This window comes from Brevibacillus soli (genome assembly GCF_044759095.2).
Classification (GTDB): Bacteria; Bacillota; Bacilli; order Brevibacillales; family Brevibacillaceae; genus JBIYSM02.
The window spans coordinates 1-57,671 of record NZ_JBIYSM020000016.1; the positions used below are offsets into that span (position 1 = coordinate 1).

Genomic DNA, 57,671 nt, shown 5'->3' on the forward strand with positions numbered 1-57,671 from the left:
TGGAACCTCCTTTCTTTCCGAGATCAAGGGAATAATATATGTTTGATTTTACGGTCATTACGGCTGGGATGGCGTGAGGAAAAAAGTGAGGGGAAAGGGAAAACGTGGGCGGGGAAGAGGGCTTCTGACTGCATTCTTTATAGTTTGTAGTGAGAGGGGAATGGAGAGGTTCCTTGTTGGGAATGGGTGGTAATCAAGATGAGTATGATTAGTCTCGATTTTCAGCGAGTTTCTAAAGAGTTTTGCAGTCAGTTGCCAATCAAAAAAGAAAGAGCCTGCCTCTTCCGAGACAGACCCTTTCGACATTTTTCGGGTGGTGACAGGCACCTAATCCTTACGGCATTCCCTTTTGCATCTGAGCAGAGAAGATGCGTGACCAGTAGTACAGGGTACGCTTTTCCATGGTCTAACCAGAATGCACTGGCATTCTGGTTAGACACAAGTGCAACTATGGCTCTGCCGTCGCTTACGCTAGGCTATCGCCAAGTTTTCTATGTCGAACCTGTTTTCCAGCTGAATCTCGATGTTGACGTGCTCACCCTGTTCCGTTTTAGCGTGGACGTCCAGCACGGATGCCTTGTCTTCGATGTGATCCCGACTGATTTCGGGGTTGAGGATTTCCACCGAAGTGATCCGCTTTTCCTTCGGCAGTTGGAGCGCGGCATTCAGAAAGGCAAGGAGAATCGGTTCGTTCCCCGCTTTGCCAAACACCTGCTTGAAAGCGAAGTCGATCTTCAACTCCATTAGCTTGGTCACGCCATCACTCTCCCTTCTCCGTTCTTAGTCTGTACTACCATTATACCACTGGAATGCGTGTTCGACACTCCTGCTGGAACCTCCTTTCTATCCGAGATCAAGGGAATAATATATGTTTGATTTTACGGTCATTACGGCTGGGATAGCGTGAAGAAAAAAAGTGAGGGGAAAGGGAAAACGTGGGCGGGGAAGAGGGCTTCTGACTGCATTCTTTATATTCTTCAGTGAGGGGACCAGAAGGAAAAAGGCACTCTCCTGTTGACTCTCCTGAACTGCGCCTGTCCACTTGTGATCCCTAGGGTTTTGCAGTGAGAGCAGGAAGGGTTTTGCAGTGAGTTCCGAACAAATGGAAAGAGCCTGCCTCCTTCGAGACAGACCCTTTCGACATTTTTCGGGTGGTGACAGGCACCAATCCCCTAGCATCGGTTGAGGTACCAGTTTGTCGTCCTCCTTGAGTTGCAGATACAGCTCCCGATGCTCAGGTAAAACGAAGCGACTTGATCCGAATAAATTCTCTATCTTGCTTGCCATCTGATCGGCTCCTTTCTTTCCCAAGCCTCGAGTAGGGTGATGTCGTTCGGTCTGGATCGCTCCCATTTGATAGATTCCTCACGGGCAAGTGCCTCCAGAACCTCCATCATGCCGCTGCGACTGCGCCCAGTCTTTACACATAATTCGTCAATGGTCGGTGTGCGCCGGCGTCCCACTGAAAAGTTGGCGATAATCCGAAGTACTTTTCGCTCAATGTTTGTGAGCACGGGGCTTCACCCATCCCAGTCGGCACAAATCATTGACGGCACGTTTCAACTTTTTATCCGCCACCAGTCCGGATATATCCGAGCCATTTTCTACAAGCATCAATGCCTTTAGGTGTTCGACACAAGGACAAGCTCTTGAACATGGTCACTGACCGGCCGCAACCGCTGCATATGAAACGGTACAGGGGACCGGCTGTGACTAAGACCGTGCAGATCCAGGCGCAGCTGTCGGAACGATTGACGGGGTTCGTAAACAGTACCGGTTACACCGTAAAAGATGTAGTCAATAAAGCCGTAGAGGATTTTCTGGAGAGGTATGGGGGGTAAGAGTCCAAACGTGGACTCTTTTATTTTTTAAAGAGAAGAAAGAGCCTGCCTCTTTCGAGACAGAACCTTTCGACATAATTCGGGTGGTGACAGGCACCAATCCACAAGTGAGGGGACCAGAAAGAAAAAGGCACTCTCCTGTTGACTCTCCTGAACTGCGCCTTTCCGCTTGTGATCCCTAGGGTTTTGCTGTGAGAGCAGGAAGGGTTTTGCAGTGAGTTCCGAACAAATGGAAAGAGCCTGCCTCCTTCGAGACAGACCCTTTCGACAGCTTTCGGGTGGTGACAGTGTACTTTCCCCTTTATAATGGACAAGCCATTATTTCGACATGTTTAATAAAGGGATTGAATATTGCTTGGAACCATACTCAGGGAAGACATGGTTTTATGGTACAATTAGGTAAGAGGTGATTCTGTTGATCCTTATTGAGATTCAATGCCACAGATGTCAGTCGGTGTTCCCTATCCCATTTCGTGAATGGCCTTTCGAGCAGCGGTCCATAAGCTGCAAGGTTTGTGGAGCTATCATGGAAGAGAATCAAAAACAGGCTATGGATGGCTGCATTAATTACTATCGGTTAGCAAATAAGGAGGGACAAATTCCCCCCTCATTTACCTTTCAGCTACGCATCGGTTAGAAAGAGTCGATCCTGTTCATCACATGGCTCTTTATTTCTTCCAGACGCCTTTCAGCTTCAGCCTTACTCAATCCTTTTACAGAAAAATACACCTTTAGTTTGGGTTCCGTTCCGGAGGGGCGCAAACAGAACCATGACCCATCCTTAAAACGGTACTGCAGAACATTCTCTTTTGGCATGGCGATAGCCGTTTCTTTTCCACTGTAAAAATCAACCGCAACTTGTAATGCATAATCACGCACTTCTACGATTCTGCCAGCTCCTATGTTGTTTGGCGGTGTGGAACGCCAGTCGTTCATAATCGATTGGATGCGCTCCAATCCATCCTTGCCTTTTAATGTACGGGATTCCAGCGCCTCCAGATAGTACCCATGTTGTTCGTACAGCTGGTGTAAAACATCAATCAATGTCTTCCCTTGCTTTTTGTAAAAGGCAGCCATTTCACAAATCAGCATCGAAGCCATTACCGCGTCTTTCTCGCGGACAAAAGGATCAGCAAGATAGCCATAACTTTCTTCGTAACCGAAAACAAACTCCCGGTGCTTGCGCTCTTCAAACAGACGGATCTGTTCGGCAATGTATTTGAATCCCGTCAATGTCTTGATTGTGTCGACTCCGTAGTTTGCGGCAACCGCCTGGCCTAACTCGCTCGTGACAATCGTGGTGATCATTGTGGACTTAGGCGAAAGCAACCCCTGATCCGCTTTGCCGGATAATAGATACTCCAGCAACAACGCCCCTATTTGATTTCCCGTCAAGAACTGGTAAACTCCCAATTTGTCGTGCACGACCACTCCGACACGATCACAGTCAGGATCGGTCGCGATCACGACATCGGCTTGTTTTTCTTGTGCAAGAGTGATCGCCAGTTGAAATGCTTCTTTCTCCTCCGGATTCGGCGATGGTACTGTCCTAAAATCTGGATCCGGCTTCTCTTGTTCCGGTACAACAAATACGTGCTGAAATCCGATCTCCCGCAAAATCTGTTGGACAAGCATGCCACCTGCTCCATGCAGCGGAGTGTAGACAATGGAAAAGGACGAAGCAGTTTCTTTCACACTCTCCGGGTGCACACAAATACTCTTCAACTGATCCAGGTATACTCGGTCTACTGCGTCACCGATCATGTTCAGCAAACCTGTCTTCTCCGCCTCTGCACGAGAGAGATACTGAATCTGCTCAAAAGAAGGAATACGGTTAATCTCGTTGATGATTACCGCAGCAATATCAGAGGCAATCTGCCCCCCATCCTCCCAATATACTTTGTAGCCATTGTATTCGGGAGGATTATGACTGGCGGTAATTACGATCCCGGCCTGCGCATGCAAATGGCGGACGGCAAAGGAAAGCTCCGGTGTTGGCCGAAGGTTTTCAAATAGGTATACTTGAATCCCGTTGGCCACCAATGTACAAGCCGTTTCTTCCGCCAACAATTCCGACTGATGGCGGGAATCGTACGCAATGACGACGCCTTTTGCCTTCGCTTGTTCTCCGAAGCTCGCAATGTAGTTGGCAAGACCTTGCGTAGCACGTCGAATGGTATAGCGATTAATCCGATTCGTTCCCGCTCCTAACACTCCACGCATGCCACCGGTGCCAAATTCCAGATATTTGTAAAAGCGATCTTCAATTTCTTGTGGTTGATCTGAAATGGAGCGAAGTTCTGCTTTGGTATCCTCATCTACGAATGGAATAGTCATCCATTCCTGGTACGTCTGTAGTACGTTCATCAGAACCCCCTGATATAACCATTCGGATGCTTGGCGTGCCATTTCCACGCTGATGCAATCATGGTTTCCAAATCACTGTAGCGCGGTTGCCAGCCAAGCATCTGTTTAATATCATCCACTCTTGCTACTAAAACAGCGGGATCACCCGCTCTCCGATCCGTTTCCACGGTATTAATCTGCTTTTCTGTCACTCTTCGGGCCGTTTCGATTACCTCTCGAACGGAATACCCATGTCCTGTCCCCACATTAAAAGATCGGCTCTGTAATCCGGCATCAAGCGCTTTTACCGCCAGATAATGAGCTTCTGCCAGATCTAGCACATGTACATAGTCTCGAATGCATGTGCCATCTGGGGTGCCGTAATCTGTACCAAAAATCTGAACGGCTGGCCTTTGACCTAAAGCAGTCTGTAATACCAATGGAATTAAATGCGTTTCCGGCGCATGATCTTCTCCAATGCTGCCGTCAAGTGAAGCACCAGCTGCATTAAAATAACGCAAAGCGACCCACCGAAGCCCGTAAGCGTGATCCAGCCAATACATGGCTTGTTCGATCATCAGTTTTGAAAGGCCGTATGGGTTAATTGGGGAGGTTGGTGCACCTTCCAGTATCGGTATGTCTTGCGGAATTCCATACACCGCAGCAGTGGAAGAAATGACGACCTTTTTCACACCTTGTTCTACCAGAGTGGAAAACAATCGAATTGTTTTCGCTGTATTTTCATAGAAATACAGATCAGGCTTCACCACGGATTCACCAACAAGGCTACGGGCAGCAAAGTGAATGACTGCATCTACGGCATGCTGGTTGACAATGCTGGTTACCAAATCAGTATCGGCGATGTCTCCTTGATAGAAAGTAACATGAGGTGGAACTGCCTTTCGATGTCCGGTTACGAGACTGTCTAAAACGACAACATCCATTCCCTTCTCTACCAAAACCTTAACAGTATGACTGCCTATATATCCCGCTCCGCCAGTGACTAGTACGGTATTCATTTACTTCCCCCGGTCTTTATGCTCATCTGTTCAAATAGTGAAAGTAAATACTCATGGAAATCAAGTCGCAAATCGTCGCGACTCAAGGCAAATTCCACCGTTGCCTGAAGGAAGCCCAGCTTGTCCCCTACGTCATAACGCTTTCCTTCAAACTCCAGAGCAATCATTCCGTAATCTTTGGCAAGCTCTTTTAAGGCATCGGTCAGTTGGATTTCTCCGCCCGCTCCCGGTATGGTTTGTGCCAGGTAGTCAAAGATCTGTGGTTCAAGAATATACCTTCCCATGACGGCAAGATTCGATGGAGGGTTCGTTTTTGGCTTCTCTACAAGATCAATTACTTCTATGTCGTTGCCGATTTGCATGCCCGGTGTAACGATTCCATATTTTCCGGTATCTTTCCAATCGACGCGTTGAACACCGATAACAGATTTTTGCTCACGCTGATAAACGTCGATCATTTGTTTTAAGCATGGAGTTTCACTATGTATAATGTCATCTCCCAGAAGAACAGCAAACGGCTCATTCCCGATAAACTTGCGCGCACAATAGACAGCATGGCCCAAGCCGAGGGGTTCCTTCTGGCGAATGTAGTGGATGTCGACCATAGTGGAGATACCATCAACGATCTCCAGTAGATGTTTCTCTTTTCGTTCCTGGAGGGTTACCGCTAGCTCAATCGATCTATCAAAGTGATCCTCTATCGCTCTTTTATTTCGTCCGGTTACGATGATGATATCCTCGATTCCGGAAGCGATTGCTTCTTCCACGATGTATTGAATGGTAGGTTTATCTACAATAGGAAGCATTTCTTTTGGCTGTGCTTTTGTTGCAGGAAGAAAACGAGTCCCCAATCCGGCAGCAGGTATGATTGCTTTTTTAATCATTTTTCCTCCCGAAACATGGAGATTTAATACGCATTTTTATTGACAAACCCGTTTACAATCGTCTTAAAGATAATTTTTATATCAAACAACAACGTCCAGTTCTCAATGTAAAAAATATCATGAAGAATGCGATCCTCAATCGACGTATCGCCTCGTAGTCCATTGGCCTGTGCCCAACCGGTGATACCTGGTCGCACATGATGCTTTACCATATACTTCGGTACCTCTTCTTTAAACTGTTCCACAAAATACGGGCGCTCCGGCCGTGGGCCAACAACACTCATATCGCCCTTAAGTACGTTAAAAAACTGAGGCAGTTCGTCCAGACTGGTCTTACGCAAGAAACTACCAAATTTCGTTTTTCGCGGATCGTTCGCCGTCGTCCATTGGGTATCGGAAATCTCCTGACTTAACACTTTCATGGTACGAAACTTGTACATCATAAACGTGCGCCGGTTCATTCCGACCCGCTCCTGTTTGAAAATGATTGGACCCGGCGATGTCAACTTGATTCCCACAGCAATCATTACCATCAGGGGGAGCGTAAGGATAATGGCGACAAGCGAAAAAGCAATATCAAACATGCGTTTAAACATCCGGTTTCGCAGTTCATCGAGAGGAATGTCACGAACATTAATCAGCGGAATGTCCGCAAAGTTATCGATGTACGGCCTTGTCGGAAGGAAGTCAAAGAAATCTGGGATGATGAGGGTTCTTACTCCCGCTTTTTCACAAGCGTCGATAATGTTCCGGTATTTTTTATGTGCATCCAATGGCAAGGCGATGATCACCTCGTCAATCAGATGGTTTTGAAGGATCGTCTCAAGGTTGTCGATTTTCCCAATAACTGGTTTGAAACTGCTGTATGTAGGTTCGTGTTCTGTACGAAAATCATCCAGAAAGCCGATTACTTCAAAGCCAAGCTCGGGATGCTCCGCAACCGTTTGATGAAATCTTCTCCCGACGGAACCCGCTCCCAAGATAAGAATGAACTGCTTGTTGTATCCCTTTTTTCGAAACATTTTGAGTAAAATCTTGACAATATACCGATACAACCCCATAAACAGTATATTGTTAGCCATAAAAATAAACAGGAAAGATCGTGAGAAATCTATCTCTTTTATGAGGAAGAGAAGACTAAGCAGAATCAACATGCTTGTCATATGCACTTGTATGCTCTTAAATGCCTCATACGAGAAGCTTTTTTTCCGTTTGGAAGAATAAAAGCCGATAAGAAACCCAATCGAATTGACGATTAAACCGTATATGAAACTCCAGAGAAAATACGTTCCAAACGGTAAATGTGCCTCTCCCGTAGCAAACAGATCAAATTTGAGCCACCAAGAGAACAGAAAAACAAGCTGAATTATGATAAGATCGAATATCGCGTATAGCTGCGACAAGAATCTTTGATTATTCCGTATCATCTGATCACCCAATTCGCGTCCATTTGTTTTGAATGAGAGACAAGAGTAATTTCAAACTGATCCCCAGATACACAACGGCATTTGTCAGCCACGAATACTTTTGCCGGTAGTGTTTTTTATGGAACAAGTACATCGCCCGATGAAATTCATAAATAATTTTTAGCGGTTTTCGTCTGCTGCTTGCCCCTTTGTAGTGAGTAATCAACGTATGGGGATAGTAGTAGATGACCCAGCCTGCTTGTTTGATCCGGTAGCACCAGTCGACATCTTCTCCGTACATAAAGAAATCCTCATCCAGCAAACCAACCTGATCAATGGTCTCCCTTCTGACCATCATGAACGCGCCAACCAGACAATCGACAGGGTACGATTCGTCCGGGTCAAGATGGGTGAGCTGGTACTGATTCAATCGAGCGCTTTTGGGAAAAAGCCGGGATAGGCCGGAAAGGTAATAGAAAGAGGCCACAGGCGTCGGAAAACCACGTCGGCACGCCTTATCCAGTCTGCCATCCGGGAGCACGACCTTGCAACCGCTCGCCCCTACTTCAGGATGTTGGTCCATAAAAGACACCATGACCTGAATCGTATCCGGCTGAATGACGGTATCAGAATTCAGGAGCAGTATGTACCTGCCGCTGGCCATCCGGATTGCCTGGTTGTTTGCGCGTGCAAATCCGACGTTTGCGGCATTTCCAATCAGTATTACTTCCGGAAATAATCTGGAGATGGTGTCTATGGAATCATCTGACGAGTGATTGTCAACCACGATGATTTCATACCTGCAAGACGTGTCTGACCGAAGTACGGACTGTATGGCATCACACGTCAGTTTGCATGTATTGTAATTCACAATGACAATACTTAGATCCATTTTCCTAGCTCCAAAGATTCGACATCATGAGTTATTATACCATGGTTTTACAAACTGTTTTAATAAAAAAACGGACTGGGATCATTGATCCAGTCCGTTATCGTGAAGTTGTTCCAAAAATTCGCGTAACGCTTCTCTCCAGGGCCGGAGATGCTGCAAGCCGTTTAACCGGATAGACATATGGTCCATCACAGAAAAAGCCGGGCGCGGCGCGGGCCGTTTCAATTGTTCCGTTGTTACCGGATGAACAATGACATGGTTTAGCCCCGCTTCTTCAAAAATGGCCTTCGCAAATTCATACCAGGAGCACTGCCCTGAGTTGGATGCGTGGTACGTGCCATAGAGTTCGGTACTCGCCAATTCCTCCAGGAAGCAAACCAGATCTACCGTATAGGTAGGGGATCCCACCTGATCGTACAAAACCGACAGTTCATTCCGCTCTTTTGCCAGCTTCAGCATGGTTTTGACAAAGTTGTTTCCGTACAAGCCATATACCCAGGACGTCCTGACTATAAAGAATCGGCTGGACAATTCCCTGACAAACGATTCACCCGCCAGCTTGCTTTTCCCATACACTGACTGCGGGTTGGTTGGAGCAAACTCATTGTACGGGTCTATACCGGTTCCGTCAAATACGTAATCGGTACTAATGTAAACCAGCTTCGCCTTCACTTTCTCCGATGCGACAGCAACATTTCGGGTCCCGTAGGCATTCACCAGATAGGCAGAGTCAACATCCTGTTCCGCCTGGTCAACCTGCGTATAGGCAGCCGCATGAATCACAACGTCAGGGCGAACAGATTCTACAACCTCCATCACCTGCTCGCCTTTTGTGACGTCCAGCCTGTCTCTGCCGAACACGAACACTTCCCAACCACGCTGCTGAAAAACGGATGCTGCATCAACGCCAAGCTGACCCTTTCCTCCCGTAATCAGTACCTTCATCTATATGACCTCTTCCAGGCGCTGTTTGTACTGGCGCTCATAATAATGGCGATACTCGCCGCTGATGATTCTCTCCCACCAGCTGCGATGCTCAAGATACCATCTGATTGTTTCCACGATACCGGTATCAAAGGTGTACTTCGGCTTCCATTCCAGCTCCGTACGCAGCTTTGTCGCATCTATGGCGTACCTCCGATCGTGACCGGGGCGATCCGTTACATACCGGATGAGGCTTTCCGGTTTCCCCAACTCCGCCAGAATCCGTTTGACAATCTCAATGTTTGTCCGTTCATTATTGCCGCCGACGTTGTACACTTCACCCGCTTTCCCTTTATGAATCACGAGATCGATGGCGGAACAATGATCTTCTACATGCAACCAGTCGCGCACGTTCAATCCGTCACCGTACACGGGCAGCTCTTTGTCGTGCAAAGCGTTGATAATCATCAGCGGAATCAGCTTTTCCGGAAAGTGGTACGGCCCGTAGTTGTTGGAGCAACGTGTGATATTCACGGGCAGGCCGTATGTCTCATGGTACGCGCGCACCAGCATGTCGGCGCCGGCTTTGCTCGCAGAGTACGGGCTGTTGGGGGCAAGCGGCGACGTTTCGGAAAACTGACCGGTTGCTCCTATCGCGCCGTATACTTCATCTGTAGATATCTGTACAAATTTTCGGATTCCGAATTGTTTGGCTGCATCGAGAAGCACTTGTGTCCCCATGATATTGGTTTTGACGAACACATCCGGCTCCGTGATGCTGCGGTCAACGTGGGATTCAGCGGCAAAGTTGACAATGACGTCTACTCCCTGGGAAACGATAGAACTGACCAGTTCCCGATCCGTAATGTCTCCCAGTACGAACTCGTAGTTTGGTTCGTTCTCCACTTGCCGCAAGTTTTCCAGATTTCCCGCATAGGTTAAGGCATCCAGATTGACAAATTGATAATCCGGATACTTTTTCACCATGTAGTGAAGAAAATTGCTGCCAATAAATCCGGCGCCACCGGTAACAAGGATTTTCACGGAAAGTCCTCCCCTTAAAAATTGATCTCCGCGTCTCTCAGGCGAGGGTTACGCTGATCTTTTTCAGAAAGAATCGGAGCAGAGGTCGGCCAATCAATCCCCAAGTCGGGATCGTTCCACAAAATTCCGCGATCATGCTCCGGCGAATAGTATTCGTCTACTTTATAAACCACTTCCGTATTTAAAACCAGGGTACAAAACCCGTGGGCAAATCCACGCGGTACCAACAACTGGCGTTTGTTCTCCGCGCTAAGAATCACTCCTACCCATTTTCCGAAAGTTGGCGAACTTTTACGTATATCTACTACCACATCATAAATGGCTCCTGCAACAACACGGACGAGTTTGGTCTGTGCCTTCGGATTTAGCTGATAATGTAGTCCCCGAATCACACCAGTCTCAACAGAAAGGGAATGGTTGTCTTGCACAAAGGGAAAATCAATTCCAAATTCCTGAAACTTTCGAGAACTATAACTTTCCATGAAAAAACCGCGGTTGTCCTCGAAAACAGCAGGTTCGATGATATAAACACCACATATTTTGGTTTCAATCATATTCATAAGCTACACCTGCTTACAGCTTTAATTTGCCAAACTCTTCTCCGTAAACCAGATCTTTAGCCAATTCGTTGGCTCTGGTCAGCGAAGCATGGGTTCCGGCATCCGTCCACCATCCCTTGAGGATGTTATAAGTAAGCTCATTCTTTTGAATATAGGCATTATTAACGTCCGTGATTTCAAATTCTCCGCGGTTGGACGGTTTCAATGTCTTAATGATATCAAACACCTTGCTATCGTACATGTAAATACCGGTCACGGCATAACTGCTCTTCGGCTGCTTTGGCTTCTCCTCAATAGATATGATCTTATCACCCTCCAGTTGGGGGACCCCATATCGCTGCGGATCGGGTACTTTCTGGATAAGGATTTTCGCGCCTGTTTGCTGCTCTTTGAAGTTTTGAACATATGGCACAATACTGTCGGAAAACACATTGTCACCGAGAATAACCACCATTTGGTCCTGTCCCACAAAGTGCTCCGCCAAGCCCAGAGCCTGGGCAATTCCGCCCGCTTCGTCCTGTACCTTATACGTGAAAGAAACCCCCAGATCGCTTCCGCTACCTAGCAGACTTACGACATCTCCCATATGCTCTTTACCCGTTACAACGAGAATATCGCAGATATCTGCTTCCTTCAATTTGAATATGGCATGGAATATCATCGGGTATTTTCCTACTGGCAGCAAGTGCTTGTTCGTGACCTTCGTCAACGGATATAAACGGGATCCTGTCCCTCCTGCGAGGATTATGCCTTTCATAAAATCCCTCCATTAGATCCTTATACCATGAGTCATGTTACTAATTCGACATCTTCTCCCCGTAGAAAAAGAGAGCCTTATTGGCTCACAATGCAATATCATGAATTTGGTTATACAATGTTTTGTAATACTCGTCGTGATAGTGGTAAGGACTAAGTCCCCAAATATGCTGAGAGTCTCCGTAACTCGTTCCCGAAATAACATGAATTCCCGGAAGATTCTGCTTAAAAAAAGAGTGATACCGACGCAGCATATCATTCATTCGCTTGATACCCGGCAGCATATTATCCGGAAAGTGCTTTAATTCCTGATGATCCCAATATTGTTCTGACCAATAGGCTTCATGCAATATCACTTTGCTTGCCGATACAATTTCCGTAAGTTTTTGAATAAACGTAAGGCATGCCTGTTCCCACAGTAAATGTGTTGTTTCCTGCTGTCTCCGAATTTGTTCGAAATCCTTAAAGGAAGATTCCATTACTTTTGAGTTGACCAATTCGTTTGAGCGGGTTATATAGCTGCGGATAACTCGATATAAGTCAAAGCGTTCATCAATGAAATCTAACAATAAATAATCAAAGCTTGTCTTGGCAAGTTCATCAAAGAAGTTTTTATGGAAGTCTTGAAGAACCATACGTTTTTGAAATTCGGAGTCCAGTTTCAACATGTCGTCATTTATAGGAATTGGATTGGACACCAAGCTGATTAATGACGTCCTTGCAAAATAATGAATCGAACATTTAATGTCTGCTACTCGAAAAATATCACGAGTTACGCAACTTCCGAGAATAAAAAAATTTGGCATGTTAAACTCTCCTTATAATTCCCCATCTTTTCACTGAATAACAATTCCTTTGAAATGATTGTACTCAACTTCACCAAAATACACGTCATTTATTCTATAAATACATGTATAGACCCCAGGTTCTTTAAAGGTATATTCGAGACGATCGCTTTGATTCGCGATAAAGTCATAGCTAGCACCATCTTTGTATATATACCACCTAGAATTGATTTTATTTATATTTGAAATATTGACTTTAAATTCATAGGTATTATTAGAAACCTTTTGCGCTGAATTTCCTGTTACCACCGGCTCCTGCTTATTGAACGGAACCTCCTTGAAAATAAACTTCCCTCCTTGATCCTCTATAAATCCGATTAATTTCTTTGAAGTTTCTTTAGCTTTGTTTCTCATATAGCCAATAACTGCATAGGATTTCCCTTTTTCCAGAGAAAACGATGCATGGTTATCAAATGAATAGGAGCTTGAGGCATATTTTTTACCGGTTTCCTTATCCAAGAGATAGAAACTATGCGCCAGCTGCTCTGATGATTGCGCATAATTGATTATCGTGGACTGGTTACCATCAAACTGGACATCTACAATCATTTTAGGAAGTCTTTCACGTGAAGACACTTTAATCTTAATAGTGCCCGTCTTCACTGTGCTGCCGTCATATTCTGGTTTTTGTTCCGCAAAAAATGCTAATTCTTCTTGTTTGACAATACGAATGGAGGTAATAAATCTGGTGCTGGAATCCCATTTATGATAGGCAATCGTAGTCGTCTCCTCAACTTTATTCAAACCATTTGAAACATAACTCAAATGATGCGGATCTTCATTACCGCTGTATTTTTTTGCATCGTCTGCCCCGTTTAACTGCTGCAGTAATACATAATAATCAGTTCCCTTTATTTTTAAAATGGCATCATGCCGACTCCACTTCACAAGCTCAACATCATTTGCAAGATGAAACACTTGCGAATATTTATGTCTCTCTCTCGAAACGATATCATCAACAATCAAAAAGTGATTCCCGTTAATATAGGAAATGCTTCTATCAATATTAACACCGTCGTAAACATTATTAAACCCTGTTACAACCTCATAACCATTCTCTTTCTTATAGCCATACAACCCAACTTTTCTGGAATTAAACATACTAATTGAATAGGATTGTTCGTCTACAATCACTGTATTATGAGCAAAATTACTGTTCATATAGTCATGGATTTCATTTCCCACCATGTAATTATACATGCCAGGATCTATAAATATGTCATGACCTTTTGAATATAACAAAAAGGATAAATCATCTGCATGTTTATGGGTACTCGAATTATACCCGGATTTAAATAAAAGCCACGTTGATTGATTATAATTTTCGCTGTTCCAATGTTCTCTGAATATTGCGTACCCATCCTCCTGATAGATTCTGGACAACTTATCCGGTTTAATTCCTGCCGTTCCTTTACTTTGAACATAACTTAAGTGTTCATTCCCATAGTGATCAGAGATAGAATTTCCATTTAGAGAACCGATGGTATCCCCCAAAAACGGAACAGTCAAATTTGGTTTAATCACGTATACTAGATAATCTAATGCACCATTAACATATTCCATTGCCGTTTTCGCATAGTCATTCTTAAACGTATGCAAAAATTCACCTACATTTTTCATGTAAGAAATAATCCCCAGATGATATCCAATCGAATTTTCGATATGAATATACTTGTTTGGAAATGCATATTGAAGCTGCTTATTTAATCTTTCTATTCCTTTCTTTACATAACTCTCATTTGCAAGGTAATAGCCGGCCTTGATTAACGAGCCATCTTCAAAAATTCCATGGTTATGGTTTTTTGTATAATTTTGATCGTTCATTAACCATTCTGCGTTATTGCGGATCAAATCCTCTACTTTTCCGTTCATATTATTTTCAGTCGTTTGGTATATGATGGAAAAATATATTAAATTCTCGGTGCGTTCAGCCACTGAATGGTCGTACCACGTGTATCGATTTTTGTGTTGCGTACTTTTTTCATAATCATTCCAGGAAAAAACAAACTTCTCTGCAGCTTGAATGTATCTCGGATCATTTGTTTCGACATATGCTTTCGTTAAATAAAAAACCGGCCTTAATGTATGCAGATAAAGCGAAAACGTATTAGGCGAAGATGTTGCGTTCACATCCCAGTCAATATGATTAATATCATAGGTTACATCCTCAGAAATATCCTCGCTTACTATAAGATGCTGGTTTATCAGTTCATCAGCTAAGCGAATATAGTCTTTGTTCTTATGCTTATTTTCGATATAAAACGGTTCGTAAACTTTCAATAAACTCATAGCCGCTGAACTGGTTCCTAGAAATGGGAGTGAACCTATCACAACTACAATAGCAATGGCGATAATGAGCAGAATTTTTTTCCTGTTCAACATACTTTAGCTCCTTAATAAAATTTCAATTTGAGTTAGAAAAAAATGAATAACTTGAATGCCACATACATTCAGTTATTCATAAAAAAGGTTACATATTAATAAGCTCGATCTCTTTCACAATGGTACTGTTGATTCCACTTTGGCGTCTCACCCGTTCAGCAGCATTTCGGGATAATTGCTGAAACAATTCGGGTTCATGGTACAACTTCTTGATACTTTCTGCCAGTCCCAGATAATCTTCCTCATCAACAAGCATACCGCAATCTTGATCCACAAATTCCGGTATTGCCGCGACATTGTTGGTGATTGGCACCAACCCGGATGACATCGCCTCATCTCTGGATACCCCTTGGGAATCCATTCGAGTGGGAACCAAGAAGACGCCGTATTCCTTATGAAGTGCAGCGATCTCCTCTTGTCTTAAAAACTTCTCCTCAAGAAAAACATTCTTAAATTTCCTTATCGGTTTTACTGTTGATTCAAACAGTTCCCCCTTGCCTATAATCCTGAACTCCAACTCACTAAAAATCGGATCTTTGGATAGTTCCAATATAGCCTTAACTGTAAGGTCATTGGCATATTTGTGGTTAGCAAAAGGTCGGATAGACAAAATTTTCTTGCGCAAATCCTTTTCTTTTTCAATGTAGTTAAACAGATTGCTGTTAATGTAGTTATGGATGATGCTGTATTTTTCTTCCGGTAACGTGATTTGTGTATCTTCAAAAACTTCTTTTGCAAAGTAATCCGAAACAAAGACAAAGTGAAACTTATAATCACTTTTGTTTAGTGCCAGATTGAAGATTTCTCGCCAGAAACTCAGTCGCTTTTCCGAGTCTTTTTTGGCATTCTCTAACTGCTGTTGAGTAGAGTAGTTATACTCCCTTCTCCACCATGGTTGAATTTCTGCTCCATGAACCCACACGATTATTTTCTTACCTTTGATACTGTGTCTGATGCCGTTCCATATGGTTTCCGACAGGAAGTGAATCAGCACGGTGTCATAACTGCCGTACAATAAGGCGTTATTTACTTCCTCATAATATCCGCAAGCAACATCGATCCCGCCAAATTCGGAATAACACTTTGGATAGCGTTCACTGCATTTAAACACATCCACGACTTGTCCTTTGTTTTTGTATTCAGTCAACCGGCTGTGAATAAACGCATATCGGTATAAATCCTGGTAATCCGGGTAGTTATCGGTGATCAGCAGCACTTTTGACTTATTCAGGAAACATCCTGTATCCATCTGAATGTCTCCAATCACCAACTCTTTAATCCTGCATATTCCTCTTCCGGATAATCTGAGTCCGAATTTTATATATTTTGTATGTTTATCGATGTCAATTGTCACATTGCGATTGCACGGCTTAACGATGTGGCCGATCTTGTTCTGGTTCTTATCCAATATGATGGCAACGATATCAACCGAGAAACGGGCCAAAAACTCCACATCCAAATACACATTCAATTTTGAATAAGCATTCAATTCATCAAGATGATATACTTTATTGATATAGAGATATTCATGACAACCGTCTAAACGGGAATCTACATAAACGTCGTCGTTGTCCTTGCTCATCGATACTTGTTTGGACTTGCCTATATGCTTGAATATATCTGCTGCGGTTAATGTCGTAGTCTTGGAATTCATGCTGCTTGGCTGGATCTGATCGACAATCTCATAAAAAGTGTCCATGTTGATTCCCGTATCCGCCAAGACCAGATCATCAACAGCGTCACACTCATCCCCGGTATAGTTCATGCAGTAATTATATTCGTCAATGGACATGCACGGTGCCGAAATGGTACCCTCATTAATGTACTGCGCATACTCTTTCAGGGCCTCGTGAGTAAAATGATTCGCTTGAATGAACGCCTTTCGAACCTGTGCAGTATCAACCGGTTGATAGGAATGACCGCCATTAACCCGGTTAATGGAACCATCACGATGGGCGAAATAAGCGTCTTTGGTTATCACTGGCAGTTCTGTAAACTTCAATGCCAGTACAAGATCGAGAACATAATTCTTACCGTAATAATCGTGAGCGGAGAAGAAAACCCAATACTCATATTGACTTTGCATGATATCAATAATATCATCCGTCAAGCTGTTAATCAGTTGAACTTCATCCGACTCCACGTCATCGCCAGCGATGTCTGTGATGATAAACAGCTTTTTATCCCTATAAGTCTGCCGCTTAAATTGACGAATAGCGCGTTCTACTTCTTCCTTCGTGTCAGCTTGGGCAATCACCGCCACCTTTATGGACTTTTCTTCCAACGGGTTCACATACACTTTTTCGACCAGGAATGTTAAGCGATCACGGTACGTATGCTCGGCGAGCACCTTTCGCAAACCTAACAATCTGAACTTGGAATAATATTCGGGATCATCGAATTTCTGTATTTCGTCCCTCAGACGTTTTCCGTCATCCGTACATACTACAAGGTCCCCCAAAAAATTTCGAATTGCTCTGGAGTAATTGCTTACCGTAACAGTATTGGAAGCTAACAATTCAAAGATCCGCCGCGCGCACATGGTTTGCGACTGCTTCACTGAATTCATATTGATATTAAAGCGATAGCCTTTATAAGCCTTCTCAATTTCTTCCGGTTTGAGATTCCCTATAATGTATTTTTTGTAAGCGCTTGGGAATGTATAATTTGGATCTTGGTTAAAATAATTTCGATCGTATATATCCAGATCCTTCATGGATGTGATCGTATCAACAAACGTTTCCAGATCTCTGGCCCGATCGGGGTACCTCTTATAATACGCACCGGCAAAACAGTATTTGTCTTCCCTCTTGTAGATTTCCACCGGATTATGATATTTTGTCTGGGCTGCAAACGGCATTAAGTAAACGCGGTTATGTTTTAACAAGGTCTTATACTTTTTTATACAATCGATGTCGGTTGTAAACACGAAATCCGCATATTTCGCTGTTGCAATGAACGTTTCAAAGTGCACCGGATCTTCTTTATTCCAGAACACAACCGGAATACTATTCTTTCTGCAGTAGTTGAGAACCTCAATCAGTTCATCGCTCAAGTGAGCGACCTTCGTATTCCATAGACTGTCAATTCCTCTCCAAGCAGATTCCAGGAAAAAAAGGTCGGTTTTAAAGCTTTCCAGTTCCTGACGCCAATTAGTGGGTGTAATCTGAAACAGCTGGCATTCCGGCTCGAATGAATGATATGTAAATTCATCCATAATACACGCTATCTTCATATCTTTTAATAATGAAAAAGTGCGCTTAAACTTCTTTGTAATAAACGGCAGCCCATTAAGGGTGTTAGTATGATTATGATGTTCCAAGTTCATGTCCTTAAAGATCTGGGAACGTAAACGATAGATCTCTTGCAATTTACGTTCGATATAACTTAGGTCCATATTGCATGTCTCCCGATGTAGGTTTAGAAATCTTCCGGTATTCTCTTTCTGAACTTCCAGTACGCCAATGTCAGTCTTCCCAGTTTTGCCTTGCTAAGTAAGTTATATTTCTTCGAGACATTGGCATATTTAGCCTCTAATTGGTTATACTCAAAAATCGCATCCTTATATTGCTTTAAGGTATTCTCTTCACTGTCCAATCTTTTTAAAATCTCCTTGTTTTTTGAGTCAATCGTTTTTTCCAGTTCCGCAATCTTCTGTTTGTACGTTGCAATTTCATGTTCCGTTGCTGTGAGATGGGCATTATCTCGTTCTAGTTTTTTGTAACGAGCCGTAAGCTCGTCATAATCCTGCTCTAGTTTATTGTAACGAGCCGAAGTCTCATCATAATCCTGCTCTAGCTTATTGTAACGAGCCGAAGTCTCATCATAATCCTGCTCTAGCTTATTGTAACGAGCCGAAGTCTCATCATAATCCTGCTCTAGCTTATTGTAACGAGCCGAAGTCTCATCATAATCCTGCTCTAGCTTATTGTAACGAGCCGAAGTCTCATCATAATCCTGCTCTAGCTTATTGTAACGAGCCAAAACCTCATCATAATCCTGCTCTAGCTTATTGTAACGAGCCGAAGTCTCATCATAATCCTGCTCTAACTTATTGTAACGAGCCTTAATCTCATCATATCGGGTCTTTAAATTCTCATTTTCACGCTTTAATTGTACGTTTTCCTGCTTCAGTTGATCAAAGTTCGACCGCATTTCGGTCAGTTGAGTATTTAGGTTTCTAATTTGCTGCGTCTTCGCTTCTACATCATCAACCAGCGCTCTTTCGAGGGTGTAGAAGCCGTCTTCTAATTGTTTAACTATTTCTCTGCTAAAAAGGCTTCGTCCCTCGTGCTTACGCGTATTTTTACGCGCAACCAGACCTAACCACTTTCCAAAGAATTTCACTTCGGTAGGTTCGAAAAATGGCTCAACCTCTTCCAGTAGGTTGAATAAATAATAGGTTTTCTTATGGTCGATAAAATCATTGATACCAAACGGTACCGTTACTATAAGGGTTCCGTCATCCGTCAGCAGATTGGAAACCCTCTCCAACAGTGAAGTTGAAGATGAAAAATGCTCCAAAACTTCAGCTAATATGACCGTTTCGAATTTTTGTTCGGATTCAAATTCGAAGATGCTGCATCCCCGATACTCGACGTTGCGTTTTACGGTATCACTTTCATTCATAATCGCATTCTTCGCGTATATAATTGCCTCTTCCTCAATATCGATTCCAACTACTTGTTTGCCTTCTCTTGCTAATAAGATTTCCGTGATGCCTTGTGAGCACCCGATATCCAATACATGCTTGCCCTGCACCTTTGAGCAAATCCAATGGATCCTCTCTCGTGTTTTCCGGGCAAAGCGATCACCCATTTGGCCATAATATGCTTCCGCAACTTTATCCAATAATTTCATAGAATTCACCTTTTTTGTTTCTTTTATAATCAAACGCATTTCCGTAATTAATGACTTCCAACCCGGATCCTGGTTGTGGCGTAACGACATTCTTGGTGTCGAACAACATTGGCGTCCGCATCTTTTGGGCAATTTCAGCGTGATTCAACTGTTTGAATTCATTATGGTCCGTTAATACCAACAGGAGGTCCGCATCCTGGACAGCTTCCTCACAGCCGACAAACTCTTCATGGTTGACGTGAGGATCGTGAATCGCCAATTGGTATCCTTCTTTTCTCAATAATTCAATAACCGCCATCGCCGGTGATTCTCTCTTATCATCAACATTGCCTTTGTAGGTAACTCCAAACACTGCAATGCGAGGATCACGAATATCCGAAAGCAGGTCTTTTGTAATATCGACCACAAACTGCGGCATGCTGTTGTTCGTTTCTCTCGCCAACTTGATCATCTTCGCGTATTCAGGCGATTTTGCATATATGAAATATGGATCCACAGCCAAACAATGCCCGCCGACCCCAGGGCCGGGACTATGTATGTTCACGCGCGGATGCTTATTGGCCATGCGGATGACATCCAGTACGTTAATGTTCAAATCGTAACAAATTTTCGCCAACTCATTGGCCAATGCGATATTGACATCCCGATAGGTGTTCTCCATGCACTTTGACAATTCAGCCGTTTTGGCCTCTGTCTTGATAATTTCACCCTTTACAAATAAGCCATAGACGTTCGATGCCGCATCAGTGCATTTCTGCGTAATCCCGCCAATAATTCGGTTGTTGTGAACGAGTTCATGCAAGATTTGACCCGGCAACACACGTTCCGGGCAGTGCGCCAAGTAAATATCCTCACCGATGGTGAATCCTTGCTCTTCAAACAGCGGTTTAATAAAGTCGTCCATAGAACGCGGCGCAATTGTCGATTCCACAATGACAATGCTCCCTTTCTTTAGATACGGTATAATCGATCGGCATGCGGCCAGCACATACGTCAAGTCGCAGCTCAGGTAGAAGTCATCCTTGTTCGGAGTCGGTACCGCAATGATATACACATCCGCTTGTTCTGGCGTTACGGAAGCACGGAACGATTTATTGTTCACGGCGGCCTTGATCATTTCTGCCAGGCCCGGTTCCTCGATGTGGATTTCCCCGCGGTTCAAGACCTCGACAATATCGGGCTTGACATCCACCCCTACAACCTCACAACCGTAGTTGGAGAACACTGCCGCAGTTGGCAGTCCGATATAGCCAAGTCCTAGTACACAGATTTTCATCGTTATCCCTTCTCTACTTTTGTTTTCTGCTGCGTATTGATTCCATAAATTCGATATATTCGCGAACCCTTTCGCCCCAATGATGCTGGTCGATAAACGCCTGATTCAACGTGCTCTCGATCCAACCCTTATAATAAGACTGCAGGGCATACGCTTCAAACTCGGAATAATTGCGATAAAATTTTAGATTATCGCACGCAAACTTGTTCAGCTCCGGCCAATAGGCGCTTATTATCGGCTTATCCATCGCCAGGTATTCATAGAGCTTGACAGGATCGACCGCTTCTGTCAGTTCATTGACCCGGAATGGGAGCAACAGGATATTTCCGGAGTAAATATAATCCATGACTTCATGATGCGGTACCGTCCCTAACCAGACCACATTAGTCGGCAATTTCTCCTTCATCTCGAACGGACCGATCAAATAGATGGTGTATTCGGGATGGTTTGCAGCAAAATGATTCAGAATATCCCAGTCCAGCCAATGACCAATCGTTCCGATGTAAAGCAGATTGGGCTCTTGTAACGCGATATTCATGGGACGACGGCCAAATGTTTCTTTGTCCAGCGCATTGAAGATCGTTTTGATCTTTAGCTGCTTGCCAGGCGATCTGCGCTGCAGTTCGCTTCTCAATTTATCCGAACTGGTAATGACGGCATCAGCAATGTCTAACATCTTCTGTTCTTCCGACAACATTCGATCTCTCATGCTGCCTTCATAGAAGTACGGCATATTATCCATACATTCATACACAAGAATGCAGTCAGATTTGATTGATTCGGGAATATATTGGTGATGCAGCGGATTCGTCAAGATAACTATATCATACTTTTTGTCGGATAATCGGGAACGAATATAGGCGATATTCATTCGCTCAATCAACCTGAACTTTAACGAATATGGCAGCACATACGAATCTATGACACGCAACCGTCCCATGTTCAATTTTTGGACGACGGTCTTCCCGATCGGATTTAAAGATAAATAGTCCACTTCATGGCCTTGCTGAGACAAATAATAGGGAATAAAATGCGGACGCTGCTTAATCCACTTCCAATTGACCGTCGAGAAGTATAAGATTTTCAACGTCGCTCCCCCTTTATCACAGCTGCTCGTCGATAATACTTACAACAGACAGGGCTTTCGCAGCTCATGTAAGGCTGCATGTAAATTGGGTGATCACATCTTTTGGAGCCCCTATTTCTTTCACACAGCCCCGTTCCAACCAGAGCACGTTATCACATATTTGCTCCACTTGCCCCAAAGAGTGGGAGACAAACAGCACCGTTGTGCCGCCTTCCATCATGGAACGGATCTTTCTCTCTGACTTCTCCTTGAATTTGACGTCACCTACGGCCAGAACTTCATCCACGATCAGAATGTCCGGCTGAACGACCGTCGCGATGGAGAACCCCAGTCTGGCCTTCATACCCGAGGAGTAATTCTTCAACGGTGTATGGATGAACTTGCCCAGTTCTGAGAATTCGACAATTTCATCGAACTTGTCCTTAATAAATTTCTTCGAATAGCCCAGCAGCATGCCGTTCAAGATAATATTCTCAGCACCAGTCAGCTCGCCGTTAAATCCGGCTCCCAATTCGATTAAGGGCGCAATGCTTCCCCTCCTCACTACCGTACCGGATGTCGGTTTTAATACACCTGCGATAATCTTCAGCAGCGTGCTTTTTCCGGCACCGTTCATGCCGATAATTCCAAACACTTCTCCTTTCCGGACAGAGAAACTGACATCTTGCAGCGCGTAGAAATCTTCATATTGAATTTCTTTTCTCAGCTTCTTGATGAAGAAGTGCTTCAGAGAATCGACTTTTTCTGTAGCGAGCCTGTATTTCATTGTGACATTGGAAGCCTGAATCGCTATATCGCTCATCGGTCAGTATACCTCAACTTTACAAATGATAAATGAATCGGTCCTGCGTCTTGTAGAAAACCCACAAGCCGGTCCCGCCATAAACGACCATGTAAGCAATCGAGATCAGATGTGCTGTCGGATCTGGCATGACTCCATACATGACCACATCGCGAAACATTTCGACGATCGGATACAGCGGATTCAACAGAATAATAGGCATATACTTATCCGGAATGATCGAAGCCGGATAGAAGATCGGCGTCATATACATCACGATTAACAACAAAATCGAGTAAAAATGCTTCATATCTTTAAAAAACACGTTGATAGAGGACAGAAGCAGACCAATCCCGGCTGAAATGACCAGCAAGTAAATCAATGGAACGACAAACAACAAATTGATCCAACGAAACGGCAATCCGGTGACGGCCATAACTATTACCAACGGCACTAAGGCGATGACCGTGGTGACGAATGATGAGCATATCCGGGACAGCGGAAAAAAGTATTTGGGAACATACACCTTTCGGATTAATTGACCGTTCGCATAAATCGAATCCATGGCAAAACTAGTCGATTCAGAAAAAAATTGATAAATGATTCTCCCGATCAGCACATATACGGGAAAATTAGGAATATGGTTGCGAAACAGCGCCATAAATACGATGCTTAGCACAACCATCATCAGTAACGGGTTCAGCATGCTCCATAATACACCCAAAGCGGAATTCCTATATTTTAATTTGATATCTTTCTTCACCAATTCGAAGAACAAGTCTTTATATTTGAACATGTTCTGGATATATGAATTCATCTCGAGACTCCTCTGCAAGTCCTTATTGAATACTTTCATCTTTTCAATCGTTTTAAAATCGTTACTCCGAAATAATACACGGTGGATTTCGCCATCATATATTCAATTCTAAGATAATTTTTGAAGTGTTTTATATTACATTTTACTCTATTGATTGATTTTACTGTTTTTATCCCTTCAAACAATCCTTGAATGTATTGTTTTCCAAACCCGATTTTCCAAAAGAAGAGTGCCTTAATCAAGAATCCAACGAAGAGAAATGGAGCATTGATCATAAACAAAAAAACAGGAATATTTTTTACCAGCATATAGACACTATTTCTTGCCGACAATTTTACTTTGAAATTGTTATATTTACTGCTGCCGGTTGTCGCACTGCCAATATGGAGAACTGTTGCTTTCGGACAATAGACGTTTTTATACCCAAAAATATTGGCTCTAAACCCGACATCAACATCTTCCAAATACGCAAAAAACGTGTCGTCAAAATATCCGATTTCGTCAAAGAGCTTTCTTCGATAAATCGCGGCCCCAGCACACGAGCTAAAGATGACTCTTTCTTTTTCATACAAGTGGCTTTCGTTCCCGTCACCCGTTTTAAATGCCCATCCCGTTAAGCACAATTGATCTCCTGCATTATCGATGATTTTGGGGTTGGAATAAGACAACATTTTGGCTGATGCTGAAAAAATAGTAGGATCCGCTTCAATACAACTATACAGCATTTGTACAAAATTGGAGTCGGCAAAGGCATCATTATTCAGTAATATGACATATTTTGAACGGGAAAATGCAATCCCCTGATTAACAGCCCTGGCAAAACCAACATTCATTTCGTTTTTTATTAACGTTATTTCCGGATATGTTTCTTCGATTAGAGCCGTGCTGTTGTCACTTGAATTGTTATCGATTACGATGATCGCCTTCTTATCTTCTATCTGATCATAAATGCTAGCGATACAATCCAATATATATTCGGCCCCGTTGTAGTTTGGGATAACAATTGAAACATCCATCGATTACATCCTTTTCGAAATTGTATTGTGCACCCAATTCCTTGAAAAAACGGCTGTTGAATAATTCAACAACCGTAGCATCCCCTAAACACTATTTCATCGTTAAAGCTGTGCGATACTCCACAACCTTTTGTGGAAAGTCCGCATGCTGTCCAACCATCGCCTTCGTAATCGCCGCAGCTTGCTTGGTTTGCCCCATCGTTTCATAAGCGACCACCATCAGGGCTTGGGCTTCGACACTCATCTTCAGATCGTTGACTGCTTTCAGTGGCTCGATGGCCTGGGCGTACTGACCAAGCAAAATTTGAGCTTGACCAATGAAGAAGAACTCCATATGCGACCAGAGGTAAACTGAACAATACTGCGGCCCATACCGGCAATTTCCTTTTCGTGACCGGCAGCAAGTAAACAAGCAACTATGATCCATACTGTTTTTGCAACGGTATGTGAGTCTAATTGGTTATTATACTAGATTTATACAACACAACCTTCTGCACAAAATTCGGGTGTTGAGAGAAAAACTTTTGCGTGATTCCTGCTGCTTCTTGATGTCGTCCTATTTCTTCAAAGGCTACCACTAATAACGCTTGTGCTTCTAGCACAAGCTGTGGATCCGTAACAAGTTTTAAGAATTTAACACCCTGTTGGTATTGACCTAATAGAAGATAAGACTGTCCCAAGAAAAAGTACGTTTTATTCGATAATTCCAAAGGACGTTTATCCGGGATCTCCTGCATTTTGAAAGGCTCGATCTTCGCCACATAGTCAGCATACCTTTCAACTACATTGTTTGCGATACTTAGTGCCTGTTCTTTTTGCTTTTGTTGTGTTAGTTGGTATGCTACTTGTGCATTCAATTGGATACTAGCATCATAGAGCTGTACATTAAACTTGTCTCGATCCAGTGCGTTCGTAAAGTACTGATCGGCTTCTTGCCAATCACCAAGCATGAGGTATGTTCTACCGATGCTAAATAATAGATTTGAGTTATTCGGCTCCAAACTTTCTGCAGATTTTAACTGCTTTACCGCTTTGCTTTTCCAGTCTTCTTTTCCTTCCGACTTATATTTAGCGGCGTACACATTGGCCAAGTTTATCAGGTAATCAGTTTGATAAGGATTTAATGCGGTAACTTTTTCAAATAATGGTTCTGCTACGTCCAATGTCACCTGCACATTTGTTTGGGATAAAAGATTGTTTGCCAGATAGAAACGCGTCGTATACACACCGGAAATGAAAACACCTATAGTCACTACCAACAATACCGCTCTGGAGTTCCGGTGACCATTGGCAGTATTTTGAACCGGGTGAATAGGAACAGCCATAGCAAAAAGCCAGAAAACAATGAACCAAACTGTTCCGTAAGAGAAATCAAAGTCAATGATCGCATGAAGGAACATCATGCTCAGAGCCACAAGGGCTGCCGTCGATACTGTTTTTTCCCACTCGTTATCCGAATTTCTGATCCGGATGATGGTTTTTTTAATCAATACTGCAAACACCACCAAAAACACAGCCATACCTACCCAGCCCGTGCTTACCAATATTTCCAGGTAACCATTATGGACTTCATTGTTCAGATACGGTATTTGCTGATGAGCTGGATAAACAACCTTCCACCCTTCTCCACCGACACCAAAGGCAGGGGACTCCTTGCTAATCTCCCAAGCATCTTTATAGACGTTTGTTCTTCCCAATACGCTAAGCGTCTCTGTATTGATGTCTGATACCCTTTGTTGTAGGGTTTGCGGCAATGCCTGAAACACCATCCCTTTTAATTTAATATCCAGGGCAAGCAGCACACCTACAAGTATGACACCAATTGGAAGTCCAAAACGAAACATTGGTTTTTCGATGACGTTCCAAAAAGAACCGTTTTTCATAAATACTTTAACGAACCGGATTACTACAATTAAAGCTACTGATGTAATGATAAATATGGTGATGCCCGGATTTGCAGCCTTTTGGGCCTCGTCCAGCGTCATTTGACGGAAAACGGCTATTGATCCAACATTAGCTAATAGAGAAAAGAGTAAATATTCAAATTGTGCCCTGCCTTTCAAGATCAGTAAGCCAACTAACCATGCAATGGGTAGAATAACTAACGTGCCGCGAGAATAAGAATGAAATATTCCTACTCCATATGAAATCAATGGAATACAATAAAAAACGGTTTCCCATAGTTTTAGACTAGATCTTGTTAGTTGAACTAATGCAAATAGTAAGAACGCACAAATCACAGTAGCAAAGGTATTTGCATATTGGAAAGGACCTGTCATCCGATTAACTAACATAACATCTTTGAATTCGATCCATTCCCAAAGCCCGAAAAGCGCAAAAAAACTAATCCATGTTCCTGTGAGATGAAATAGTATTGGCATTACCTTTCCTAATTTCTTTGATCCGTCGTTAGCTTGAATCCAGATCAAAACGATAAAAAAGCTACTATAGGCCGTCCATCTAAAAAGATTGTCTAGTGCGCCTTTAGCAGTTTCACTACCAAAAAAAGACAGAAAATGAATAAAAGGGATGAGAAACACAATCCAATATAGTTCATAAGATTTGATCCGATTAGTAACAAATAACCAAACCGAGTAAATAATAAATGTAGCATCTACTACTAATTCAATGAAATAAAAATCTGCATCAAAAAATAAGCCCCGTAGATACGGAGTGTACAGAAAGATTATTGACACAATCGAAAAAGCAACATAAGCAATATTTGACATGAATTCCTCCGAATTTTACCAAACTACTTTTTTGTCTTAACTGAAGCCATTACCGCTTTAATTTCCTCTTTTACCGGTGATCCTTCTGGTGCTATGGACAAATATTTGTTCAAATAAACAACTCCGTCATCTTTCTTGTTAAGTTGTATGTAACTTAATCCGATAAAGCGGATTGCATCATAAAATTTAGGGTTACTTTCAATTGACTTCATCACTTGAATGCATTCACTGTAATTCTTCTGAACGAAAAGTAACTGGCCCTTTTTAAATATTAGTTCGCTAAAATTAGGATCCTTTGCAAGACCTTCATTAATTGTTTTAAATGCATCATCGTATTTACCCATTAGAATTTCCATAGAAGCAAGATTGTTATAGGCCTCTTTCAACGAAGGAGATTTGGCAATTGCATTCTTATAATGCATAAGTGCTTCGTCATTTTTTTGCTGCTTTCTTGCAATATTGCCAAGATAATAATCAATAGCACCATTGTTTTCTTCCTTCATCAAAAGATCGGCTAATACTGTCTTAGCTTCGTCGTATTTGCCACCTTCAATTAGTTTTACAGTTTCTTTGAGTTTATTTTGTAGAATTTCGTCTGATTGTTGTGATTTCAATTGAGCAGACTGTTCTGTTGAATTGGTATTACAAGCTGTAAGAAAGATAAGTGCTACTAATATATTGACATAGTATTTCATATTCACATTACTTCCTCCCTAAATTTTTTAAAAAAATTCGTCATATCGCCATTTTAACATACACTCTATTAAAAATGGCATTTTCTTATGTTGAAAATATTTTATTGTACAAACAGTTCTTACAGTTATAAGTTAAAATTATTTCTAATGTCAATAGCATGTTTCATTTACTTTAGTAACAGATATAAAAAGGGGCTGTCCCATAAGTAGATTTTCTACGGAGGGTCAGCCTCTTTTTCTTCTAAATTTGTCCTGTATTTAAAAAATCAGTCGGGTAAGAAGGTTATTCCTACCCGACTTTTCTTTGTTTTTGGTCTATGGAAGCCTTCTTCATCAGATTATGGGCAAGCGAAAGCCACCCGACCTCCAAACTTACTTTTGGTAAGCCGGGAAGCAGGAAACGACGGAAACCCCGGTTATTTTTGATTTGCCCAAATACACTTTCTGGCTCGATCATGCGACGAACCGCCAACTGATACCCTTCTTCACTTCGTAGCTTTTCTCGTACCTGTTGTTTGAAACGTTGATACGGTAAGCTTACTTTCACTTCCCGATTGCCTTTTGCTTTCGTACAAGATGGCTTCAGCGGACAACCTTCACAACTCAGACTTCGGTAATGCCGATGCCGGATTTCATACCCACTTTCCGTCTTTTCCTTGCTCTCATAACAAAAGGTCAGTATTTGCCCAGCCGCACAAATCCAAACGTCCTCCGCCTCGTCATACTGCCAGTTGTCAATCTTGCCAATTTCGTTTTTCCAGGCTTTCTGCTTCTCTTTATGATAGGTGCTGTACTTTACCAATGCTTCCACTTGTTCACTTTCCAGGAAGGCATAGTTCTCTTCCCCGCCGTAGCCAGCATCGGCAATGATGGTGGAGGGAAGCTTGCCGAGAGATGCCTTGACTTTTTCCAAATGCGGTTTTAGGCAACGGGTATCTGTCGGTCTTTGGTGAAGACTGTAGCCCACAATAAACTGGTTTTCTGTCCCGATCTGCACGTTGTAGCCAGGCTTGAGTTGCCCGTTTTTCATGTGATCTTCTTTCATGCGCATAAAGGTAGCATCTGGATCGGTCTTGCTGAAGCTGTTCCGGTCTCCGAACGTTTCCAGCTGCTGTTCATACTTTTGGAGGCGTGGGAGAAAGTCTTTGCGGATTTGTTTCACTGCCTTTTTCAGCGGCTTGTCTTTCGGTTTTTCCTGTAGTTTCGCCTCCAGTTGCTCTACGACTTTCTCGACTTTTTCGGCTGTTACGATGCTTTCACATTCCGGAAGATCCTGAGTGCGATACTGCTTATCTTCTTCCTTCTCAAGTTCCTCGATCTTGGCAAATAGTTCTTTTACCTTCTCCTGCAACTTGGCGTGATGCTTGTCCACTGCTTTTTTCCAGACGAAGGTATACCGGTTGGCATTGGCCTCGATTTTTGTCCCGTCTAGGAAGTAGTGTTCCAGCTTGACGTAACCTTCTTGAGCCAGTAATTCCAGTACAGATGAAAATACGGTTTCCAATACATCCTTCATCCGCTCCGAGCGAAAGCGATTGATGGTGCGAAAATCCGGGCGTTGTCTTCCTGCAATCCACATGAACATGATGTTTTCACGTAGAGCTTTGGCGATTTGACGGGAGGAGTAGATTTTCTGGGTGTAGGCATAGATGATGACCTTGGTCAGCATTTTCGGATGGTAACTGTCTCTTCCGCCACCGGGATATGCCGCAGCAAAAATCTCATCGTCTAACCGATTCGCCATATCATTGACGACTCGAACAGGATGATTTTGGGGGATGTCCTCTTCTAAATCCATTGGAAGGAATAGTTGATTCATGTTATATTCAATAAACAAAGAAACCCTCTCCTTTTGTAAGTGTTTGGTGGTACTTACATTTTACCAAAGGATGGTTTCTTTTTTGTTTTCTACATTGAAAAAAGGGGCGATCCCTCAGCCATTTTTTATGGCTTATGGGACAGCCCCCTTAGGCATTCACTTGTATTCAAATGTTATTGAGCGGACACTTGAATAGTTTTGGTACCAGTGAACTTATTGCCTTCAACGTCTGCAACTACAGTTTGGCCAGATTTAAATTTGATGTAATATACATCGTTAGCAGCGATTGTACCTACTGTAATTTCAAGTTGATTATTATTGCTAGTCAGATAGGTTGCATCCACAACAGTACCGTTAGCATTTGTAATAGTCAGTACTTGAGCAACTTCTTCAGCGGTATCTACATCAGCAATTACATCCAGGTTTTCACTGAAAGTCAGTGCGATTGTTGTACCACCAACTGCAGCAGTAGCAGCATCTGCATAGAGAGGAGCAGCCTCATCTGTAGAGTTAGCACTAGTTGCCAAGTCAGTAGCAGCTGCAAAAGTTCTCTCGTTGTTAGCAGCGTCTTTTACTTTGCCATCGATGTTAAGCACTGCAACTGCTTCTGTTCCGTATACACCAGTAGATGCGGTAGGAGTTAGCGTTACAGTGTCTCCACTAACAGTACCTTTGGATGCAACACCGTCAACAGAGAATGTAGTAGCTGCATCAACAGTTACATTTTCATTGAACTTTACTTTTACAGTCTTGTTGTCGAGCTTCGTAATGCTGGAGACAAGTGGAGCAACCTTGTCAACCGCTGTGAAGGTCTTGTTAACAGCAGTTGTTAAGTCAATCGCGTTTCCAGAAGCATCAGTTGCATCGGATGCGGAAATACGAACTGTGTAAGTTTGACCAGCTTTCAACTCAAAAGTGTCTGGTACAGTCACTTGTACTGTATCTTGACCGTTAACAGCAGCTACGATAGTTGCCGCTTGGCTAGAGAAGTCGGCAGCAAAGACTGTAACAGTAATTGTAGACGCGTTAACTTTTTCGCTGAATTTGATGTTGAGAACTTGATCGTCAGCATCAGTTTCTTCAGTATCTTGGCTTACTGATACAATCGTTGGTTTAACAGTGTCCGCAACTGCAGTCAAGCTAGCAGTAGCATCCGCAGCGATCAACTTGCCAAAACCGTTTTGAACATCGTCTGGAAGAGCGATTGTGTATGCTTTGCCAGCTGTCAAAGCTGGGAACGTAACACGAACAGTTTTTCCATCTGCTAATACGTTTGCACTAGTAGCTACTTTGTCTGTTTCGCCTTCTGTTTTAGCAACATAGCCAGCAACAGTACCAGCATTAACTGTTTGTGTGAATGTAATGTCAACAGTGCTGCTTCCACCTGCAGTACCAACCAAAGATACACCAGCAACTGCTGGAGCTACGTCAGCAATTGTAATTTCCTTAGTTGTTTGTGGCAGGATAACATCCAAGTCTTCAGCAAGACGAATGTTAGAAACATAGAGGTTAAACTTAGTGTTCGGAGCAAAAGTTCCTGCAGGGTATACCAAAGTTACTTTCTTTTTGTCAGCATCCAAAGTCGCGCTAACAATATTTACTGGAGCTTGTGGTGGAGTTACTTGTTTAGACAATACATAGTTTGCAAGCGTTTCAGCAGAAGCTTCATCAACTTCTTGAGAGAAAGTAACTTCAACAGTCGTAGCGTCAATAGCACTTACACTTTCAATCGCCAGCTCGCCTGGAGCACCCAGATCTGGATCTTGCTCAGGGTGAATCGCTGTACCAGTTGTGCCATCTGTATTCACTGGAGCGTAGCCATCTGTCTCGAAGTCAGCGGCAGTTACGTTTTCCAGTACGTCCTCGATTTTGTCAGCCATAAAGATCTCTTCGAGGTTAGCGGCTTTACCATCAGCACCTACAAAGAGGACTTTATTCAGACCAACATTGAGAATTTCATCCAGAGCGTTATCAAAGTTTGCGTCAGCGAGGAAAGCATTAACGGAATAATACTTGTCTACGTTACCGCCGATGTAAAGACCAGCGCCTGGCGCTGCAAAAGCGGAAGTTGCCATGCTAGCTACAACTGCTGTAGACAGTACAGAAAGAACCAACTTCTTATTTTTCACGTACTACCCCTCCAGATACTGATAGGAATTTTTATGGAAGAGACACACTGTTATGTCTTGTCTTGTTGATGTATCTCTTCTGATCTTTTTCATGAGTCGTCGACTGGAAGCTGGTAATTTGGGGGAACAGAGAGCTGCCTCCCTGTCCCCGTATCATCATAACCAAGTCAACCGTTTACTGCTTGAAGAGAATTACTTCGTGAAAGTTCCAGTGAAAGGACCTTCGGTATCGTCACCTTTGCTTGCTTCGATGGTGAAGTTAGCAACACCGACTTTGCCAACTACAGAAACAGTGAAGGTTCCGTTTGCAGCAACAGTAGCTGTTGCAGAACGACCATCTACAGTCAGTGTTACAGTTGCACCGGCTTCACCTTGACCAGTTACAGTGTACTGGGACAGCATGCCTGGCAGTTTTTCAACTTCTGTAGCAGTGAAGGAATCCTCATCGATCAGATCTACTGGCTCGTCGGACGGCTCATCGGATGGATCTTCGACTGTGATACCTTCATCGGATTGAGCCAGGAACGCCAGAGCGTTGTCTTCGAGTTCTTCTTCCTCAACAGTATCTTCGTCAGATACTACGAGTACAAAGTCGAAACGTTGGGAATCGTCATCGGTTTCAACCAGAACTACGTAGTCGCCTTCTTGTACGCCATCGAGAATTTCGAAGTCGTCGTTTACGAATACAGTGTTCGCGTCAGTCAGGTACTCGTAGGTTTCATCTTCTGTTTTGAAGGTGATCTTACGGCCATCTACATCGTCAACGCGAGCTACAGTCAGGCGATCCAGTTCAGCTTCTTCCAGCTCATCTGCATCGGTGTTGTCGATTGCCAGTTCAGCGAAACCTTCCAGTTCATCCTCACCGGAACCTTCAACGATCTTCACAACGTCGTCGATGATGACTTCGTTGTCGCTGTTGAGGGAGAACTTGATGAAGTCAAAACGGTTTACATCGCCAAACAGATCGTCAGCATCGCCGTCGAGTTTGTACGTTTTCTCTTCGAACTTGCCGTCAACTTTGGTCAATACAGTAATGTCGTCGTCGCCGGCACGGCCAAAGGATTTCACATAACCGTATTGCGTGTTGCTTTCGATACCGTCGCCTTCTACTACGAAGATGGTGTCTACTTCGTTGTCATCGACGAGGTAGTATACAGTCAGATCTTCGTCGTCAGCAACGCTCTTGAACTTCGCGATGTCAGCATCTTTCAGTTCAACACGTTTGCCATCCGTGATCTCGCCAGTCATATCGAATACAACGGTGTCATCCGTTACATCGAATGTTTTCTTCTTGCCGTCGATGGTTACGTTCAGAGTGTCGCCATCTTCGTCAGCTGCTTTCTCCCAAGCGTCGCCTTCCAGCATTTGGAGGCCGGTTGTGTCGAGGATTTGAACTTTCTCAGCTTCGCCTTTGGAGTCAAGCGTTACTTCCAGCAGCAGAAGTTCGTCCTGATCTTTGCTTGGCACGAACAGTGCTTCCACTTCGTCGTCAGTCAGCTTGTTGCCGTCTGCGTCCTTGATGTCTTCCGCTTCAATGGAAATGTTCACTTTGCTGTCCTTTTCGGAGTATACAGTGAAATTCCACTTGTCGTCCTTGCTGTCGTACACCGCTTGTTTGGTGAGGATCGCTTTGAATTTACGATCGTTCACATTGTCTTTGGTTACGATGTGACGGATACGGCCATCTGGAGCGAGGAAGAGTGTTACTTCTACGCCATCCAGGTCACGCAGCTCGTCGTTGGTAATTTTTGCAACGTCTTTGTTTGCGTTCTCGGAGTAGGAAGCGGAACGTACACGGTAAGTCTTGTCACCGATCTTCAGACGGTTGTCGCCGGAGTTGCGGATTTCGACTTTGTCTACTTTGCCTTCTACTACGTTGCGGGTAACGAATACCAGCGGCTTGTTTTTGTTGCCGTCAGCATAGTATACAGTGTATACGTCATTTTCTTTCAGGTCTGCCAGTTTCGCAGGTTGACCGTTGATGAATACCAGGAAGTCTTCGCCTTCTTCCTTGTCTTTCAGATCGAAGGAGCCGCCTTCCAGGTTGGTGATTTTCTTCTTGTCAGCGTCTACTTTCTCGATCACTTCGGAACCGTATTTAACGCCAGCCACTGCTTGGTCAACAGTAACGTCGTCAATTACGTGGATGTATGAGATTTCGCCTTCGTCGTTGAGAACGACTTTAGCAGCGAAGGTACCGTTGCCGTCCATGATGGCGCTCAGGCCTTTAGCAGCATTCTCGCCAGTGCCAAAGCGTTTGAAGTTGTAGGAAACAGCAACATTTTCAGAGAAGCTGTATGTTTTTTCGTTGTCGAGGAGCAGTTCCAGCTTGGCGATGTCGGACTTGCTGTCTACTTTGTCGCCGTTGCTTTGAACTTTCTCATCGTAGTACCAGGTGTCCACACGACCGTTGATTACTTCTTCGTCTTCGGAACCTTCCATCCATACGATGGTTTTTTCCTTGCCGTCTTTTACCCACACTTGTACGTGCTGACCAGCGAAGTTGTTCGGGTTGATGCCGTCAGCCACTTTGTAAGTGGAGGTGCCCAGACCAGCTGCACGGCCGTCGAGAGTTACTTCGTTGGCATCCAGTGTGCCCAGACCTACCACTGGTACGTTGGTTACGAATGGCAGATCTTCAGCTTCGTTGTCGTCGCTGTTTGCCCATTCCATGTCGCGAACCGTTACATCGAGGTACTCAGTCAGCAGGGTTTGACCATCGCGGACTTCGAAGCGGATGTCCGTACCGTACTCAACTTGTTTCATCAGGTCAACGCGAAGAGCGTTGTCAAGCATTTTGAATACATCGCCGCGAGTCGCTGCGTTGTTCGGAGTGTTGATGGATTTCGCAATACCCAGCTCGGAAGCTTTTGCGATGTAGTTGTTTGGCCATACGCCTTTAACGGAAGGCTCATAGCCCAGTGCGCGGATGATCATGGCAACCGCTTCCGCGTAAGTCACTTGAGCTTGCGGTTTGAAGGATTTGTCCGGGAAACCTTTTACGATTTCTTGACCGGAAGCGACGTTAACGAAACCAGCGAACCAGTCGGAGGTTTTTACGTCAGTGAAGTTGGATTGGAATTGAGCCAGTTTCGCACCTTGCTCAAGTCCGCGAGCGCGTACTACGAGAGTAGCGAACTCAGCACGAGTGATGGTGCGGTCTACGCCGAAGTCGCCGTTGCCGTAACCGGAAACCAGACCAAGAGCGTTCAGACGTTTTACGGTCAATTCCAGAGCTGGATCCATTTTAGGAGCCGCTGCTTCTTCTGCACCTACTACCATAGGAGCAACAGTAAGTGCCAGTGCACTTGCCAATACGCTGTTAACAACCTTTTTCATAACCTTAGGTTCTCCTCCTCTAGAATAAACGGATTGTTCTTGGGGAATAATGGTTTTGGATGTATCTTTCTTTTTAGAGCCCGAATCCTGCAAGCGCGTTTCACCTCCTTTCGCAGGACCGAATTTTTGAAATGTTAGGAATTCTCTACTATATTCTGTATTGTGTAAATGCAACATCTAGTAGTGTATCACAGTTGCTAGATTTCGTGAATCTTTTTTACACAATTCCCCGTATTTCGTGTGACATTCTATTAAACGCTTCACTCAGGAAAAAGTTGCGGTGCCTCCGAAAAAGATTTAAAAATTTTTGCCGTGGGTTTTTATGTATTCATCGGGGTGATGAATATCACCCACAACTCGTATTATAGGGGACGTTTGGCAATCTGTCATTATAGAACCTTTTTCCAGCAAAGCAACAGGCCATGCAGTTCCTTACTCAGTTTCCTAATGCTGTTTCGAAATTGACGACAGCCAGGTTGTAGTTGCGAACTGCTACCTGATACTGATTTTCACGATTCGACAGCTCTTCCTCCGCCTGGATGACCTCCAGCGTCGTGGCCAGCCCGTTTTCAAAACGGAGATGGGTCAGACGATAGCTTTCCGCTGCCGCTTCCTTCGCCTTTTTCTGAAACTCCGCCGCCAGCTTGGCTGCGTTCAGGTTGTAGTAGGCTTCTGCCACCTGCAGGGAAATGTCGCGCTTTTGTTCCTCGATCGCCAGCTTTGCCTTTTCCACGTCATTGCGGGCTACCTGACCCTGATAGGTGGAGAGAGCAGAGTATTTGGCAATCAAGTCGCGCGTCAATTCCGCCAGTTTCAGCTCTTCCTGCTTTTGGAACATCTCGACGCGCTGCTTCAGCGCAAGCTCGGTTGCCTGCTCCAGCGTCATCGGGTTGGGCGTCAGGGTTTTGTTATCCTCCGACAGCTTCCACTCCTTGGTCAGTTCCACCCCGAGAAACTCGTTCAGCTTCATGCGGGAGATGATCAGATTGTTCTCGGCGGATGCCAGGGCAGCCTGGGCGCCTGCCACTCCCATTTCTGCCTGCAGGATGTCGGTTTTTGCCTTTGTTCCTACCTCAAAAGCTGCTTTTGCGATTTTCAGCTGGGTCTGGGCCCGGTTCAGGCTTTGTTTCTTCAATTCAAGTTCCGCCTTGGCATGGAGCAAATCGTAATACACCTTTTGCGCCCCGAGCTTGGTCGCGCTCTCTGTCGCCTTGACCACCAGCGCGTTCAGCTTCTTGGCCATTTCCGATTTGGCTTCGGTCACATATTTTTGCTGGGCGGCACCCAGGGATTCGATAAAATCGCTCGGAATTTCACCGACGGTTTCGTTGACCAAACGCGCGTTGATGTCGGCGTTTTTCGCTTCCAGGCGTTTGGATTGGAGGGCGCTGTTGGTTTGAAGCGCCTGTTCGATTGCCTTTGCGACGGTGAGCTCATCCGATGCGGCGGCTTGTGCCTGGGTGGCGGCAGGTGTGCCGGTTGTCGCTTGGGTGTTTTGCGTGGTGGCGGCGGCTCCGACACCGGCTGTGGTCAGCAGGAATGCCGCCATGGAAACGGCGATCCATTTTTTCGACGAGTATGGAAAGTTCATTTTTTTCCACTCCTTTTACAATTTGTCCCAAACTCACTATAACACAGTTGGTCCATTCGCATAACCTTTTTGACGCACCTTACATCTATATTGCTCCTTTCCCGATTGGATGACTGCACCTCTATCATGAAGGGATACGAAGTGCAGGCGGAAAAATTTCAACATTGGCGGAGGCTGGCGTGAACATGCTATGCTTTTCATGAGGTGATTTGGCATGTTACAGCAGTACAAAACCGTAGCCGGGTACGGGGAAGATGAAATCGTCATCGAGCGCTCCCGTTTTATCGGCTATGCCCAACGCGTTACTTCCGAAGAAGAAGCAATGGCGTTTATCGCCATGATAAAAAAGAAGCACTGGGATGCCACCCATAACTGCTCGGCGTTCGTCATCGGGGAACATGACCAGATTCAGCGCTCCAGCGATGACGGGGAGCCGAGCGGCACGGCGGGGAAACCGATCCTGGAGTGCATCAAGAAAAACGGATGCAAGGACACGGTAGTCGTGGTGACACGCTACTTTGGCGGCATCAAGCTGGGAGCAGGCGGTCTGGTCCGGGCCTATACGGCAGGGACGGTGGTCGCCCTGAAGGCAGCCGGCATCGTCATTCACCAGCTGCATCACAACATCTCGGTCAGCGTCGACTACCACTGGTGGGGCAAGGTGGAAAACGAACTGCGCATCGGCCAGCATCGGGTGAAGCAAACCGATTATACGGACCGGGTGACCGTTCACCTCTTAATTCCAGACGGGGAAGAAGAGGCATTCGTTTCACACATGATTGATTTGACCCATGGACAGGCACAGATCGTCCGCAAAGAGAAGGAGTACGTCGAGGTGCCGGTGGAAGCTGTGCAGGGGGACGAGAATTAATCTTGCTCGGAGTGTTGTCCTCATTTACGCTTAGGGAAGAGGATGGCAAGGGGGCGAGGGTTATGGGTAGAACGTTGGACGACTTGTTTGGCAAGCTGGAGCAGATGGAGGCAAAGTTTGACCAGATTGACAAGCGATTTGAGCAGGTTGACAAGCGGTTTGACCAGATTGACAAGCGGTTTGAGCAGGTTGACAAGCGGTTAGACCAGATTGACAAGCGATTTGAGCAGGTTGACAAGCGGTTAGACAACCTGGAGGAAATGACGTCCACCATGATCAAAATGGTGGGACAGGCTCATGTTCGATTGGATCAGCTGGATTCAAAGACAGAGGAAATACTCGCGGATCTTGAAGAACGAAAAGATGCGGGAAAGCGAAAAAAAGATCGGCTTTCCTTTTTGGAAAACAAGGTGTGGGAACACGAAAAACAGATCTTTTTTCTGAGAGAGCGGATTGAGGAAGCAAAAAGCTGAAGAGGGGTTGGCCGCCCCTGCTTCAGCTTTTTGTTGTTGGTTATTGTTTGGGAAGTTTTTTGAGTTGGACCATGATGCGGAGCGTGATGACAGCCATTTCGGCGCGGGTAAGATCGCCTTTTGGATTGAAGCGGTACGTCGGCTTTTTGGCGGTTGGGTCGTTTACCTCGCCGTTCATGATTTTGGCCTTGCTGACTGCGAGTACAGAAGCCGCTGCGTAGTGGTCCATCAGTTGAGCATCTGTATACATCTTTCCAAGAGCGAGTTTCGCTGCTTCCGGAGTCCCCAGCTTCAGGTTGAGTGCTCGCGCAATCATGACGCTGGCCTCTTCCCGTGTAACCGAATCTTCCGGATAGAATGCTCCCGTATCCTTGCCGCGGATGATACCTGCGCGCGCGGCCGTTTCGATGTACTTGTACTCATAATCCCAATCATCGTCACTCGGGCGCACATCTCGGAACGTTGGTTCGGATGGATCATCTTCGTTGTTGTCCCTGTACGGTCCGGCATTGATGGGAAGATCGAGCGCCTTTACGATCATGGTGGCAAATTCCCCGCGGTTGATCTTCAGCTCGGTGCCAAAGCCGCTGCCGGGGGCTTCGTTCATGATCCCTTTTGCATAGAGTGTTTCAATCGAATCGCGCGCAAAAGGATGTTTTATCACGTCACTAAACGATTCCCGCGTCTTCATTACAATGTAATAGCCGAAGCCTTTAAATGGAACCGTAATCGTTTTCTTGCCCGTGTTGACAACCCCGCCGAGGTTTTTCCATTCATCTCCGTTATTGTAAAAGACCGTGAGAATGTTGTTCGCCGCATTTACAATGGAAGAATCGTACTTGATCGTGACCGTTCCCTGTTTGCTTGGAACGAGGTTATCCTCCCAACGATCGATGAACGGTTCCATCTCTACACCGTTCACTTCTCCATCAAAGTAAGGATCGCGGCCACCCGGCGCCCGATCATCGTCGGTACTTCCCGGTTTTGCATTCCCCGCATCGATATAATAGAGCGGACTTGCATAGTTAAAGTCGGAGTTGATGCGAAGTAGATCCTGCATGTCGTCTTCCAAGCCGTCATCCTCGAGATTGATTCGACCATTGGTGCGATCCGCAATTCCAAAGTACAACGACACGTCTGTGAAGATATCTGTCTGCGGTATGTTGATCTCGTTGCCTTCCCGGTTATTGGAAGGGGCCAACAAGACGGTACCCGCCGGGAATTTCAGTTCGAGAGCCTTTTCAAAAACGCTGAATGTCGTTTTCTTGCCAAAGGTATCACGGCTTTCCGCACCGCTTACCGAGGAATTCACGTTGTAAATGCGCACTTCATCATTATATGTCTGGTTTCCGACAATGACGGAAAACTTCACGGTGTTCAAACCAGGCTTTAAGGGAACGTTGGCCTCAAATACATAATAACTCTGCGGAATGGATTTCCCCAGCTTCTCATCGTATTCAAAGTCCGGTTTGTCTGTATTGTGAGCGACCGCTTCGATTTTTCCGAACGTTACCTTTGTAGCATTTTCTGCAAAGATTTTAATGGGTACACTATTCGTGTTTACTGTTGCATAGGGCGCATTCTCAAGCTTGGTTGGCGACAACACCGTCCAGGAATGGGTCTCTTGGGAAACCGTAACCTTTTGCCTGGTTACTACGCCCCCATCGGAAGCAACGATTTCATAGGTAGTATCGTTACCTTTCCCCAGCGTCAGCGGGAACAGCTTCAACCGCGCTTCGAGATCAGCTTCATTCAAATTCAAGTCTTCCAGCTCGTCCAGCAGCTCCGTACCGTATTGACGGCTGGTCATGGTTGCTTGAAAGCTGTTGTCTTTTGTTGTTGCGGATGCCGGAGGATTCGGGAAGTTCCGCTTATTAAAGACATCCTCCAGGTCGGTAATGCCTTTTGCCGCATCATCTCTTGCCTTGTCTACCACCGCATCCTGGAATACCCACTTATCTAATGATCCATTGCCATCCGTATCGGTGTACTTATACGATGCGATCGTCTTGCCGTCTTTCAACACCTCAACGCTGGTAGCGTCTTTGACGTCAAATGAGAACTCGCTGAGGAAGAAGGCATTGGTGCTGTAAGCTGAATCCGTTGATTTTTTCGTCAGTTCAATGTCTGTTTTGTTTTGCTCGACTTTCAGCTTGATGTTTTCCACACCTGGAATTTTATCCTTGTTGTAAAAGATGGTGTAGGTGAAGACTGCATCCGGCACGTTATCGAATTCAAATGTGAGTGTGTTGCTTCCCGGCTGTAAAGCGGCCGTCAAGGTGCCTGCTGATACTCTCGTGTGATATCCGGGTGTTGGGGCCGCCTGCGCAATTTCTATTCCATTCAGCTTGACCTTGTCCCCGTCCGAATCGGTAATGTCTCCATCATTCGTCCACGTGTAGTTGTACACTTGCACATCCAGATCCTTAACTTGCGCAATGTCCGTTATTTGCAAACTGTTGTCAATAAACTTTCTCGTTCCATCCACATAGCTCAGTGCCAGGAACGGGGCAATCTCCGGCTTGATCACAAAGTCTACTTTGGCATCCGGCGAAACCGGCGCGGTGGTATCCTTCCCGACTAGTGTCACCTTCGTTTCTCCCGGGGGAAGCTTAATCAGACTCAGCGTATATGGCGGAGCCGATGGAGTGAAGGTGTAGTCTGTCCCGATATTCAATTTCGTAGGGCTGTCATTGTAATACACTTCAAAGGTGTCAATGTTTGCCCCGTCAATCGTTAACTTGAGCGGTGATACACGAATCGGGTTGACTGTGGTTCCCAACACGATTGGCTTGTTTTCATCTTGATTCGTGACACTGATGATCCGCGCGGAGTTGGGATCCATGTACGTAAACGAATATTTGTAGCTCGCCACGGAAGCTGTCTTATCCGTTTTTGTCAGAACTCCGCTGACGGTTGTCGCCTCCACGTAAGGATAGGTGAATTCCAGTTCGTACGTACGCCCGTCTACCCAACTGTTAAAGGGAATGCTTGCAGAGATGTCATATTGCTTAAAGTCACCGGACAAGTCCGCCTTGAAATTTGGGATATGCGTTCCCGCAGCTACCGGTAAACCGGTGGTCGTGTCCCGCAAAATCAGTGTGGCAGGGTCGGCTAACGTATCGATTCCATCACTGGGGTCCAGATCACTCGTATCTACCTTTCGGAACAACTCAATCGTAGAGGGAGCGTAGAACAGGGCCTTACCGGTAACGGTAAAACTGGCGGGCGGAGCAGCCTGTCCAACAAGCGTTGGTGTCTGCAGTGGAACAAGCGAAAACGGTGCAGCACTCACTCCGGTCAAATCTACATTATAGAACTGGTCCGCCGCACCCTGAGTGCCGCCTGTCAGCGTTACGACAATACTGCGCTGTTTCAACCCTACTTCACGCGAGCTGTTGTAGGCAGAGATATCAAACATATTAAAGCCAAGCTGGGCATCAACGTCTACGGAAAAACTGCCGGATTGGCTCACGTCATCCAAAAATGTCTGATTGGTCGTCCTGTTGACTACCTTTACCGAGTCAGCGTTGATTGCCTTGCCGGAGAACGAAAGCACCAGCTTGTTCGAAGACGGTACGCGAATGACGGTAGGGTCAGATAACAGAGCTACTCCATTCACTTCCAGTTCGCTCAGTACCGGGGTGTTATTGTACTGAACGTAAAACGAAAGCAGGTCCTTGGTTACACTGCCTGTTGTCTCATAGAAAGCAATCTGGTTCATTCCTGGTTTTAAGTTGATATCCTTGAAGGAAAAACTGAACGTCGCACTGGTAATGACCGGTTTGATGCTGCTCAGATCCTCAACGGTTTGTCCATTGTTGGTAATGATTTTGAGACGCAGATTTTCTCCGACAGTCCCACTGCCGTACGTACCGTTCAAGGTAATCCTGGATTCGTAGTTGATATGGGGATTGGCGGACGTTCCTTTCAACGGATCGAAACCGGTAAGCGTAATTCCTCCTCCGGTAACCCCTTCATTAGTCGCCGCATTTGCTACGCTTGCCCCCATCGGGAACAGCAGTGAAACTACCATCAACAGCGAGAGAACGACTGCTGTGCCTGATTGCATTCTGCGAAAAAAATGAACCAATCTTCTCACCTCTCCAATCTCGTTCTATTTGATGGATTGGCACTTTTCCATCGACAGAAAAGTCCGCTCCGCGGGTTTGCTGTTTTTTTCGTTTCTTGCGCGTTCCCACCACCACTTCCTTTTTCCTGAACAGCAAACGAAAGGCTTGTCTCACTTTATGTATCGGCTTATTCCGCTGTTCCATTTAGGTTTAACGGGAATTTACACAAATAAAAAAAGAGCCTACGGTTCAGGCTCGACCACATCGCTACTTATTGATTCGCGACAATCTTTTTGATAATCCGCACATCCGTCTCTAATTCGTGTAATTTCTCGACGACTTCATTCATCTTGAGGTCATTTTCCGTATTGACTGCTACCTGCTCGTAAAGGACATCGAGCTTGCGATGGACGTCAACGAGTTCGGTTTTAATCTCCGAGATCTCAACTGAGAGGCCAGCAACGTCTTGTTGCAGTTCTGAGACGCTTTGTTTCAGTTCCGAGACGTCTTGTTTCAGTCCGGAAATCTCTTGCTGTAATTCAGCCTTTGTCTGTGCAATCTCCTGCCGAAGGTCCGTTTTTAGCGCATTCATATCCTGCCGAAGCTCGTCTCTGACCTTGCCAAGTTCTTCTTTCATGAATCCTTTTATATCCGTCAGCATCTCCTGGAGCCGTCTCTCCATCGCCATCGCTCCTCTCAAATCCTTACAGAAAGTATAGCAACCGACAGAAAGCGCCCGCAAGAAAAAACGAGCCCCGGTTAACGGGACTCGCGTTCTTAGTGACTTCGTTTCGTTGCGTAGTACTTCACTTTCAGCCTGCGATAGGTATTGATCAGCGGACGGTGGCGGCGGCTGACGAGGCCGACCACTTCCGTGGCCATGTGGATGATGAACAGGAGTGCCGTGATGATGATCACCGTTGTCCAGAGTTCTTTGGTCTGGGACAGGACGATGGCCATCGATCCGAAGAAGATGCTCATGCCGTAGATCACGAGCACCGTCGCCCGATGGGAAAGGCCCATGTTCAAAAGGCAGTGGTGCAGGTGTCCCTTGTCCGCACTGGAAATCGGCTTTCTGTTCACGATGCGGCGCACGATGGCGAAGAACGTGTCCCACAGCGGCACGCCCAGCGCGACGATCGGGATGATGAACGAGATGAACAGCGCTTCCTTAAAGCCCATAATGGACAGGGCAGCCAGGTTAAAGCCCAAAAAAAGCGAACCGGTATCCCCCATGAAGATGCGGGCCGGATGGAAGTTGAAATACAGGAATCCCAGAATGGCGCCCAAGAGCACCATGCAGTAAATCGCCACCGCCGTGTTCTCAGGCTCCATCAACAGCGCCATCACTGCCATCGTTGCAGTGGCAATCGCCGACACGCCGGCAGACAAGCCGTCCAGGCCGTCAATCAGGTTAACGGAGTTGGTCACGCCTACGATCCAGAAAATCGTAATCGGCACGGCCAGCCAGAACAGCCAGCCTTCTGTAAAATCAATGTATCCGTTGTAGGGAAGTTTCACAATCCCTACTTTCAAACCAAACGGGATGACGACAATGGAAGTAGCAACGAACTGCCCCAAGAGCTTCCACTTGGGAGACAGCTGGAACTTGTCGTCGAGCATCCCCACCAGCATGATCATGGTTCCCCCGATAAAGATCCCGAGCATTTCCTTATGCGTGGAAAACGGGACAAACAGGAAAAACGCTGCCAGGTACCCCAGGTAGATGGCGAGGCCGCCCATGCGCGGCATAATCCGCGTATGGACCTTTCGCTGGTTGGGCGCATCCACTGCCCCGATCTTTTCGGCTAGTTTTTTTACATAGGGAGTAGCGATAAACGCTACGATCAGCGAAGTCAATAGCCCGAAGACTAGGTTAGACATCGGTTGTTTCTCCTCTCTACGGGTACGTCTAGGAACGGTTTCCCCACTTTTCCCACAAGACGGTAAAAACGAATCGCGGAATGGCCAGTTGGCGCTTCCAGCGAGAAGGCTGGGATAGCAAGCGGTACATCCACTCCAGGTGGAGTTTTTGCCACAATACCGGAGCTCGCTTCACCTTGCCGGCGATCACGTCAAAGCTGCCCCCTACTCCCATCACTAAAGGAACCTGCAAGCGATCCCAGTAGGATGAAATCCACTCGTCCTGCTTGGGTGCACCCAATGCGACAAACAGCAGATGGGGTTTCCGCTCGGCAATCTCTTGCGCCACCTTTTCTTCTTCGTTCTTTTGAAAGTACCCGTCTCGGTACCCTACGATGCGAGCACCCAAAAAGCGTTCCGCCAGCCTTTCAGCGGCCAGCCTGTTGACGTCCGGTGCTGCCCCTAACAGATATACGTTCCAGTGCTTGCGATCGGCTTCCCGCATTAACGCTTCCAACAGCTCGATTCCGGTCACACGCTCCCTGATCGGCTGGTTTGTCCATTTGGCTGCATACACGATCCCGATGCCGTCCGGGACCACGTAGGCTTGTTCCAAAATGGTTCGAAACGACTTATTTTCCCGTGCGACCATCACGATCTCCGGATTGGCGGTGACGACGTGCGTACGCTCTCCGCTTTGGATCCGCTCAACCAGGTCGGCGACTGTTTCGTCAAAGCTGCGGGTGGAAAACGGCACACCCAAAATACTGGCGACCTTCATGGTCAACTCATTCACCTTCATTACCACATTAGACGTGAAAACGCTAGGAAAAGTTGCACATTAGCCATTCTACCCCAAAAGAAAAGCACATACAAGAAAAAATCATGAATGTGCTTGTCCAGCTGCGACCAGGGCGAACATCAACTCCCCTTCTGCCACAACCTTGTCATTTACTTTTGCTGTTCCGCGGCCTTTTCCTATGGAACCGCGCACACGGGTCATTTCCACTTCCAGCGTCAGCGTATCCCCCGGCTTCACCTGCTCCTTGAACCGAAACTGGTCGATTCCCGCGAAAAAGCCCAGCTTGCCCTTGTTTTCTTCCATGCTCAAAACCGCAACGGCCCCCACTTGTGCCAGCGCTTCCACGATCAGCACTCCCGGCATCACGGGGTACCCTGGGAAATGTCCCTGGAAAAACGGTTCATTCACCGTGACGTTTTTGATGCCGACCGCACGTTTGCCGATCTCCAGGTCAATTATCCGGTCAACCAGCAAAAACGGATAGCGATGCGGGATCATTTCCTGGATTTGTGTAACGTCCAATTGGGTCTTCCCTTCCATTCCAACCGCTCCATTTCCATCTTTTTATCGTTTTGCTCTATGCATGAAGGATGTGCAGCCAACTTAGACTAAAGACAACTCCCTTTCCCTCCAAAGAGAGAACGGGGTTAACCATAAAGGAGCGCTTCCCTTATCGGAAGTGCTCTTTTCCCCCTCTGCCTCTATTATGGCACGCGGTTCAACAAACGAAACTTCACGAGATAGATCGCACTGGTCACAAACGAAAACAGGATGGCGCTCCACAAAATGATCTCGCCGTACGGATATCGAAACATCACCAGCGGAAACGCAATGTAAAACAGTACGGTCGTCAACTTTCCGAACGTATTCGCAGGCACTGTCTTTTTTCCGCGAAAGTGAAAAAAAGCGGATGCAACAATCATCCCCAGATCACGGGCAAAGAAAAACAGGGCGGCCCACACACTGATCCGCTCTGTCAAAAACAATGAGGCAATCACCGCCATCATCATCAGCTTATCTGCCAGTGGATCCATCATTGTCCCGAACGTGGTTACAAGCTTGTACTTTCGCGCGATGTATCCGTCCACGATGTCCGTTATTCCCGCCACTATGAGAACCAGGAGGGCAATCTCAACATGATAGGGAAACGGCGAGAAAAAGATGTACAGGTATAAAGGGATGAGTACCATGCGAAAAACGGTAAGCGCATTTGGAATATTCACGGATACTCCCTCCGTAAAAGCCCGGCCAGCGGCACGCGGACCTTCCAGTTTATCAAACCTTCGACGCTCCCTTATTGAATCACTTTTCCATTATACTCTGTGGACAAAGCCGACAACAAGTCCCGCGCAAACAAGTCCTGCACAACAGTGAAGCCCCAAACCACATTCCGTTTGGGGCTGATGCCGCTTCTTGCTTCAGGTTCCTGCAAAAATCAGGTCGTACATGTGCTTGTACGTATTCCAGTCAAACACTTCGGAGACCGGCCTTTTTCCCATGACACTGTAGCCGATCAGCAAGCCGACTACCAGCGAGAAAAACAGCAGAAGCGGAACCAGCAAAGCCTTTGAGGCCAATGCCAGCCACTTCCTGTTTCGTTTGCTCTGTTCTCTCTCCGCTTCCTGCAGGTCGTGCACAAAGCGTTGTCCCTTCACTTGATCCATCATGCTTGTCCTCCGGCCTTTTACCAACAGATTAACGGCTTCGCAGCGAATTGGCAACCCCCATCATCTGATCGGTGATGCCGATGGCGCGGGAGTTCAGCTGGAAAGCCCGCTGGGTGTTGATCAGCTGTGCCATTTCCTGTTGGAGATCGACGTTGGACGCCTCCAAAGCTCCCTGACGAATGGTGGCAGCTGACAAGGCAAAGTTCGTTACAGGTTGGCCGGGCGTAAGTAAAAATTCATTTTCGCCGACCTGCCGGTACTGATCAGGATTGTCCACCTTCCAGACGGCAATGCGGGCAATTTCTTCTCCGTCATTCAACACGCGGCCTTCCGGCGTGATCTTCAGCTCTCCCGGATTGTCCATCAGGATGGGAACACCGCTTTCATCCACCAGATAATCGCCGTTGGCTGTCGTCAAGGCATATTGGTTGTACTCAGGGGATTGCTTGATCTGAAACCCCCCGTTGCGCGTCAGACGAATTTCTTCCCGCAGTTCGTTGGTGTCCGGGTCCCGGGTTAAACGGCTGACACCAAAGAACCCTTCTCCTTCAATCATCAGGTCGGTCGGGATCTCGGTTATTTTGGCGCTGCCCTGGGACAAATCCAGTTTGGTCATCCCGAGCCGCACTCCGCTGCCAATCCGCAGTCCGGGCGGCGATGTGCGCTGCCTGTCTTCAGCCGGCTGTTCGTTCATGGAATCAAACAGCAGCTCGGAAAACGACGCGGTACGGCGCTTGAAGCCGACCGTATCCAGGTTTGCCAGGTTGTTTGCGGTTGTGTCAAGCGCCTGCTGAACGCTGCGGAGCGCTGCGCTGGAGATATTGAGTGACTGCATCGATGCTTCCTCCTATCTTACCCGTTTACCCGGCCGATCTCATTGACAGCCTTGTCCATCGTGCCGTCCAGTGTCGTGATCACCCGCTGGTTGGCTTCATAAGCGCGCAATACCGTCATCATGTCGGTCATGGTTTGGGCGGCATCCACATTGGCGCGCTCAATCCAGCCCTGCTTCAATCCGTAAAAGCCGCTGTCCGCAGCCTCGACGTTGGCGGGCTGACCTTCTCCCTGCCAGCGATAGACGTTTTGGCCTTCCCGCACCAGCTGGCTCGGGTTTGCCACTGCTTTTAACCCGAGCTTATAAAACTGCTCGCCGTTGGTCGGGTCGGTATAGCTAAGTTCACCCGTGGAACTGATATGTAGATTCTGTCCTGCCGTTTGGACGTTGATCGCCGCATTTTGTTCATCCAGCACGTAGTAGCCGTCCGATGTGACGAGATACCCGTCCGGGTTCACGCTCCAGTTGCCGTTGCGGGTATAGCGGATTTGCTCCGGTGCGGCAACCGGCTGTTGCTGCGGATTCTCCAGCCTGGCTACGCTGAAAAACAGACGGCGCTCGTTTCCGTCCTGATCCGGCTGCAGGTTGTCGAGGAGGGCGACATCGTACGGATTGTTCGACTCGGCGATGTCCCCTTGCCGGAAGTTTGGCAATGCCTCAGACATGTACACGCCCGTATGCAGGCGTCCAATTGCAACAGGTTGTCCGGTCATGTTGGGAAGGCCCTGGATATCCGGTCCCTCCTTGTCCCGGATGCGCGAAATAAGCTGCTCCGGAAACGCGCGCATCACGCCCTCGTCCTGTTTGTAACCCGGCGTGTTGATATTGGCGATGTTGTTGGCTAACGTCTCCTGTTTTCGCTGCAGGGCAAACATCCCGGATGCGGCCGTATACAAGCCTCTGATCAAGCGATTCTCCCCCCTAAAAAAGCTTCTTCTTCCGATAGGCCGGCACCTTGTCCAGATATTCCAGCATCATGCCCGTTCCTTTTGCGACGCACATCATCGGGTCTTCCGCTATCAGAACGGGAACCTTCAGTTCGTCGGCAAGCAGTTGGTCCAGTCCGTGCAGCAACGCACCGCCGCCTGTCACCGAAACCCCTTTATCAATAATATCGGCAGAAAGCTCCGGAGGTGTTCGTTCCAAAACAGATTTGGAGGCTTGTACAATGGCGCTCACCGACTCAGCCAGGGCTTCCTGGACTTCATGGGAGTAAATCGTGATGGTTTGAGGCAAACCCGTCACCATGTCTCTTCCGCGAATGTCCATCTCGTCCTGGCGTCCGCCGGATACCGTACCGATTTGTACTTTGATGTCCTCAGCCGTACGCTCTCCGATCAGCAATTTGTATTTATTTTTTATGTAACGCATTATAGCCAGATCAAATGTGTCACCCGCTACTTTGATGGAGGAGGACGTTACGATGTCTCCCATCGAAAGAACCGCCACATCGGTCGTACCGCCGCCGATGTCCACCACCATGTTGCCGGAAGGCTGGAAAATATCCATGCCTGCGCCTACGGCCGCGATCTTCGGCTCCTCTTCGATATAAACCTCGCGAGCGCCGCCGCTTCGTTCCGCCGCTTCGCGGATGGCTTTTTGCTCGACGGACGTGATGTTCGTCGGGCAGCAAATGAGGATTCGCGGGCGAGCGAACAGGCTTTTTCCCCCGATTTTGGCCAAAAAGTGTTTCAACATGGCTTCGGTAATTTCGAAATCTGCGATGACCCCGTCTCGCAAAGGTCGGATGGCGACGATGTTGCCCGGAGTACGCCCCACCATGCGGCGTGCTTCGTTTCCGACGGCCAGAACTTTTTTGGTTTGGTTGTCGATTGCAACGACGGATGGTTCATCCAGAACAATTCCCTTGCCTCTTACATAAATGAGTACGTTGGCCGTCCCCAAATCGATTCCGATGTCTTTGCTAAACATGAAAGGTCCTCCCTGTCCAGATACATTCCTCCTATTATCATAGGCCGTTATTCGTGAGAGGACAAGGAAATTCTTTTAACTTTATACGCTTTCTTCCTGTTCTACCCGAACTTTCTTGCTCCTCCGCTTGTATTTGATCTTGGTCGCTTCTCCCCCCCGCAGATGTCTGATCGCTTTGTGGTACTCGAGAATCTCCTTTACCTGGTTCGCCAGCTCCGGATTTATCTCAGGCAGTCGTTCCGTCAAATCCTTGTGCACAGTACTTTTCGAAACACCGAACTCTTTGGCGATCATGCGAACCGTATTTCGCGTCTCCACAATATATCTGCCAATCTTTATGGTTCGCTCTTTGATGTAATCGTGCACGTCACTCGCCTCCCTGTATCAAAATTGTCTGATACAATATATGGGTGGGCGCGGACACATATTCTACGTTTCCAAGCCTGACAAGCCAGCAAGACCACATCTTTTTTACACAGCGTGTACACATCCCCGATCCGGCTGGAGAAATCGCTGCGCCGGGCGGGGCCCCAAACCCTAAGAAAACCCACCCGGCATGAGCTAACGCTTCGCCGGGCGGGGCCCCAAACCCGAAAAAAACCTGCAGAGTTTGCTCTGCAGGCTTCGTTTTTTTGGCGAAATTACTGGGTTTTTGCTTCGGATTGAAGCAGATACTGTTCCGGATTTACGGAGTTGCCGTCGACGCGAACTTCGAAGTGGAGGTGTACGCCGGCGTCCTTCTCAAAGACGTTGCGGCCGGCTGTTCCCAGCACTTGGCCCTGCGTAACTTCGTCGCCGGGTTTCACAAGCACCTTTTCCAGGCTTTGGTAAACCGTGACCATCTTGTCGGCGTGCTCAATTTCCACTTGATTGCCGACCAGCGGATCGTTTTCCACCTTTACCACTTTTCCGGCGAGAGCGGCTGCGACATCAAAGCCCTTTCCGTCCGTGGAGACGAGGTCGATACCGGTATGCGGAATAAATCGGTCTTCAAACTTGACCAGTGCGGCTTCCTGTTCTTCCTTCGACTGTTGATCGTCGAAGAAGCTCATTCCCAGTTCGTAGGTCACGCCTTTGGCTACAGGCCAGGCGAGCGGCTGAGTGGTGTTGACCGGTACGGCATCCTCGGACTCCAGATCAGATGCAGGGTTGCTTGTGCCCTCTTGCGGCGTGGTAACCGATACACCGTTGGTCAGATTGCTTTTGTCGATCACGGAATCGGTCATGCTGCCCTGGTACCACATCACAAAAGCGAGAATGATTGCCGCGGTGCCGATGTAGATTGCCGGAAACGCCCACTTCTTGCCCAAAAAGTTTTTCCAACTGCTAGACTTCTTGAATGGAATCGGTTGATTTTGATTTTTTTGATCTTCCATTTTATTCATCACCTCATCCCTCAGTATCGCCAGATTTTCAGCGCATAAACCTGAGAGAGAAGGGGAAAGGTAAAAAATTTTGCAAAAAATGGGCCTATCCTCGCATGACCGTATCGAATTTTTGCAGCGTCACACCCTGGTAAAAGTACTTTACGATTTGCTCCGCGCTCTTTCCCGTCTTCGCCATTCCGTTGGCCCCCCATTGACTCATGCCGACGCCGTGGCCGTAGCCGCGTGTCTTGATCACCACTTGCCCTCCCTTGAGCTCAAGAGAGAATGCCGATGAGTTCAGCCCCAGGCGCTCCCGAAACTCCCGACCGGAAAATTCTTTGCTGCCGATGCGGATTTTCCCGACGCGATTCCCCTGCGTCCGCTCCACGATTTGATACCAGGAACCGTCACCGGAAGCTGCGCGATCGATTCGTACGCCAAGCTTTTGTTCCATCTCCCCCACACTGATCCGTGCGGTTTCTTCAAAGCGCGGCGATTGAATGTCCCAGGGGCTGGCGACACTTTTCAGGTAGGGAACCGGGGATTCAAAGTAATCGCTCGCGTTCTCTGTAAATCCGTTGCTGGTTGAGAAAAAGGTGGCGTCAATCGGTTGGCCGTTGAAGGTCAGAACGATCCCCGCCGTCGCCTGGACCGCCTGGCGGATCCTCATGCTTTTCCATTCGTATTGGTCACCCCATCGCTGCTTTCGTTGGGCGTCGTCCAGGTAGGCCTGATGCTTGATCGTGTCCATGACGTGCGCCCCCTCGGGGACGTCTGCAAAATGGCTTTCCCGCAAGCGGCGCACGATGTAGGTCCGCGCCGCCAGCGCCTGCGCCTTGAGCGCCTCCAGTTCAAATTCGGCCGGCATTTCTGCAGAGACGACACCTTCAATGTACTGTTCAAGCGGAATCGTCTCTATCACTTGTTTCTCGGTCCGATACACTTTGACGGGGATCTGTTTGGCCGGATCAACCGCCTGGGGGGACGTGCCGGTCTCGACGTAAACGTCTGGCCCCTGAGGGGAAAAGAACGTAACAAGCGCTGCAGGTACCATGACCAGTAGAATCGGAAAAGCTGCCAACAGTATCACGAGATATCGTTTCATGCCACATATCCTCCCCTGTATTGTGCTGGACAGTTTTAGTCTATGTCCCGCGGGGAGGAGATAGAACGAGAGGATGAGAGAGTCGGAAGAGTTGACATGTTCGCAGATATTCTAGCAAATGGTAAGAAAACCCAGCCCCCGAACACTTTTCTAGCGGCTGTATACACAAAAAAAAGACTTCCCGACAAAAGGAAGTCTTTTTGCGCAAGTCTCGTTATGCGAAATTCGGAGAAAAGCTTACTTTGAGCGGCTCCGCTGCCGGTTCGCCTTCTTTTGCCACCGACTTTTGCGAAGAAACGCGCTCCACCTGCGCACCCAATGCGCGCAGCTTTTCGGCCAGGTTGACGTAGCCGCGGTCGATATGGTGGAGTCCGCCCACTTCCGTTTCGCCTTCCGCAATCAGGCCGGCGAGAATCAGGGCCGCTCCTGCGCGCAAATCGGTTGCCGTTACCTTGCTGCCCGTCAGTTTAGCGCCGCCTTCCACAATCGCGCTGCGTCCTTCAATTTTAATATTGGCACTCATGCGGCGGAATTCTTCCACGTGCATGAAGCGGTTCTCAAACACCGTTTCGGTTACGATGCTTGTCCCTTCCGAGGCAAGCAGCAGCGCCATCATTTGGGACTGCATGTCGGTCGGGAATCCAGGATACGGCAGCGTCTTCAGGTCAACTGCTTTCAGCGGACCCGTACGGCGAACGCGAACCCCGTTTTCCAGCTCGTCCACTTCAACGCCCATTTCGCGAAGTTTGGCCGTAATGGACTTTACGTGGTCGGGAATCGCTCCTTCAACAAACACGTCTCCACCGGTGATGGCTGCCGCTACCATAAACGTGCCTGCTTCAATGCGGTCCGGGATCACGCAATGCGTGCAGCCGTGCAGCTTTTCCACGCCTTCAATGCGGATCGAGCCGGTTCCGGCACCGCGAATCTTCGCGCCCATGCTGTTGAGGAAATTCGCCAAATCGACGATCTCCGGTTCTTCCGCCGCGTTTTCCAGAATGGTCGTGCCCTCGGCGAGGGTGGCCGCCATCATAATGTTTTCCGTTGCGCCTACACTTGGAATGTCGAGGTAAATTTTTGCTCCCTTCAACCGTCCGTTCACGCTGGCCTCGATAAAGCCTTGTCCAATCTCGATCTTGGCTCCCAATGCTTCAAATCCCTTGAGGTGTTGGTCGATCGGACGCGTTCCGATGGCGCAACCGCCTGGTAGGGAGACACGCGCATGTCCTTGTCGGGCAAGCAGCGGTCCCATCACCAGGAAGGACGCGCGCATCTTGCGGACAAGTTCGTAGGAGGCTTCCACACTGGTCAGGGGGGAAGCCTGAATCGTGAGTACATCTCGGTCATATGTAAGGGAGATTCCCAGAGTTTTCAACAGTTCACAAATGGTATAAACATCATCCAGTGCGGGAACGTCTTGAATGACGCATGTACCCTCTTCTGCCAGAATGGATGCTGCAATAATCGGAAGTACGGCGTTTTTGGCGCCGGACACTTTTACATTTCCCGCTAATGCCTTACCACCGCGGACAATGATTTTATCCAATGTGTACCCCTCCGCGTGCTTAATATTCCGCTGTGATGATTGGTGTGCCTACGGTGATCCACGTTCCATCAGATTGGGTGTCTCGGTGTGTTGCCACCTGTAGATTCATCTTTTGATCGTTTAACGCGATGAACGGTTCCCACGCACGGGTATAGCCTGAAATACTGACAACCGACTCATCCTGCAAACGCTCTAGTTCCTTTGCCTGAAGGGCTCGAAATATCGACAAAATCTTACCCTCCTGTTGATCAACACTCATCTTATCACTGTACATTCCACGAATACAAGTGCTAAATTGCGGAATCAAACCAGCTTGTTTCAGGGCTGCTGCAGCGGTACTCTGTATCTTTTCAATATATGGTAGTGTAGTAGTACTTCCTTTCATTTGAAATACAAGATATGCCTGGTAACCACCCTTTTTGGGCAATCCTGTAACCTGAAAAAGAAGTCGAATATCGTCGTAATTCGACACAATTCGATATACATATCGATCATCTTTCTTCGTAATGACAGCGTGTGCAGCAGGTGTGTTAAGTCTATTTGCCCATTGGTTCGCAAGTGAACCTAGTTCCTCAGGACTACTTGCTTGGCCAATCGATAAGCTGGTACGCACCTCAACTTCTAAACCTTTTGCTCCGGAGTCTTCCATTACCTCTAACAGATTTGCCGCAGCCGGCTGCAGCTGACGAGCCTGCGCCGGCAGTAACAGAGCCAGGCAGCCTATCGCCATCAACACGAGTGTCACCCATCCATACGCTTTCCTCACTCGTACCCTCTCCCTTGTCGTTCACGGGGCCCCCAAAAAAGTAATCGGAATAAGCTTCGGAGCTTTCCTTCACTTTTTGGGGTATCTACGCGCACTCTCTTTGTACTTCTTAGTTTGCACGTAAAATTGGGGGGATATACCAGTTCCAACTACCCAGATTTCATTTAAAACAGGTCTTTGAGCATCAGCGACCACCCGAGATATTCCATAAAAAATCGGGCCACCCCGTAACCGATGAAGATGGACAGAAGAATCTGCAGCAGCTTCGCCTGCGCACTGTCCGGCTTTTTTACGAACAGGTCAAAGCGAAACGCCTGCAGGGCCCACCAGCTTACTCCGATAAAAACCACTGACAGGACAATGTTTAGGACAGCGGATATTTCCATCATGGTTTCAACTCCCTCCGTTCTTACCATAATAGCAGAAAAGGGGGCGGCCTTTAACAAGCCGTCCCCTTTTTTCGTTGTTCCTTCTCTTCCAACAATTACTGCTGCGGCGGTTGAAGCAGGTTGCCGAAGTCAAACGCCGGGTTGAAGTAGGTATGGATATAATCGGTTACGGTGCCCGGAATGACCCCGAATACCACCGTCGCTGCTGCCAACAGCAGAACGAGAGCGCCGATCCCTTTTGGCAGGGCAAGAGGCGCTTCGGTCGTCCCCGGGCGCAGATACATCTGACGGATGATTCCGAAATAGTAGTAGTAAGACACTACACTGGTCGCGATCATGATGGCGGAAAGCCAGTACTGCGCGTGAGCCAGTGCGCTCATAAACAGATAAAACTTCCCGAAGAAGCCCGCGGTTACCGGAATCCCCGCCAGCGAGAGCAGGAAAATGCTCATCGCAACGGCCATCATCGGCGAGCGGTGATAGAGTCCGGCAAACGCCTTCAGCTCTTCCGTCTGCTGGTCGCGCGTCACGATCATGATCACGGCAAATGCCCCGAAGCTGACCAGGAGATACGCAAACAGGAAGAAGATGACCTGTTCAAAAAACAGCGTCGTCATCGATACAAACGGGACCAGCAGGTACCCGGCCTGGGCGATTCCGGAGTAGGCCATCATCCGTTTTACATTCGTCTGACGCAGCGCCATGGTGTTGCCGATAATCATGGATGCAGCGGCAATCAGCGAGAGGTACCAGCCGGCATCATCGAAGAAGAAGCTGCCGCCCGCTTGATTTGGCACGTTTTGGAAGGCCAGAAATACCAGACGGAAAATCAGCGCAAACCCGGCTGTTTTGGAGACGACGGCCAGGAACGCTGTCACCGGAGTCGGAGCTCCCTGATACACATCCGGTGCCCACATGTGGTTGGGGACAGCCGATATTTTAAAGGCTAATCCCGCTGCCAGGAAGGCAAACGCCATGTAGATCAAAAAGCTGTAGCCGGCCATGGCCGCCTCGGCCAGACGACCGGAGATTTCGTACAGATTGGTGGTACCGGTCAAGCCGTACAGGTACGACATCCCGAACAGCGTCACCGCCGTCGCGATCCCGCCGGACACAACGTACTTAAATGCTGATTCATTGCTGTCCCTGAATTTTTTACGCAGGCCTACCAGCACATAGGAAGACAGCGAGAGCAGCTCCAGTCCGACGAACAGCGTAATCAGATCGGCGGAAGACGCCATCACCATCGCCCCCAGCAAACCTGTGAGCAGCAAGTAATAATACTCACCCTGGTGCGTCACCTCTCCCTGCTTGAGGTACGCTAGTGAAATCAGCAGGGCAAAGGCGACGCCGGCGAGGAACAGCAGCTTGAACGCATTGCCGAAATCGTCGACGCGAAGCATGTCTGCCATATAGGAAAAGGGCTGATCCAACGTGTTCATGTTGATGACAACAAACACGCCGGCCAACACCACCCCAACGAGCGCCAGCCAGCCGAGGACGGCTCTGCCGGCTCGCTTTCCAAGCACCAAATCAATCAGGGAAAGGGCGGTAGAAAATGCGAGAATGATAAATTCGGGCAGAAGGTAGCTCCAGTCATACGAGAAGATATTGTTTGCGTCCATGGATTACCCTCCTATTCCCGTAACGATGGGTACAATCGTTTTGAGCGTATTTTGCAGCGGATCGCTGAGAACGGCCGGATAGATCCCGATCAGGATGATAAAACCGAGCAGAACCACCATCGGAATCACTTCCATCGGCTGGGCGTCGGCAATCCGGACGAAGCGCTCGGGAGTCGGGCCGAATGTGGTGCGAAGGATCGCGCGCAGCAGGTAAGCAGCGGTCAGTACGATGCCCAGCGTACCGATTGCTGCCAGAACCGGCATGTGCCCGAACAGGCCCAGGAACGCCAGAAACTCGCTGATAAAGCCGGACATGCCCGGCAAGCCAAGCGAGGCCATGGCCGCTGCAAGCAGGATCCCGCTGACAAACGGCATGGACTTGGCCAACCCGCCCAACTCCTCCATCATGGAGGTTTGCGTGCGCTCCCAGATCACGCCGATCAGGAAGAACATCAGCGCGGAGATGAAGCCGTGGGAGACTACCTGGAACATCGCTCCCTGGAAGCCGATCGTGTTCATCGCGGCAAACCCGAGAAGGACAATCCCCATGTGGCTGATACTGGAGTACGCCAGCACCATCTTCAGATCCTTTTGAACGAAGGCGAGAACCGCTCCGTACAGGATATTCAGCACTCCCAGGCCGGCCATCCAGGTTGCGAACTGGTAGGATTGTTCAGGGAAAAACCCGATGCCCATACGCAAGAGACCGTACGCGCCCATCTTCAGCAGAATCCCGGAGTGTATCATGACGATGGCAGGCGGCGCCTGCACGTGCACTTTCAGCATCCAGGTATGGAACGGGAAGATTGGCAGCTTGATGCCGAATGCAATAAACAGCGCCAGGAAGAGTCCAAAGCGGAAATTCTCGCCAAGCCCAGCCAACGCCGGGTGATCCGGTGACGCGAAGGCTGCTGTAATTTCTGCCATATTCATTGTCCGCAGGGTTACGTACATGACAATGAAGGCGATCAGCATCACGGCCGATCCGATCCCGTTGTACAACAGAAACTTGTTGGCCGCCCGCTCCCGGTCGGAATATCCCCAAATCCCGATCAGGAAGTACATCGGCACAAGCGTAAGCTCAAAGAAGATGAAGAACAGGAACAGGTTTTGGGAGGCAAACACCCCGAACATGCCGATCAACAGCAGGTGGAACAGGATGAAGTACTCCTTCAGCCGCTTTTTGATATTCCAGGAAGCGACGGCGGCCAACGTGCCGATAATCGCGGTTAATACGATCAGCGGCATGGAGACGCCGTCCACCCCCATCTCATAATCGATCGGGAACGAGAATACTTCCCCGGTCTGCTGCGTTCCCA

At 47.0% G+C, this 57,671-nt stretch carries 47 protein-coding genes and 2 pseudogenes (1 of these 49 running past the window's edge); 3 read left to right on the top strand and 46 right to left on the bottom strand.

Annotated elements, in window-relative coordinates; translation table 11 throughout:
- Nucleotides 1–337: 337 nt before the first annotated feature.
- The 3 genes and pseudogenes from ACE99V_RS08525 to ACE99V_RS08535 form a co-directional block, all read right to left on the bottom strand.
- Nucleotides 338–756 (bottom strand): annotated as a pseudogene (locus ACE99V_RS08525) (Rpn family recombination-promoting nuclease/putative transposase); the annotation flags it as partial.
- A gap of 417 nt (nucleotides 757–1,173) precedes the next feature.
- Nucleotides 1,174–1,287, bottom strand: a pseudogene (locus ACE99V_RS08530) (YolD-like family protein); the annotation flags it as partial.
- A complete protein-coding gene (locus tag ACE99V_RS08535; protein WP_400490648.1) occupies nucleotides 1,272–1,514 on the bottom strand; it encodes a LexA family transcriptional regulator in 243 nt (80 codons plus the stop codon). The gene ACE99V_RS08535 and the pseudogene ACE99V_RS08530, both read right to left, overlap by 16 nt.
- Nucleotides 1,515–1,709: 195 nt before the next feature.
- Here ACE99V_RS08535 and ACE99V_RS08540 point away from each other — a divergent pair, with 195 nt between their 5' ends.
- Nucleotides 1,710–1,841, top strand: a complete 132-nt coding sequence (locus ACE99V_RS08540) for a hypothetical protein (protein WP_400490649.1) — start codon at nucleotides 1,710–1,712, stop codon at nucleotides 1,839–1,841.
- A 633-nt stretch (nucleotides 1,842–2,474) separates the two neighbouring features.
- On the opposite strand, the gene ACE99V_RS08545 is transcribed toward ACE99V_RS08540, so the two are convergent.
- The 25 genes from ACE99V_RS08545 to ACE99V_RS08665 form a co-directional block, all read right to left on the bottom strand.
- On the bottom strand, nucleotides 2,475–4,208 hold the full coding sequence (locus ACE99V_RS08545; protein ID WP_400490650.1) for a phospho-sugar mutase: 1,734 nt from the start codon (nucleotides 4,206–4,208) through the stop codon (nucleotides 2,475–2,477).
- On the bottom strand, nucleotides 4,208–5,206 hold the full coding sequence (galE, locus tag ACE99V_RS08550) for a UDP-glucose 4-epimerase GalE (RefSeq protein ID WP_400490651.1): 999 nt from the start codon (nucleotides 5,204–5,206) through the stop codon (nucleotides 4,208–4,210). The genes ACE99V_RS08545 and galE overlap by 1 nt, the downstream gene beginning before the upstream one ends.
- A complete protein-coding gene (galU, locus tag ACE99V_RS08555; protein WP_400490652.1) occupies nucleotides 5,203–6,090 on the bottom strand; it encodes a UTP--glucose-1-phosphate uridylyltransferase GalU in 888 nt (295 codons plus the stop codon). The genes galE and galU overlap by 4 nt, the downstream gene beginning before the upstream one ends.
- 23 nt (nucleotides 6,091–6,113) lie before the next feature.
- Entirely contained in the window at nucleotides 6,114–7,517 is a 1,404-nt protein-coding gene (locus tag ACE99V_RS08560; RefSeq protein WP_400490715.1) for an undecaprenyl-phosphate glucose phosphotransferase, read from the bottom strand.
- A 4-nt stretch (nucleotides 7,518–7,521) separates the two neighbouring features.
- Nucleotides 7,522–8,388, bottom strand: coding sequence for a glycosyltransferase family 2 protein (locus ACE99V_RS08565; protein WP_400490653.1), 867 nt, complete (start codon nucleotides 8,386–8,388; stop codon nucleotides 7,522–7,524).
- A gap of 81 nt (nucleotides 8,389–8,469) precedes the next feature.
- Nucleotides 8,470–9,333, bottom strand: a complete 864-nt coding sequence (gene rfbD / locus ACE99V_RS08570) for a dTDP-4-dehydrorhamnose reductase (RefSeq protein WP_400490654.1) — start codon at nucleotides 9,331–9,333, stop codon at nucleotides 8,470–8,472.
- A complete protein-coding gene (rmlB, locus tag ACE99V_RS08575; protein ID WP_400490655.1) occupies nucleotides 9,334–10,356 on the bottom strand; it encodes a dTDP-D-glucose-4,6-dehydratase RmlB in 1,023 nt (340 codons plus the stop codon).
- 14 nt (nucleotides 10,357–10,370) lie between these two features.
- Nucleotides 10,371–10,916 carry a dTDP-4-dehydrorhamnose 3,5-epimerase gene (gene rfbC, locus ACE99V_RS08580; RefSeq protein ID WP_400490656.1) on the bottom strand — a complete coding sequence of 182 codons (546 nt, stop codon included), beginning with the start codon at nucleotides 10,914–10,916 and terminating at the stop codon, nucleotides 10,371–10,373.
- Nucleotides 10,917–10,929: 13 nt separating this feature from the next.
- Complete coding sequence (locus ACE99V_RS08585; protein ID WP_400490657.1) at nucleotides 10,930–11,673, bottom strand: sugar phosphate nucleotidyltransferase; 744 nt, start codon at nucleotides 11,671–11,673, stop codon at nucleotides 10,930–10,932.
- An 85-nt stretch (nucleotides 11,674–11,758) separates the two neighbouring features.
- Complete coding sequence (locus ACE99V_RS08590) at nucleotides 11,759–12,478, bottom strand: DUF6270 domain-containing protein (protein WP_400490658.1); 720 nt, start codon at nucleotides 12,476–12,478, stop codon at nucleotides 11,759–11,761.
- A gap of 30 nt (nucleotides 12,479–12,508) precedes the next feature.
- Nucleotides 12,509–14,899 carry an alginate lyase family protein gene (locus ACE99V_RS08595; protein WP_400490659.1) on the bottom strand — a complete coding sequence of 797 codons (2,391 nt, stop codon included), beginning with the start codon at nucleotides 14,897–14,899 and terminating at the stop codon, nucleotides 12,509–12,511.
- An 88-nt stretch (nucleotides 14,900–14,987) separates the two neighbouring features.
- Entirely contained in the window at nucleotides 14,988–18,296 is a 3,309-nt protein-coding gene (locus tag ACE99V_RS08600) for a glycosyltransferase family protein (RefSeq protein WP_400490660.1), read from the bottom strand.
- A 23-nt stretch (nucleotides 18,297–18,319) separates the two neighbouring features.
- A complete protein-coding gene (locus ACE99V_RS08605) occupies nucleotides 18,320–19,759 on the bottom strand; it encodes a methyltransferase domain-containing protein (protein ID WP_400490661.1) in 1,440 nt (479 codons plus the stop codon).
- On the bottom strand, nucleotides 19,743–21,035 hold the full coding sequence (locus tag ACE99V_RS08610; RefSeq protein ID WP_400490662.1) for a nucleotide sugar dehydrogenase: 1,293 nt from the start codon (nucleotides 21,033–21,035) through the stop codon (nucleotides 19,743–19,745). The genes ACE99V_RS08605 and ACE99V_RS08610 overlap by 17 nt, the downstream gene beginning before the upstream one ends.
- A 13-nt stretch (nucleotides 21,036–21,048) precedes the next feature.
- A complete protein-coding gene (locus ACE99V_RS08615) occupies nucleotides 21,049–22,122 on the bottom strand; it encodes a glycosyltransferase (RefSeq protein WP_400490664.1) in 1,074 nt (357 codons plus the stop codon).
- 64 nt (nucleotides 22,123–22,186) lie between these two features.
- Nucleotides 22,187–22,924, bottom strand: coding sequence for an ABC transporter ATP-binding protein (locus ACE99V_RS08620; protein WP_400490665.1), 738 nt, complete (start codon nucleotides 22,922–22,924; stop codon nucleotides 22,187–22,189).
- Between the two features lie 19 nt (nucleotides 22,925–22,943).
- Complete coding sequence (locus ACE99V_RS08625; protein ID WP_400490666.1) at nucleotides 22,944–23,720, bottom strand: ABC transporter permease; 777 nt, start codon at nucleotides 23,718–23,720, stop codon at nucleotides 22,944–22,946.
- Between the two features lie 35 nt (nucleotides 23,721–23,755).
- A complete protein-coding gene (locus tag ACE99V_RS08630) occupies nucleotides 23,756–24,736 on the bottom strand; it encodes a glycosyltransferase family 2 protein (protein ID WP_400490667.1) in 981 nt (326 codons plus the stop codon).
- 91 nt (nucleotides 24,737–24,827) lie between these two features.
- A complete protein-coding gene (locus ACE99V_RS08635) occupies nucleotides 24,828–25,070 on the bottom strand; it encodes a hypothetical protein (protein ID WP_400490668.1) in 243 nt (80 codons plus the stop codon).
- A 118-nt stretch (nucleotides 25,071–25,188) separates the two neighbouring features.
- Nucleotides 25,189–27,465: an O-antigen ligase family protein gene (locus ACE99V_RS08640; protein ID WP_400490669.1), complete on the bottom strand. Its 2,277-nt coding sequence runs from the start codon at nucleotides 27,463–27,465 to the stop codon at nucleotides 25,189–25,191.
- Between the two features lie 23 nt (nucleotides 27,466–27,488).
- Entirely contained in the window at nucleotides 27,489–28,160 is a 672-nt protein-coding gene (locus ACE99V_RS08645) for a tetratricopeptide repeat protein (RefSeq protein ID WP_400490716.1), read from the bottom strand.
- Between the two features lie 289 nt (nucleotides 28,161–28,449).
- Complete coding sequence (locus tag ACE99V_RS08650) at nucleotides 28,450–29,997, bottom strand: IS1182 family transposase (protein ID WP_420998510.1); 1,548 nt, start codon at nucleotides 29,995–29,997, stop codon at nucleotides 28,450–28,452.
- Nucleotides 29,998–30,152: 155 nt separating this feature from the next.
- Entirely contained in the window at nucleotides 30,153–32,108 is a 1,956-nt protein-coding gene (locus ACE99V_RS08655) for an Ig-like domain-containing protein (protein ID WP_400490671.1), read from the bottom strand.
- A 192-nt stretch (nucleotides 32,109–32,300) separates the two neighbouring features.
- Nucleotides 32,301–35,354, bottom strand: coding sequence for an S-layer homology domain-containing protein (locus ACE99V_RS08660; RefSeq protein ID WP_400490672.1), 3,054 nt, complete (start codon nucleotides 35,352–35,354; stop codon nucleotides 32,301–32,303).
- A 529-nt stretch (nucleotides 35,355–35,883) separates the two neighbouring features.
- A complete protein-coding gene (locus tag ACE99V_RS08665) occupies nucleotides 35,884–37,038 on the bottom strand; it encodes a TolC family protein (protein ID WP_400490673.1) in 1,155 nt (384 codons plus the stop codon).
- A gap of 214 nt (nucleotides 37,039–37,252) precedes the next feature.
- On the opposite strand from ACE99V_RS08665, the gene ACE99V_RS08670 reads away from it, so the two are divergent.
- Both ACE99V_RS08670 and ACE99V_RS08675 read left to right on the top strand, forming a co-directional pair.
- Nucleotides 37,253–37,909, top strand: a complete 657-nt coding sequence (locus tag ACE99V_RS08670) for a YigZ family protein (protein ID WP_400490674.1) — start codon at nucleotides 37,253–37,255, stop codon at nucleotides 37,907–37,909.
- 62 nt (nucleotides 37,910–37,971) lie between these two features.
- A complete protein-coding gene (locus tag ACE99V_RS08675; RefSeq protein WP_400490675.1) occupies nucleotides 37,972–38,382 on the top strand; it encodes a hypothetical protein in 411 nt (136 codons plus the stop codon).
- A 40-nt stretch (nucleotides 38,383–38,422) separates the two neighbouring features.
- Here ACE99V_RS08675 and ACE99V_RS08680 read toward each other — a convergent pair whose 3' ends face one another.
- The 18 genes from ACE99V_RS08680 to ACE99V_RS08765 form a co-directional block, all read right to left on the bottom strand.
- Nucleotides 38,423–42,484 carry an S-layer homology domain-containing protein gene (locus ACE99V_RS08680; RefSeq protein WP_400490676.1) on the bottom strand — a complete coding sequence of 1,354 codons (4,062 nt, stop codon included), beginning with the start codon at nucleotides 42,482–42,484 and terminating at the stop codon, nucleotides 38,423–38,425.
- 242 nt (nucleotides 42,485–42,726) lie between these two features.
- Nucleotides 42,727–43,137 (bottom strand): hypothetical protein, encoded by a 411-nt coding sequence (locus ACE99V_RS08685; RefSeq protein WP_400490677.1) that lies wholly within the window; start codon nucleotides 43,135–43,137, stop codon nucleotides 42,727–42,729.
- Nucleotides 43,138–43,232: 95 nt separating this feature from the next.
- On the bottom strand, nucleotides 43,233–44,339 hold the full coding sequence (locus ACE99V_RS08690; RefSeq protein ID WP_400490678.1) for a glycosyltransferase family 4 protein: 1,107 nt from the start codon (nucleotides 44,337–44,339) through the stop codon (nucleotides 43,233–43,235).
- Nucleotides 44,340–44,367: 28 nt separating this feature from the next.
- Complete coding sequence (locus ACE99V_RS08695) at nucleotides 44,368–45,105, bottom strand: WecB/TagA/CpsF family glycosyltransferase (RefSeq protein ID WP_400490717.1); 738 nt, start codon at nucleotides 45,103–45,105, stop codon at nucleotides 44,368–44,370.
- 96 nt (nucleotides 45,106–45,201) lie between these two features.
- Nucleotides 45,202–45,660: a 3-hydroxyacyl-ACP dehydratase FabZ gene (fabZ, locus tag ACE99V_RS08700; RefSeq protein WP_400490679.1), complete on the bottom strand. Its 459-nt coding sequence runs from the start codon at nucleotides 45,658–45,660 to the stop codon at nucleotides 45,202–45,204.
- A 164-nt stretch (nucleotides 45,661–45,824) separates the two neighbouring features.
- Nucleotides 45,825–46,343 (bottom strand): CDP-diacylglycerol--glycerol-3-phosphate 3-phosphatidyltransferase, encoded by a 519-nt coding sequence (gene pgsA, locus ACE99V_RS08705; RefSeq protein ID WP_400490680.1) that lies wholly within the window; start codon nucleotides 46,341–46,343, stop codon nucleotides 45,825–45,827.
- A gap of 195 nt (nucleotides 46,344–46,538) precedes the next feature.
- A complete protein-coding gene (locus tag ACE99V_RS08710; protein WP_400490681.1) occupies nucleotides 46,539–46,787 on the bottom strand; it encodes a DNA-directed RNA polymerase subunit beta in 249 nt (82 codons plus the stop codon).
- Between the two features lie 28 nt (nucleotides 46,788–46,815).
- Nucleotides 46,816–47,622 (bottom strand): flagellar hook-basal body protein, encoded by an 807-nt coding sequence (locus ACE99V_RS08715; protein ID WP_400490682.1) that lies wholly within the window; start codon nucleotides 47,620–47,622, stop codon nucleotides 46,816–46,818.
- 17 nt (nucleotides 47,623–47,639) lie between these two features.
- Entirely contained in the window at nucleotides 47,640–48,530 is an 891-nt protein-coding gene (locus ACE99V_RS08720; protein ID WP_400490683.1) for a flagellar hook-basal body protein, read from the bottom strand.
- 13 nt (nucleotides 48,531–48,543) lie between these two features.
- Nucleotides 48,544–49,554, bottom strand: coding sequence for a rod shape-determining protein (locus ACE99V_RS08725; protein ID WP_400490684.1), 1,011 nt, complete (start codon nucleotides 49,552–49,554; stop codon nucleotides 48,544–48,546).
- A gap of 81 nt (nucleotides 49,555–49,635) precedes the next feature.
- Nucleotides 49,636–49,920 (bottom strand): sporulation transcriptional regulator SpoIIID, encoded by a 285-nt coding sequence (gene spoIIID / locus ACE99V_RS08730; RefSeq protein WP_003388385.1) that lies wholly within the window; start codon nucleotides 49,918–49,920, stop codon nucleotides 49,636–49,638.
- A 275-nt stretch (nucleotides 49,921–50,195) separates the two neighbouring features.
- A complete protein-coding gene (locus ACE99V_RS08735) occupies nucleotides 50,196–50,930 on the bottom strand; it encodes a peptidoglycan DD-metalloendopeptidase family protein (RefSeq protein WP_400490685.1) in 735 nt (244 codons plus the stop codon).
- A 94-nt stretch (nucleotides 50,931–51,024) separates the two neighbouring features.
- Nucleotides 51,025–52,026: a stage II sporulation protein D gene (gene spoIID, locus ACE99V_RS08740; protein WP_400490687.1), complete on the bottom strand. Its 1,002-nt coding sequence runs from the start codon at nucleotides 52,024–52,026 to the stop codon at nucleotides 51,025–51,027.
- Nucleotides 52,027–52,240: 214 nt separating this feature from the next.
- Nucleotides 52,241–53,572, bottom strand: a complete 1,332-nt coding sequence (gene murA / locus ACE99V_RS08745) for a UDP-N-acetylglucosamine 1-carboxyvinyltransferase (protein WP_400490688.1) — start codon at nucleotides 53,570–53,572, stop codon at nucleotides 52,241–52,243.
- 19 nt (nucleotides 53,573–53,591) lie between these two features.
- Entirely contained in the window at nucleotides 53,592–54,338 is a 747-nt protein-coding gene (locus ACE99V_RS08750) for a YwmB family TATA-box binding protein (RefSeq protein WP_400490689.1), read from the bottom strand.
- A gap of 164 nt (nucleotides 54,339–54,502) precedes the next feature.
- Entirely contained in the window at nucleotides 54,503–54,727 is a 225-nt protein-coding gene (locus ACE99V_RS08755; protein ID WP_400490690.1) for a DUF1146 family protein, read from the bottom strand.
- 95 nt (nucleotides 54,728–54,822) lie between these two features.
- Nucleotides 54,823–56,352 carry an NADH-quinone oxidoreductase subunit NuoN gene (gene nuoN / locus ACE99V_RS08760; protein ID WP_400490691.1) on the bottom strand — a complete coding sequence of 510 codons (1,530 nt, stop codon included), beginning with the start codon at nucleotides 56,350–56,352 and terminating at the stop codon, nucleotides 54,823–54,825.
- Between the two features lie 3 nt (nucleotides 56,353–56,355).
- On the bottom strand, nucleotides 56,356–57,671 hold the 3' portion of the coding sequence (locus tag ACE99V_RS08765; RefSeq protein ID WP_400490718.1) for a complex I subunit 4 family protein. 220 nt of this gene lie beyond the right edge of the window; only the last 1,316 of its 1,536 coding nucleotides appear in the window; its start codon lies off the right edge, out of view — the gene reads right to left on this strand; the stop codon is at nucleotides 56,356–56,358.

Excerpts from the sequence above, each read along its gene's own strand:
- nuoN (WP_400490691.1), bottom strand. The coding sequence starts at position 56,352 with ATGGACGCAAACAATATCTTCTCGTATGACTGGAGCTACCTTCTGCCC.
- ACE99V_RS08595 (WP_400490659.1), bottom strand. The coding sequence starts at position 14,899 with ATGTTGAACAGGAAAAAAATTCTGCTCATTATCGCCATTGCTATTGTA.
- ACE99V_RS08725 (WP_400490684.1), bottom strand. The coding sequence starts at position 49,554 with ATGTTTAGCAAAGACATCGGAATCGATTTGGGGACGGCCAACGTACTC.
- ACE99V_RS08735 (WP_400490685.1), bottom strand. The coding sequence starts at position 50,930 with ATGGAAGATCAAAAAAATCAAAATCAACCGATTCCATTCAAGAAGTCT.
- ACE99V_RS08645 (WP_400490716.1), bottom strand. The coding sequence starts at position 28,160 with ATGAAATACTATGTCAATATATTAGTAGCACTTATCTTTCTTACAGCT.
- ACE99V_RS08690 (WP_400490678.1), bottom strand. The coding sequence starts at position 44,339 with ATGTCTAACCTAGTCTTCGGGCTATTGACTTCGCTGATCGTAGCGTTT.
- ACE99V_RS08685 (WP_400490677.1), bottom strand. The coding sequence starts at position 43,137 with ATGGAGAGACGGCTCCAGGAGATGCTGACGGATATAAAAGGATTCATG.
- ACE99V_RS08715 (WP_400490682.1), bottom strand. The coding sequence starts at position 47,622 with ATGCAGTCACTCAATATCTCCAGCGCAGCGCTCCGCAGCGTTCAGCAG.
- ACE99V_RS08610 (WP_400490662.1), bottom strand. The coding sequence starts at position 21,035 with ATGAAAATCTGTGTACTAGGACTTGGCTATATCGGACTGCCAACTGCG.
- ACE99V_RS08565 (WP_400490653.1), bottom strand. The coding sequence starts at position 8,388 with ATGGATCTAAGTATTGTCATTGTGAATTACAATACATGCAAACTGACG.
- ACE99V_RS08670 (WP_400490674.1), top strand. The coding sequence starts at position 37,253 with ATGTTACAGCAGTACAAAACCGTAGCCGGGTACGGGGAAGATGAAATC.
- ACE99V_RS08545 (WP_400490650.1), bottom strand. The coding sequence starts at position 4,208 with ATGAACGTACTACAGACGTACCAGGAATGGATGACTATTCCATTCGTA.
- ACE99V_RS08560 (WP_400490715.1), bottom strand. The coding sequence starts at position 7,517 with ATGATACGGAATAATCAAAGATTCTTGTCGCAGCTATACGCGATATTC.
- ACE99V_RS08590 (WP_400490658.1), bottom strand. The coding sequence starts at position 12,478 with ATGCCAAATTTTTTTATTCTCGGAAGTTGCGTAACTCGTGATATTTTT.
- ACE99V_RS08600 (WP_400490660.1), bottom strand. The coding sequence starts at position 18,296 with ATGGACCTAAGTTATATCGAACGTAAATTGCAAGAGATCTATCGTTTA.
- ACE99V_RS08640 (WP_400490669.1), bottom strand. The coding sequence starts at position 27,465 with ATGTCAAATATTGCTTATGTTGCTTTTTCGATTGTGTCAATAATCTTT.
- ACE99V_RS08625 (WP_400490666.1), bottom strand. The coding sequence starts at position 23,720 with ATGAATTCATATATCCAGAACATGTTCAAATATAAAGACTTGTTCTTC.
- ACE99V_RS08635 (WP_400490668.1), bottom strand. The coding sequence starts at position 25,070 with ATGGAGTTCTTCTTCATTGGTCAAGCTCAAATTTTGCTTGGTCAGTAC.
- ACE99V_RS08660 (WP_400490672.1), bottom strand. The coding sequence starts at position 35,354 with ATGGATCCAGCTCTGGAATTGACCGTAAAACGTCTGAACGCTCTTGGT.
- ACE99V_RS08620 (WP_400490665.1), bottom strand. The coding sequence starts at position 22,924 with ATGAGCGATATAGCGATTCAGGCTTCCAATGTCACAATGAAATACAGG.
- ACE99V_RS08710 (WP_400490681.1), bottom strand. The coding sequence starts at position 46,787 with ATGATGGATCAAGTGAAGGGACAACGCTTTGTGCACGACCTGCAGGAA.
- ACE99V_RS08755 (WP_400490690.1), bottom strand. The coding sequence starts at position 54,727 with ATGATGGAAATATCCGCTGTCCTAAACATTGTCCTGTCAGTGGTTTTT.
- ACE99V_RS08585 (WP_400490657.1), bottom strand. The coding sequence starts at position 11,673 with ATGAAAGGCATAATCCTCGCAGGAGGGACAGGATCCCGTTTATATCCG.
- ACE99V_RS08630 (WP_400490667.1), bottom strand. The coding sequence starts at position 24,736 with ATGGATGTTTCAATTGTTATCCCAAACTACAACGGGGCCGAATATATA.
- ACE99V_RS08665 (WP_400490673.1), bottom strand. The coding sequence starts at position 37,038 with ATGAACTTTCCATACTCGTCGAAAAAATGGATCGCCGTTTCCATGGCG.
- spoIID (WP_400490687.1), bottom strand. The coding sequence starts at position 52,026 with ATGAAACGATATCTCGTGATACTGTTGGCAGCTTTTCCGATTCTACTG.
- fabZ (WP_400490679.1), bottom strand. The coding sequence starts at position 45,660 with ATGGAAGGGAAGACCCAATTGGACGTTACACAAATCCAGGAAATGATC.
- ACE99V_RS08605 (WP_400490661.1), bottom strand. The coding sequence starts at position 19,759 with ATGAAATTATTGGATAAAGTTGCGGAAGCATATTATGGCCAAATGGGT.
- galE (WP_400490651.1), bottom strand. The coding sequence starts at position 5,206 with ATGAATACCGTACTAGTCACTGGCGGAGCGGGATATATAGGCAGTCAT.
- ACE99V_RS08675 (WP_400490675.1), top strand. The coding sequence starts at position 37,972 with ATGGGTAGAACGTTGGACGACTTGTTTGGCAAGCTGGAGCAGATGGAG.
- galU (WP_400490652.1), bottom strand. The coding sequence starts at position 6,090 with ATGATTAAAAAAGCAATCATACCTGCTGCCGGATTGGGGACTCGTTTT.
- rfbD (WP_400490654.1), bottom strand. The coding sequence starts at position 9,333 with ATGAAGGTACTGATTACGGGAGGAAAGGGTCAGCTTGGCGTTGATGCA.
- rfbC (WP_400490656.1), bottom strand. The coding sequence starts at position 10,916 with ATGAATATGATTGAAACCAAAATATGTGGTGTTTATATCATCGAACCT.